57 protein-coding genes and 1 tRNA gene (1 of these 58 running past the window's edge) are annotated in these 56093 nt (G+C 62.0%); 28 read left to right on the forward strand and 30 right to left on the reverse strand.

All coding sequences use genetic code 11. The features are described 5' to 3' along the window. The 3 genes from LCF59_RS13240 to LCF59_RS13250 form a co-directional block, all read right to left on the reverse strand. A partial coding sequence (locus LCF59_RS13240) for an ATP-binding cassette domain-containing protein (RefSeq protein ID WP_292288088.1) occupies nt 1-404 on the reverse strand: 404 nt, incomplete at its 3' end. A gap of 9 nt (nt 405-413) precedes the next feature. Beyond that, nucleotides 414-1205 carry a GNAT family N-acyltransferase gene (locus LCF59_RS13245; protein ID WP_292288089.1) on the reverse strand — a complete coding sequence of 264 codons (792 nt, stop codon included), beginning with the start codon at nt 1203-1205 and terminating at the stop codon, nt 414-416. 5 nt (nt 1206-1210) lie between these two features. Further along, a complete protein-coding gene (locus tag LCF59_RS13250) occupies nt 1211-1669 on the reverse strand; it encodes an outer membrane protein assembly factor BamE (protein ID WP_292288090.1) in 459 nt (152 codons plus the stop codon). 87 nt (nt 1670-1756) lie between these two features. Here LCF59_RS13250 and LCF59_RS13255 point away from each other — a divergent pair, with 87 nt between their 5' ends. From LCF59_RS13255 to LCF59_RS13290, 8 genes are all read left to right on the forward strand, one after another. Continuing rightward, a complete protein-coding gene (locus LCF59_RS13255) occupies nt 1757-2314 on the forward strand; it encodes a DUF177 domain-containing protein (protein WP_292288091.1) in 558 nt (185 codons plus the stop codon). Nucleotides 2315-2480: 166 nt separating this feature from the next. Then, nucleotides 2481-2687, forward strand: a complete 207-nt coding sequence (gene rpmF, locus LCF59_RS13260) for a 50S ribosomal protein L32 (protein ID WP_247080054.1) — start codon at nt 2481-2483, stop codon at nt 2685-2687. A gap of 25 nt (nt 2688-2712) precedes the next feature. Further along, on the forward strand, nt 2713-3822 hold the full coding sequence (gene plsX, locus LCF59_RS13265; protein WP_292288092.1) for a phosphate acyltransferase PlsX: 1110 nt from the start codon (nt 2713-2715) through the stop codon (nt 3820-3822). Next, nucleotides 3819-4790 carry a beta-ketoacyl-ACP synthase III gene (locus LCF59_RS13270; RefSeq protein ID WP_292288093.1) on the forward strand — a complete coding sequence of 324 codons (972 nt, stop codon included), beginning with the start codon at nt 3819-3821 and terminating at the stop codon, nt 4788-4790. The genes plsX and LCF59_RS13270 overlap by 4 nt, the downstream gene beginning before the upstream one ends. Nucleotides 4791-4883: 93 nt before the next feature. Then, nucleotides 4884-5186: an integration host factor subunit alpha gene (gene ihfA / locus LCF59_RS13275; RefSeq protein WP_292288094.1), complete on the forward strand. Its 303-nt coding sequence runs from the start codon at nt 4884-4886 to the stop codon at nt 5184-5186. A gap of 5 nt (nt 5187-5191) precedes the next feature. Then, nucleotides 5192-6280 carry a MerR family transcriptional regulator gene (locus LCF59_RS13280; protein ID WP_292288095.1) on the forward strand — a complete coding sequence of 363 codons (1089 nt, stop codon included), beginning with the start codon at nt 5192-5194 and terminating at the stop codon, nt 6278-6280. Nucleotides 6281-6349: 69 nt separating this feature from the next. Beyond that, nucleotides 6350-6426 (forward strand) — tRNA-Pro (locus LCF59_RS13285). A 107-nt stretch (nt 6427-6533) separates the two neighbouring features. Beyond that, nucleotides 6534-7613: a 2'-deoxycytidine 5'-triphosphate deaminase gene (locus LCF59_RS13290; protein ID WP_292288096.1), complete on the forward strand. Its 1080-nt coding sequence runs from the start codon at nt 6534-6536 to the stop codon at nt 7611-7613. A 3-nt stretch (nt 7614-7616) separates the two neighbouring features. On the opposite strand, the gene LCF59_RS13295 is transcribed toward LCF59_RS13290, so the two are convergent. From LCF59_RS13295 to LCF59_RS13330, 8 genes are all read right to left on the reverse strand, one after another. After that, nucleotides 7617-7775 (reverse strand): hypothetical protein, encoded by a 159-nt coding sequence (locus LCF59_RS13295; protein ID WP_292288097.1) that lies wholly within the window; start codon nt 7773-7775, stop codon nt 7617-7619. 192 nt (nt 7776-7967) lie between these two features. Continuing rightward, nucleotides 7968-8579: an SMC-Scp complex subunit ScpB gene (gene scpB, locus LCF59_RS13300; RefSeq protein ID WP_292288143.1), complete on the reverse strand. Its 612-nt coding sequence runs from the start codon at nt 8577-8579 to the stop codon at nt 7968-7970. A gap of 77 nt (nt 8580-8656) precedes the next feature. Then, nucleotides 8657-9445 (reverse strand): ScpA family protein, encoded by a 789-nt coding sequence (locus LCF59_RS13305; protein ID WP_292288098.1) that lies wholly within the window; start codon nt 9443-9445, stop codon nt 8657-8659. Continuing rightward, a complete protein-coding gene (locus tag LCF59_RS13310) occupies nt 9442-10455 on the reverse strand; it encodes a glycoside hydrolase family 3 N-terminal domain-containing protein (RefSeq protein ID WP_292288099.1) in 1014 nt (337 codons plus the stop codon). Before LCF59_RS13310 ends, LCF59_RS13305 begins: the two co-directional genes overlap by 4 nt. Continuing rightward, complete coding sequence (locus tag LCF59_RS13315; protein WP_292288100.1) at nt 10452-11462, reverse strand: SPOR domain-containing protein; 1011 nt, start codon at nt 11460-11462, stop codon at nt 10452-10454. Before LCF59_RS13315 ends, LCF59_RS13310 begins: the two co-directional genes overlap by 4 nt. Before the next feature lie 74 nt (nt 11463-11536). Next, on the reverse strand, nt 11537-13282 hold the full coding sequence (argS, locus tag LCF59_RS13320) for an arginine--tRNA ligase (protein ID WP_292288101.1): 1746 nt from the start codon (nt 13280-13282) through the stop codon (nt 11537-11539). Between the two features lie 65 nt (nt 13283-13347). Further along, nucleotides 13348-15177 carry a sodium:proton antiporter gene (locus LCF59_RS13325; RefSeq protein WP_292288102.1) on the reverse strand — a complete coding sequence of 610 codons (1830 nt, stop codon included), beginning with the start codon at nt 15175-15177 and terminating at the stop codon, nt 13348-13350. A 24-nt stretch (nt 15178-15201) separates the two neighbouring features. Then, nucleotides 15202-16365, reverse strand: a complete 1164-nt coding sequence (locus LCF59_RS13330; RefSeq protein ID WP_292288103.1) for a deoxyguanosinetriphosphate triphosphohydrolase — start codon at nt 16363-16365, stop codon at nt 15202-15204. A gap of 84 nt (nt 16366-16449) precedes the next feature. Here LCF59_RS13330 and LCF59_RS13335 point away from each other — a divergent pair, with 84 nt between their 5' ends. Then, a complete protein-coding gene (locus LCF59_RS13335; RefSeq protein WP_292288104.1) occupies nt 16450-16773 on the forward strand; it encodes an iron-sulfur cluster assembly accessory protein in 324 nt (107 codons plus the stop codon). Between the two features lie 12 nt (nt 16774-16785). Here the strand turns inward: LCF59_RS13335 and LCF59_RS13340 are convergent, their stop codons facing one another. Next, entirely contained in the window at nt 16786-17862 is a 1077-nt protein-coding gene (locus LCF59_RS13340; protein WP_292288105.1) for a hypothetical protein, read from the reverse strand. A 105-nt stretch (nt 17863-17967) separates the two neighbouring features. Beyond that, on the reverse strand, nt 17968-18462 hold the full coding sequence (locus tag LCF59_RS13345; protein WP_292288106.1) for a DUF6749 domain-containing protein: 495 nt from the start codon (nt 18460-18462) through the stop codon (nt 17968-17970). A 334-nt stretch (nt 18463-18796) separates the two neighbouring features. Here LCF59_RS13345 and xth point away from each other — a divergent pair, with 334 nt between their 5' ends. From xth to grxD, 4 genes are all read left to right on the forward strand, one after another. Next, nucleotides 18797-19579: an exodeoxyribonuclease III gene (gene xth / locus LCF59_RS13350; protein ID WP_292288107.1), complete on the forward strand. Its 783-nt coding sequence runs from the start codon at nt 18797-18799 to the stop codon at nt 19577-19579. A gap of 73 nt (nt 19580-19652) precedes the next feature. Then, nucleotides 19653-19895, forward strand: coding sequence for a BolA family transcriptional regulator (locus tag LCF59_RS13355; protein ID WP_292288108.1), 243 nt, complete (start codon nt 19653-19655; stop codon nt 19893-19895). A gap of 106 nt (nt 19896-20001) precedes the next feature. Next, the gene (locus LCF59_RS13360) at nt 20002-20139 is read left to right on the forward strand and encodes a hypothetical protein (RefSeq protein WP_292288109.1); all 138 of its coding nucleotides are present in this window, start codon (nt 20002-20004) and stop codon (nt 20137-20139) included. Beyond that, nucleotides 20132-20494, forward strand: a complete 363-nt coding sequence (gene grxD, locus LCF59_RS13365; protein WP_292288110.1) for a Grx4 family monothiol glutaredoxin — start codon at nt 20132-20134, stop codon at nt 20492-20494. Before LCF59_RS13360 ends, grxD begins: the two co-directional genes overlap by 8 nt. 175 nt (nt 20495-20669) lie before the next feature. On the opposite strand, the gene LCF59_RS13370 is transcribed toward grxD, so the two are convergent. Both LCF59_RS13370 and LCF59_RS13375 read right to left on the reverse strand, forming a co-directional pair. Beyond that, nucleotides 20670-21071 (reverse strand): cell division protein ZapA, encoded by a 402-nt coding sequence (locus LCF59_RS13370; protein ID WP_292288111.1) that lies wholly within the window; start codon nt 21069-21071, stop codon nt 20670-20672. Further along, on the reverse strand, nt 21071-21619 hold the full coding sequence (locus tag LCF59_RS13375; RefSeq protein ID WP_292288112.1) for a hypothetical protein: 549 nt from the start codon (nt 21617-21619) through the stop codon (nt 21071-21073). The genes LCF59_RS13370 and LCF59_RS13375 overlap by 1 nt, the downstream gene beginning before the upstream one ends. A gap of 235 nt (nt 21620-21854) precedes the next feature. Between LCF59_RS13375 and tkt the strand changes: the two genes are divergently transcribed. Then, complete coding sequence (gene tkt / locus LCF59_RS13380) at nt 21855-23879, forward strand: transketolase (RefSeq protein ID WP_292288113.1); 2025 nt, start codon at nt 21855-21857, stop codon at nt 23877-23879. Nucleotides 23880-24088: 209 nt separating this feature from the next. Here tkt and LCF59_RS13385 read toward each other — a convergent pair whose 3' ends face one another. Together LCF59_RS13385 and LCF59_RS13390 are read right to left on the reverse strand one after the other, a co-directional pair. Then, nucleotides 24089-24415, reverse strand: a complete 327-nt coding sequence (locus LCF59_RS13385; RefSeq protein WP_367273402.1) for an aspartate aminotransferase — start codon at nt 24413-24415, stop codon at nt 24089-24091. Nucleotides 24416-24458: 43 nt separating this feature from the next. Beyond that, a complete protein-coding gene (locus tag LCF59_RS13390; RefSeq protein ID WP_292288114.1) occupies nt 24459-25415 on the reverse strand; it encodes a DUF808 domain-containing protein in 957 nt (318 codons plus the stop codon). A 410-nt stretch (nt 25416-25825) separates the two neighbouring features. On the opposite strand from LCF59_RS13390, the gene gap (LCF59_RS13395) reads away from it, so the two are divergent. Then, nucleotides 25826-26830 carry a type I glyceraldehyde-3-phosphate dehydrogenase gene (gene gap / locus LCF59_RS13395; RefSeq protein WP_292288115.1) on the forward strand — a complete coding sequence of 335 codons (1005 nt, stop codon included), beginning with the start codon at nt 25826-25828 and terminating at the stop codon, nt 26828-26830. A gap of 271 nt (nt 26831-27101) precedes the next feature. Here gap (LCF59_RS13395) and LCF59_RS13400 read toward each other — a convergent pair whose 3' ends face one another. Continuing rightward, nucleotides 27102-28274 (reverse strand): MFS transporter, encoded by a 1173-nt coding sequence (locus tag LCF59_RS13400; RefSeq protein ID WP_292288116.1) that lies wholly within the window; start codon nt 28272-28274, stop codon nt 27102-27104. A gap of 441 nt (nt 28275-28715) precedes the next feature. Here LCF59_RS13400 and LCF59_RS13405 point away from each other — a divergent pair, with 441 nt between their 5' ends. The 5 genes from LCF59_RS13405 (at nt 28716) to LCF59_RS13425 (ending at nt 32319) form a co-directional block, all read left to right on the forward strand. Continuing rightward, on the forward strand, nt 28716-29987 hold the full coding sequence (locus LCF59_RS13405) for an MFS transporter (protein ID WP_292288117.1): 1272 nt from the start codon (nt 28716-28718) through the stop codon (nt 29985-29987). Between the two features lie 54 nt (nt 29988-30041). Beyond that, nucleotides 30042-30185: a hypothetical protein gene (locus LCF59_RS13410; protein ID WP_292288118.1), complete on the forward strand. Its 144-nt coding sequence runs from the start codon at nt 30042-30044 to the stop codon at nt 30183-30185. 97 nt (nt 30186-30282) lie between these two features. After that, nucleotides 30283-31284 carry a type I glyceraldehyde-3-phosphate dehydrogenase gene (gap, locus tag LCF59_RS13415; protein ID WP_292288119.1) on the forward strand — a complete coding sequence of 334 codons (1002 nt, stop codon included), beginning with the start codon at nt 30283-30285 and terminating at the stop codon, nt 31282-31284. Between the two features lie 222 nt (nt 31285-31506). Beyond that, nucleotides 31507-31977 (forward strand): DUF2383 domain-containing protein, encoded by a 471-nt coding sequence (locus LCF59_RS13420; RefSeq protein WP_292288120.1) that lies wholly within the window; start codon nt 31507-31509, stop codon nt 31975-31977. A 177-nt stretch (nt 31978-32154) separates the two neighbouring features. Then, entirely contained in the window at nt 32155-32319 is a 165-nt protein-coding gene (locus LCF59_RS13425) for a hypothetical protein (protein WP_292288121.1), read from the forward strand. Nucleotides 32320-32406: 87 nt separating this feature from the next. Here the strand turns inward: LCF59_RS13425 and coaD are convergent, their stop codons facing one another. The 3 genes from coaD to LCF59_RS13440 all read right to left on the reverse strand — a co-directional run bounded on the left by coaD (nt 32407) and on the right by LCF59_RS13440 (nt 34438). Further along, nucleotides 32407-32910: a pantetheine-phosphate adenylyltransferase gene (gene coaD, locus LCF59_RS13430; RefSeq protein ID WP_292288122.1), complete on the reverse strand. Its 504-nt coding sequence runs from the start codon at nt 32908-32910 to the stop codon at nt 32407-32409. Nucleotides 32911-32990: 80 nt separating this feature from the next. Continuing rightward, the gene (locus tag LCF59_RS13435) at nt 32991-33425 is read right to left on the reverse strand and encodes a CBS domain-containing protein (protein WP_292288144.1); all 435 of its coding nucleotides are present in this window, start codon (nt 33423-33425) and stop codon (nt 32991-32993) included. Between the two features lie 62 nt (nt 33426-33487). Beyond that, nucleotides 33488-34438 (reverse strand): LysR family transcriptional regulator, encoded by a 951-nt coding sequence (locus LCF59_RS13440; protein WP_292288123.1) that lies wholly within the window; start codon nt 34436-34438, stop codon nt 33488-33490. Nucleotides 34439-34539: 101 nt separating this feature from the next. On the opposite strand from LCF59_RS13440, the gene LCF59_RS13445 reads away from it, so the two are divergent. From LCF59_RS13445 to LCF59_RS13465, 5 genes are all read left to right on the forward strand, one after another. Beyond that, nucleotides 34540-36039 carry a CoA-acylating methylmalonate-semialdehyde dehydrogenase gene (locus tag LCF59_RS13445; protein ID WP_292288124.1) on the forward strand — a complete coding sequence of 500 codons (1500 nt, stop codon included), beginning with the start codon at nt 34540-34542 and terminating at the stop codon, nt 36037-36039. 269 nt (nt 36040-36308) lie between these two features. Then, on the forward strand, nt 36309-37448 hold the full coding sequence (locus LCF59_RS13450; protein ID WP_292288125.1) for an acyl-CoA dehydrogenase family protein: 1140 nt from the start codon (nt 36309-36311) through the stop codon (nt 37446-37448). 93 nt (nt 37449-37541) lie between these two features. Next, nucleotides 37542-38591, forward strand: a complete 1050-nt coding sequence (locus LCF59_RS13455) for an enoyl-CoA hydratase/isomerase family protein (RefSeq protein ID WP_292288126.1) — start codon at nt 37542-37544, stop codon at nt 38589-38591. Continuing rightward, nucleotides 38588-39460, forward strand: a complete 873-nt coding sequence (gene mmsB, locus LCF59_RS13460) for a 3-hydroxyisobutyrate dehydrogenase (RefSeq protein WP_292288127.1) — start codon at nt 38588-38590, stop codon at nt 39458-39460. The genes LCF59_RS13455 and mmsB overlap by 4 nt, the downstream gene beginning before the upstream one ends. Before the next feature lie 198 nt (nt 39461-39658). Then, a complete protein-coding gene (locus tag LCF59_RS13465; RefSeq protein ID WP_292288128.1) occupies nt 39659-41182 on the forward strand; it encodes a Hint domain-containing protein in 1524 nt (507 codons plus the stop codon). A gap of 3 nt (nt 41183-41185) precedes the next feature. Here the strand turns inward: LCF59_RS13465 and uvrA are convergent, their stop codons facing one another. From uvrA to LCF59_RS13495, 6 genes are all read right to left on the reverse strand, one after another. Then, entirely contained in the window at nt 41186-44062 is a 2877-nt protein-coding gene (gene uvrA, locus LCF59_RS13470) for an excinuclease ABC subunit UvrA (protein ID WP_292288129.1), read from the reverse strand. Nucleotides 44063-44220: 158 nt separating this feature from the next. Continuing rightward, nucleotides 44221-45309, reverse strand: coding sequence for an ABC transporter ATP-binding protein (locus LCF59_RS13475; RefSeq protein ID WP_292288130.1), 1089 nt, complete (start codon nt 45307-45309; stop codon nt 44221-44223). A gap of 25 nt (nt 45310-45334) precedes the next feature. Beyond that, a complete protein-coding gene (locus tag LCF59_RS13480) occupies nt 45335-46993 on the reverse strand; it encodes an alpha-amylase family glycosyl hydrolase (RefSeq protein ID WP_292288131.1) in 1659 nt (552 codons plus the stop codon). A gap of 75 nt (nt 46994-47068) precedes the next feature. Further along, nucleotides 47069-48226 (reverse strand): carbohydrate ABC transporter permease, encoded by a 1158-nt coding sequence (locus LCF59_RS13485; protein WP_292288132.1) that lies wholly within the window; start codon nt 48224-48226, stop codon nt 47069-47071. A 12-nt stretch (nt 48227-48238) separates the two neighbouring features. After that, nucleotides 48239-49258 (reverse strand): carbohydrate ABC transporter permease, encoded by a 1020-nt coding sequence (locus tag LCF59_RS13490; protein ID WP_292288133.1) that lies wholly within the window; start codon nt 49256-49258, stop codon nt 48239-48241. Between the two features lie 130 nt (nt 49259-49388). Beyond that, nucleotides 49389-50657 carry an ABC transporter substrate-binding protein gene (locus tag LCF59_RS13495; protein ID WP_292288134.1) on the reverse strand — a complete coding sequence of 423 codons (1269 nt, stop codon included), beginning with the start codon at nt 50655-50657 and terminating at the stop codon, nt 49389-49391. A gap of 240 nt (nt 50658-50897) precedes the next feature. Here LCF59_RS13495 and LCF59_RS13500 point away from each other — a divergent pair, with 240 nt between their 5' ends. Genes LCF59_RS13500 through LCF59_RS13510 form a run of 3 tightly spaced genes read left to right on the forward strand, consistent with a single transcriptional unit; the run spans nt 50898 to nt 54233 of the window. After that, nucleotides 50898-51923, forward strand: coding sequence for a substrate-binding domain-containing protein (locus LCF59_RS13500; RefSeq protein ID WP_292288135.1), 1026 nt, complete (start codon nt 50898-50900; stop codon nt 51921-51923). Between the two features lie 11 nt (nt 51924-51934). Then, on the forward strand, nt 51935-53263 hold the full coding sequence (locus LCF59_RS13505; protein WP_292288136.1) for a GH1 family beta-glucosidase: 1329 nt from the start codon (nt 51935-51937) through the stop codon (nt 53261-53263). Nucleotide 53264: 1 nt separating this feature from the next. After that, nucleotides 53265-54233 carry a glucokinase gene (locus LCF59_RS13510; RefSeq protein WP_292288137.1) on the forward strand — a complete coding sequence of 323 codons (969 nt, stop codon included), beginning with the start codon at nt 53265-53267 and terminating at the stop codon, nt 54231-54233. A gap of 137 nt (nt 54234-54370) precedes the next feature. Here LCF59_RS13510 and LCF59_RS13515 read toward each other — a convergent pair whose 3' ends face one another. The 3 genes in view from LCF59_RS13515 to LCF59_RS13525 are tightly spaced (each overlapping or abutting the next) and all read right to left on the reverse strand, a layout consistent with a single transcriptional unit that may run on beyond the window. Then, a complete protein-coding gene (locus LCF59_RS13515; RefSeq protein WP_292288138.1) occupies nt 54371-55216 on the reverse strand; it encodes an SMP-30/gluconolactonase/LRE family protein in 846 nt (281 codons plus the stop codon). Next, nucleotides 55216-55824 (reverse strand): 2-dehydro-3-deoxy-6-phosphogalactonate aldolase, encoded by a 609-nt coding sequence (locus tag LCF59_RS13520; RefSeq protein ID WP_292288139.1) that lies wholly within the window; start codon nt 55822-55824, stop codon nt 55216-55218. Before LCF59_RS13520 ends, LCF59_RS13515 begins: the two co-directional genes overlap by 1 nt. Beyond that, on the reverse strand, nt 55821-56093 hold the final stretch of the coding sequence (locus LCF59_RS13525) for a 2-dehydro-3-deoxygalactonokinase (RefSeq protein ID WP_292288140.1). It continues 630 nt past the right edge of the window; the window shows 273 of its 903 coding nt (coding positions 631-903); the start codon falls outside the window, past its right edge; its stop codon occupies nt 55821-55823. The genes LCF59_RS13520 and LCF59_RS13525 overlap by 4 nt, the downstream gene beginning before the upstream one ends.

Genomic DNA, 56093 nt, shown 5'->3' on the forward strand with positions numbered 1-56093 from the left:
GCCATCAGACGCGCCAGCGCGGCACGGCGCCGCTCGCCCCCGGATGCGGTCTCGACGGGGCGATCCGGGTCGAATTTCAGGCCCTCGCTGGCGCGCTCGACCTTGTAGAACTCCGCAGGATCCAGCCCGTCCATGGCATAGTCGCCAAGCGCCGCATACCGGCTCAGGTCCGGGTCCTGCTCCATGTACCCGACGCTCACCCCCGGCGACGCCGTGCGCGCGCCAGAATCTGGCTCGACCAGCCCGGCCATCACCTTCAGCAAGGTTGATTTGCCCGAACCGTTGCGCCCGACAAGAGCGACACGATCACCGGGTTGCACCACGAGACTGAGATCGCGGAAGACCGGATCCCCGCCAAAGGTGAGCGAAATATCATTCAGTTGAAGAAGGGGTACAGTTGCCATGCGCAGGCGCTACGGCGCAGCCGAGGCAACGTCAAGGGTGTCTCGGCCGGTGCCGCGCCCCGCTTGCGCCAGGGCGCGCAACCGCCGTTTGCGCGACTTTGGGATGTCTTCCACGCGCAGCGCCGTGAAGACATGCAGCCTGTCCAACTGCTCGTCCACCACGACATGATCGCCAACCCAGCCGCCAAGGTTGAGATAGCCCTGCAACAGATGCGGCAGCGGCTGGGGCGCGACAGACGCCATCGGAAGCGACACAGCCTGCGCAGAACGCTTTCCGGGCCGCAGCGCCTCCGGGCCAAGATGGTGCGCGCGCAGGGTCGCGAGCACGGCATGGTGCCGGTCGAGGCTGGCCCCTGGCAGGGAGGTGCATCCGATCAACATGCGCGCGTGATGCGCATCCACGAAGGCGGCCAGCGCGGCCCAGGCAAGCCGCGCCGCCATCACATCGACGGGGCCTTCAGCCTGGCAAAATCGTCCGATTTCGACGAACGGAGCCAGATCTTCCTTCAGACCGTCCAGTTCATAGTGCTGGCCCGTATAGGTCTCGTGCAGGTCAGCAGCGCTTCGGACAAGCCGCACGCGGAACGCGTGGATCGCCGGCTGCCCCTGAATCCGGACCACGCCATGCGCGCTGAACTGATCAAACATGTCCAAATCCGGGGCACCCTGCCGGAACGCCCGAGCGCGCAAATCCAGCGCCGCTTCGCGTACAGTGGACGATCCGCAGATCACCGCCCTGTAGGCGCCAACCGACAAAGCGATTTCGGGGCTACCGGCGAGATGGGTCTCCGCCGCGTCCATTGTCGTTAACCGTCGAGGAAATCTGCGGCGTTGAACCCACCGATATTTCCGAAGAGCTTGCGGATAAAGCCGATGTCCCCGTCCCCGGAGCGCGTGATTCGCCGGGCGAGAGGTACAACCTGCCCATCTTTCAGGCCATAGCGTTCAATATTCTCTACCACACCTTCGCCGTCAAAGGTGATGGCCAGGATTTCCCGGTCGACCACTTCCGGGCGTTGCCAGGCGAAATGGCGCATCTCGCTTTCGATATAGAAAAAACCGTCATTGTTCAGTGTGCCGGACGTGGACGGCACCCCGACAAGATCTTCCACCGTGCCGCGCGTGTCGACGCCGGGGACAATCTGTTGCAATTGGTCTTCGGAGGGGACATAGCCATGCGACCGATACTGCGCGGCGCATCCCGCAAGCGACACGCATAGAAGCGTCACAAGCCCGATCCTGAGTGTCGATCTGATGCCCTGCATGGCGCCTCTCTTGCGTTGGCGTTCTCAGCCTTTTATCCCGATTACACGGCCTTTGGCCTGCGTTCAAGCAAAGGGTGCACACAAGATATGCCACAACCGGTTCTGAAGCCCGGAGAATTTCGTGTCAGCGACCTGCCGACCCGGAGAGCCACAGCCTTCGATCTTCGGCCGGACGCCGACGCCCGGGCGGCCATTGCTGCCCGGCTTGACCTGTTGGCGGTAAAAAAACTCTGTTTCGAAGGTGAGATTTCAGCCGAAGGCGCACAGGGATGGACCCTGACGGCCCGGCTGGGGGCAACCGTGGTGCAGGCGTGTGTCGTGACGTTGGCTCCCGTGACCACGCGGATCGACGAAACGGTCGAGCGCCTTTACCTCCCCGATGAGCATTTCGACGACATCGAGGCCGGGTCCGAAACCGAGATGCCAGAGGATACAGACACCGAACGGCTGGGCCAGGTGATCTCGGCCTTCGAGGCGATGGTCGAATCGCTGTCGCTGTCCCTGCCCCAATACCCGCGCGCCGAAGACGCCGAGCTTGGAGAGGCGGTATTCGCCAAGGACGGCGTGACCCCGCTGCGCGACACTGACACCAAACCCTTTGCCGGACTGGCCGATTTGCGTGACAAACTGGATAAAAAGTCCTGACCGGGGCACCAGAAAACGCTTGCGGAATTCACGATTGCCCCTATGTTCGCGCCTTCATCCGAGGTGGGGGTTGCCCCCCGGCCCGGTTTCCCCGTAAAGGGGCCGGACACATCCGAAACGCGGCATGGCGTTCATGCCAACGCATATAGACAATTGAGGTTGAGACATGGCTGTCCAACAGAACAAAGTATCCAAGTCGCGTCGCAACAACCGTCGCGCGCATGACGCCCTCGTCGCAGCAAACCCGAATGAGTGCACGAACTGCGGTGAACTCAAGCGTCCGCACCATGTGTGCCCGTCCTGCGGCCATTACGCGGATCGCGAAGTGATCGCACAGGCCGACGAAATCGACCTGGACGAAGACGCGGCATAAGCAACGATTGTGCGCACCCCTCCCGATGACCTCGTCGCAGGATCATAAAAAGGTGGGTGGGGCGCCGATTGTGCTGTCCATCGACGCGATGGGTGGCGATTTGGGGCCAGAGGCCGTTGTCTCTGGCATGGCGCGGTCTGCCAAGGCGAACCGTGACATCCGCTTCCTCGTTCATGGCCCCGAGTCCCGGCTGCAAAAGCTGATCGAACGCAAGAAGCCATTGGCCGGGCGATGCGAAATTCGCAACGCCCCCGATGTTGTGTCGATGCAGGACAAGCCCAGCCAGGTCATGCGGCAGGGTCAAGGCACGTCCATGTGGTCGGCCATAGAATCCGTGCGCGACAAACAGGCGACCGTGGCAGTGTCCTGTGGCAATACCGGCGCGCTCATGGCTTTGTCGATGATCCGCCTGCGCAAACTGCCCGGTGTGAACCGCCCTGCCATTGCGGTCCTGTGGCCGTCGCGCAATCCGCAGGGCTTCAACGTCATGCTGGATGTCGGTGCAGATGTGCGCGCTGATGCCGAGGACCTGCTGCAATACGCGCTGATGGGCGTGTCCTACGCGCGCAACGGCCTGGACCTGCAGCGCCCGCGCGTTGGACTGCTCAATGTCGGAACCGAAGAGCACAAGGGCCGGTCGGAGCTGAAGGCGGCGCATGAGTTGATCGGCAAGGCGGCGACCCGGGCACAGTTCGATTTCGTTGGCTTCGTCGAAGGCGGAGATCTTCCCGGTGAGGCGTGCGACGTCATTGTGACCGACGGATTTACCGGCAATGTCGCGTTGAAAACCGGCGAAGGCACGGCGTCGCTGATCGGTGATCGGCTGAAAGAGGCTTTTGCCTATTCGCCACTGTCCCGCCTTGCATCACTTCTGGCCCTCACCTCGCTGCGCCGTTTGAAAAAGAAGATCGACCCCCGCCGCGTCAACGGCGGTGTGTTCCTGGGGCTCAATGGCACCATTGTGAAATCGCATGGTTCGGCCGATGCGACCGGCGTTTCTGCCGCGATCAAGCTGGCCTTTCAACTGGCGCAGTCGGATTTTTCCGATCGGCTCGAGGCACGGCTTGCATCCATCACCGATATTCAGCAAGACATTGCTCCAGAACTGGACATGTCCGAGGAGAGCCCGAAATGACCACACGCGCGGTTGTCACCGGCATCGGGCATTACCTGCCGGAGCGCGTTGTCGCGAACGCGGAGTTCGAGCAATCCCTCGATACGACCGATGAATGGATTCGCTCACGCTCTGGAATCGAACGGCGGCATTTCGCGGCCGAGGGTGAAAGCACCTCCGACCTGGCCACAGAGGCCGCCAAACGCGCATTGCAGGATGCCGGGATCGTGCCGGATGATCTGGATGCGATCATCCTGGCCACCTCGACACCCGATTTCACCTTCCCGTCTGCCGCGACGATGGTGCAAGCTGCACTGGGCATGAACCACGGGTTCGCTTTCGACGTGCAGGCCGTCTGCGCGGGGTTCATCTATGCGTTGTCTACCGCCAATTCGATGCTCCTGTCCGGCCAGGCACGCCGCATCATGGTGATCGGGGCGGAAACCTTCAGCCGGATCATGGACTGGGACGACCGCGCGACATGCGTGCTTTTCGGGGATGGTGCGGGCGCGTTGATCCTGGAGGCGCAGAATGGCGCGGGCGACGTGTCCGATCAGGGCATACTTTCGGTTGATCTGAATTCCGATGGCCGGCATCGCGACATCCTCTATGTCGATGGCGGGGTCAGCACGGGCGCCACGGGTTACTTGCGCATGCAGGGCAAGGAGGTGTTCCGCCACGCGGTTGAAAAGCTGGCCAAAACGGCCAATGCGGCAATGGACGCAGCCGGCATCAGCCCGGATCAAGTAGACTGGATCGTTCCGCATCAGGCGAATATCCGGATCATCCAGGGCACGGCCAAGAAGCTCGGTCTGTCGATGGACAATGTGGTGGTGACGGTTCAGGACCATGGCAACACGTCTGCCGCGTCAATCCCGCTGGCGCTTTCGGTTGGTGTTGAACGCGGCCAGATCAAGCGCGGCGATGTCATCGTCACAGAGGCAATCGGCGGCGGCCTCGCCTGGGGCGCGGTGGTGTTGCGCTGGTAGGCTTTGCCTACCTAAATGCCCCCGTCCAAGTCATTGATATTGACTCGGAAAATCCCCCGGCCCATTCTAACGGCAATTTGGGAGTTTTGAGCGATGGGACAAAAGACACTGACACGTATGGACCTGAGCGAAGCCGTGTTTCGCGAAGTCGGCTTGTCTCGCAATGAAAGTGCGGACCTTGTTGAGGCAGTTCTGGATCACATGTCCGACGCCTTGGTCGAAGGTGAACAGGTCAAGATATCGTCGTTCGGCACGTTCTCGATCCGCGACAAGGCCGCCCGCGTTGGGCGCAATCCAAAGACCGGCGAAGAGGTTCCGATCAATCCACGCCGCGTGCTGACGTTTCGCCCCTCGCATCTGATGAAAGACCGGGTGGCCGCGGGCAACAAGGGCTGACAGCCATGAGCAAATCCGCAGACGCCTTTCGCACGATCAGCGAAGTCGCCGAATGGCTGGAGACACCAGCCCATGTTCTGCGGTTCTGGGAAAGCAAGTTCACCCAGGTCAAACCAGTCAAACGCGCGGGCGGACGTCGATATTATCGCCCCGCCGACATGCGGCTGTTGGGCGGGATCAAGAAATTGCTGCACGAAGACGGCATGACCATCAAGGGCGTGCAGAAAATCCTTCGCGAACAGGGAATAAAGCACGTTTCTTCACTCTGCACATTAGATCTCGCCGAGGAAGAAGATGCCGGTTTGATCAACGCTGAGGGCCCCGTGCCCGCGTCAGACCCCGTCGACACTGTGGTTCCCTTCGCGAAACCAAAGCTTGAACCGGACCCCGAAACGGAGGACACGCCGGAGGCTCCGGACGACATGCCTGCGGCCGCGGCGGACCACCTTCCCGACGCCCCGGCGCAGCCATTGGATGAGGCCCCAAAGGCAGCTTCCGAGGACATGCCCGATGTCACCGCAGAAGCAGAGCCGTCCGGCTCCGGGTCCGAAGATGAGGCAGACAAATCCACTGTCGAAGACGCAACGGAGCCTGCCGAACAAGGGCCTGCCGACGCAAGCGCGCCAGAGGCTGACCCCGACCATGAGGATGCAGCAACGACCGAGGATACCGCCCCCCAATACGCGGAGCCAGTGGCGGAACAGATGTTGCACGCAGCCGAACCCGAGGTCCAAACCGCAATTCCCGAAACGGAGGTGGTAGCCGAAACACCGGACGCCCCGAACGATCCGTCACTGGGCGCCCATCCTCCCGAAAAGGCCGAATCCGAATCCTTGCCAGAGCAGGAACAAGCCGGTGCAGGGCCCGCACCGGCCGACACCCCCAAGCTTCCCGGTTTCGTGCAACACTCGATACCGGATCGACACGCAAAGCAGGAAACTGGATCAGACGCGCCCGAATCCGTGGCGCCCGCCTCGCATGTGGACCCTGCTCCCGGCGTGCTTTCGCGCCTGTCCCGGATCAGCCATTTGTCTCCGGAGGCCGCGCGCCAGATCGCACCGGTATTGGACCAATTGCGCGCGCTGTCGCGCTGACCGGCCCGCGGCCCAAAGCGGAATTTCGCACTTGCGGCCTGAAGCAAAACCGTTATGACGGAGTTCAGTCGGGCTATGGCGCAGCCTGGTAGCGCGTCCGTCTGGGGGACGGAAGGTCGCAGGTTCGAGTCCTGCTAGCCCGACCAATAAATTCATCGCTACCCGTCGATCATAAGCAAAGCGCATGGGGGAAACCCCTCGCGCCTGAGGCAACGCGTTGCTATGTACGGCGAAATGCGGATGGGGGCTTGATATGACAGGTGTGTTGGCCAATCAGCAAATCAGGGAATTGGCGGAACGCGGCATCATCGCGTCTGATACGCCGTTCATTGACGGACAGATCCAACCCGCCAGCCTTGACCTGCGCCTGGGGCACGTCGCCTACCGCGTGCGGGCGTCCTTTCTTGCAGGCAAGCGGAACCGCGTCGAAGACCGGCTTGCCGATTTCGAGATGCATCGCATCTCTCTTGAGGGCGGCGCGGTGCTGGAAAAGGGCTGCGTCTATCTTGTTCCGCTGATGGAGCGGCTGCACTTGCCAGTTGGGCTGAGCGCCGTCGCCAATGCCAAGAGTTCGACCGGGCGGCTGGATCTTCTCACACGTATCATCACCGATGAGGGCACCGAGTTCGACCGCGTCGGCGCTGGTTATACCGGCCCGCTCTACGCCGAGATTTGTCCCCGATCCTTTTCGGTGCTCGTGCGTCCGGGGATGCGGCTTAATCAGATCCGGTTCCGCAACGGCCAGTCCGTTTTGGACGACGAGACGCTGACCGCGCTGCATGAGACCGACAAACTGGTGACGGGTGGACCGGCGGTCATCGGCGATGGCCTGGGCTTTTCCGTCGATCTGAAACCTGGTGACGGTGACCTGGTGGGCTATCGCGCCAAACCCCATACCGGGGTGATCGACCTGGACAAGCTGAACCACTACGCGCCTTCAGAGTTCTGGGAAGAGCTGCGGACAACCAAGGGCCGCGTGATCCTGGACCCGGATGCGTTCTATATCCTTGTCAGCCGCGAGGCGGTGCATATTCCACCCGGATATGCGGCGGAAATGGCACCGTTCCTAGCAATGGTCGGAGAGTTTCGCGTGCATTATGCCGGGTTCTTCGATCCCGGCTTTGGCCATGATGCAGCGGGCGGCGTTGGATCACGCGGCGTGCTTGAAGTCCGCTGTCACGAAGCGCCCTTCGTGCTGGAACACGGGCAAATCGTGGGACGGTTGGTGTACGAGAAAATGGATGAACCCCCAAGCCAGCTTTATGGCGCGGGGATCGCGTCGAACTACCAGGGACAGGGCCTGAAACTGTCCAAACATTTCAAGTCCGGCTGACGGCTATTGCGGCGCGTCGTTGTGCTGATCCGCCTTGGGCGGAGCCTTCTTGCGACCGCTGAGCGCACTTTTTCCCGCGTTCATCCCGGCATTGATGCCAGAGCTGACAACACGGCGCATGACGGTGCGCATCACCATGGTGATGATCGTATTGAGGTTCATATCGTCCTCCTGTGACTGCGTTCGAGACTGCTTCCGTGACGCATATAGAGAACAATTGCGACGTTTTTCAGGCATTGTGCGCGGAAATTTCAGAGCGGTCGCAAGCCCACGTCGCGCAAAAATGGGTTGCCCGGACCCGCGGGATCACAAGGCTGGATCGGGGCATCTGACTGCACATCAACGCGTCAGGCTTCAATCCTCGAACAGTTCCGACTGACCCTCCTGCGCCTCTTCGTCGGCGTCCAGATCGCCCTCTCCCACCTGTGGAGTCGTGCCGGGGGGAGGACGGTTTTCCAGCAACCCTGCCGCGCGCAGCTCCTTTAGGCCGGGAAGATCGCGTGCCGATTCCAGGCCGAAATGGTCCAGGAAATCCTGCGTCACGACAAATGTCACCGGGCGTCCGGGCGTCATGCGGCGGCGGCCAAAGCGGACCCATTCCATTTCCAGAAGCTGATCCACGGTTCCCCGGCTCACCGACACGCCGCGAATCTCTTCGATCTCGGCGCGCGTGACAGGCTGATGATACGCGATAATTGCCAATGTCTCGATCGCGGCGCGGCTGAGTTTGCGGCTCTCGACGGTTTCCTTTTGCATCAGAAAGCCAAGGTCCGGCGCCGTGCGAACGGCCCAGGCATCGCCCACCTTGACCACATTGACCCCCCTGCCTTCGTAGCGTTTGCGCAGATGAACCAGCGCTTCGGCCGCATCCGCGCCGTGGGGCATCCGGTCGTTCAGATCTTTCACCGTCACCGGCTCTGCCGTGGCGAACAGGATCGCTTCGACCATGCGTTCCTGTTCAACCATCGGGGGGGCTTCGAACAGGCTCTGCCGATCCTCACCCTGTTCGACTGGCCGGTCGCTTTGAAACTCCGTGTCGTCGGTCACTGGGCCTCCGTCCGGCGAAGCTCGATCGGGGCAAAGGCATCTGACTGGCGAATTTCAACCTTGCCTTCCTTCACCAATTCGAGCGATGCGGCAAAGGTCGAGGCCGTGGCCGACCGCCAGCGCGCCGGGTCTGCATCCCAGCCGTCCGGCATGTAGGTCGCGATATCCGTCCATGCACCGGCAAAGCCGATCAGGCCGCGCAGCCGTTCCAGCGCCTGTTCCATCGTGAACACCGCATCGCGATCCATCACGTAGGGTCGGAATTCGTCCTTTGTCCGGATCCGCGCGTAGCCCTGCATCAGGTCGAGAAGCGTCGCGGTGTAATTGACCTTGCGCACGCGCTCGACCTCCTGGGTCACGCCACGGGCAAAGAAATCGCGACCAAGCTGGTCGCGGGCCATCAGCTTGGCCGCGACGTCCCGCATGGCTTGCAGGCGTTCCAATTGAAACGCGAGATGCGCAGCGAGGTCTTCGCCTGAGGGGTCATCCTCTGCGGGATCGGGCGGCAGCAAGAGGCGGGATTTCAAAAAGGCCAGCCACGCGGCCATGACAAGGTAATCCGCCGCAAGTTCGATCCGCAGCGCCTTCGCCTTGTCGACAAAGGCAAGATATTGCCGCGCCAGTTGGAGGACAGAAACCTGACGCAGATCGACCTTTTGTGTCCGGCCAAGGCTCAACAACAGGTCGAGCGGGCCTTCAAACCCATCCACATCCACGATCAGTGCCTCAGCGGCGAGTCGATCCGCCACCGAGGAGTCGAATCCATCTGTTGCCGCGTCGTTCATGCACCGCGCCCTTGCTCAAGTTGCGCAAGCATGGCCCTGAGCGTGGCAATGTCAACATCCTCGACCTCTGGACGACTTGCGATGGCGGCGTCGGCGCGGCTCTGGCTGGCGGTGGACATGGTGCTGATCCGGTCCATCACGGCGATGCGCTCGTGCAAATCACCGTTGCAATGCAGGACCACGTCACATCCTGCCAGTATCGATGCCTCGGCGCGGTCCGGCACGGTGCCCGTCAGGGCCTGCATGGAAATATCGTCGGTCATGAGCAAACCGTGAAAGCCGATATCCTCTCGGATGCGCCGGATCATGGCGGGTGATGTCGTGGCAGGGCCGGTTTCGCCAAAGGCGGCATACACCAAATGCGCAGTCATCCCCATCGCGCAGTCGGCAAAGGGCCGAAAGGCCGCGAAATCCGTGGAGTCGAGCACATCGCCATCTGCATCTATGCGTGGAAGCTCAAGATGGCTATCCATCTGCGCAAGACCATGGCCGGGGATGTGTTTGATGACCGGGAAAACACCGCCGGACACATGGCCCTCGACCACGGCGCGGCCGATCTTCACCACCGCATCGACGTCCGATCCGTAGCACCTGTTGCGCAGGAAGCTGTGGGTTTGGGGCCGCGCGATATCGAGCATCGGGGCACAATTGGCGTCGATGCCCAGAGATCGCAGTTCCCTTGCAATGATGTGATAGCGCAGGCGCATGCCTTGGATCGCGTCTTGGCCGAGCTTTTCGACATGATCGAAAGGCGGCAGCCAGTCGGTCGCCAGCGGCGCGCGCAGACGTTGCACGCGCCCCCCTTCCTGATCAATGAGGACCGGCGCGTTGCGGCCCACGGTCTGCCGCAGATCGGCTGTCAGGGCGCGGATCTGATCGGAGTCAACCAGATTGCGATCGAACAGGATGAAACCGAACGGGTTGGCCTCGGCGAAAAACGCCCGTTCGTCTGCTGACAGGCACGGGCCGTCACAGCCAAAGATGGCCGCACCGAACGGCGGGTGTGTCACCGGCTGACCACAGGGATGCAATCCGCGCCTTCGGCCACGATGGCGGCACAGAAACGGCGCGAGTCGCTGAGATCGCTGAAGCCATGCGCCCGCAGGCGGTAAAACACCCGCCCGCCCGAACTGGCCTGTTCAATGACACGGTCCTTGCCGGACAGGTAGTCGACAAACCGCGATTCAAGTTTGGCCCATTGCTCGCGCGCCACGTCGGGGCTGTCATAGGCGCCGAATTGCACGAGCCGTGTGCCGGTCGGGATTTCGTCGGGGTCCATATCAGAGACCTGCGCCGTGCCTGATGACGAGACGGTTTGAACCGGTGTGGAAAGCGATGCGAGTTGGAGGTTCGAAGGCCGCTTTGCCGGACGCAGGGAGCGCGCGACACCGGGAACCGAGGCAGGGATGATGTTTGCCGCACGATTGGACGGTTGATCCTCTTGGGCGCCATTGAACACCCCGGTGTCGGGGGCCGCGTCAAGCGCCGCCAAGGGCGCTGCGTCCGCGGCGATCTGGTTGGCAAGCGCCGCGATCGGATCATCGTCGTCCCCGGAGCCGTCCGACGCGGTTGGCTGCGCGGCAGCAGCCGTGTCATGGGTCTCGTTCAGGGAAACGCGTGCGAAATCTTCAGCCCCGTTCGGATCACGGGTGTCTTGCGCCGGTTCGCGCTGAGCCACCACCTGGTCCTCTTCTGTCACGTCAAGCGGTTGTGGCGCGAGAACGATCTTATCCGGCGGCGGGGCGGAGGTGCCGGTGCCGGCGATGTTGTTGACCGCCAGCCCCTCGTGGCGCGCGATCTTGCCTCCGGGGTTGTCAGGGGCGACCCGCATCGGGCCTTCCAGCGCCTGCACGACCGGGACGCCGGAAACATCCCGCACGATGAGCCGATATCCCCAAACCGCGACACCTATAATCAACGCCAGCGACATGGCCGCGCCCAGCCAGTTGGCTGCCGTGGCCAAATTGCCTGACGTACTTTCCCCGCGTACGGAGTCCGTCATATGCATGTCTGCCATGTCTGCCTCTTTGTCCGGCGGTCATTGCCACCGGTGGTTTCTTGCCGTTGCCTCAGCCAGTCACGACGCTTTTGTCAGCGCATTTCTTCGACCGGTGTGACGCCCAAGATACCAAGGCCTGCGGAAATAACAACAGAGACGGCCCGCGCGAGGGCGATTTTCGCCTGTGAGACCGTGGTGTTGCCTTCCTGCAAAAAGCGAAGGTCAGGCACATCATTGCCCTTGTTGTAAAGTGCGTGCAGGTCGGAGGCCAATTCGTAGAGGTAGAACGCGACACGGTGCGGTTCGTTGGTGCGCGCCGCGATCTCTACCAGGCGCGGCCAGGCCGCCAGTTTCCGTGCCACGGCCAGTTCGCTGTCATGGGTCATGCCGGACAGGTCGATGTCGGCCAGCGTGGCATCGGACACGTCGATCCCGGCTTCTGCGGCCTTGCGCAAAACGGAATGCACCCGAGCATTGGCATATTGCACGTAGAACACCGGGTTGTCCTTGGATTGTTCCAGCACCTTGTCAAAATCGAAATCCAGCGGCGCGTCGTTCTTGCGCGTGAGCATGACGAAACGCGTCACGTCCGGGCCCACCTGGTCCACAACGTCGCGCAGCGTGACAAAGGTTCCAGCCCGCTTGGACATCTTGAACGGCTCGCCGTTCTTGTAGAGCCTCACAAGTTGCGTCAGCTTGATGTCGAGCGGGGTCCGGCCCTCGGACAGCGCGCTTACGGCGGCTTTCATGCGTTTGACATATCCGCCATGATCGGCACCGAACACATCGATCAACAGGTCGTACCCGCGCTGCACCTTGTCGAAGTGATAGGCGATATCGGGCGCGAAATAGGTCCAGCTTTGATCCGATTTCATGATCGGCCGGTCCACGTCGTCGCCGTGTTCGGTGGACTTGAACAGGGTCTGTATGCGCGGCTCCCAATCCTCCGGCGTCTTGCCTTTGGGCGGCTCCAGGGTGCCGCGATAGATCAGGCCCTTGGCATCCAGATCCTGGATGGCCGTTTCGATCAGGCCTGTCCCGTAAAGAGACTTTTCGCTGAAGAACTTGTCCATCTCCACGCCAAGAGCACCAAGATCGGCCTTGATCAGCATCATCATGGCGTCGGTGGAAAAGTCCCGCACGTCTTCCAGCCAGACCGCCTCGGGTTGGCCGATATAGGCATCGCCGACCTTGTCCTTGAGCGCCTCGCCCACTTCGATCAGGTATTCGCCGGGATAGGTTCCGTCCTCGAAGGCGACGTCCTGCCCGTGCGCTTCCAGGTACCGAAGATAGACCGACCGTGCCAACACATCGACCTGTGCGCCGCCGTCGTTGATGTAGTATTCGCGCGTGACATCATACCCCGCGTAATCCAGCAGGGACGCCAGAGCATCTCCAAAGACCGCGCCGCGCGTGTGGCCAACGTGCAGCGGACCGGTGGGATTGGCCGAGACATATTCGACGTTGACCTTTTGCCCCTGCCCGACGCCGGATTTGCCGTAGGTACCGCCCGAGGACAGGATAACCTGTGGCAAACGCTGCCAGACAGAATTGGTCAGGCGCAAATTCAGGAATCCCGGTCCGGCCACTTCCGCCGAGGCGACACGCGGATCGCCCGTCAGCCGGGTGGCAAGCGCCTGAGCGATATCGCGCGGTTTTTGGCCTGCGGGTTTGGCCAGCACCATCGCGGCATTGGTCGCCATATCGCCATGCAGCGGGTCGCGCGGCGGTTCCACCGTGACGTTGGCGAAATCAAGACCACCCGGCAGCACGCCATCGGCCACCATCGCGGTCAGGCTGTCGATCACGAGCGCCCGGATATCGGAAAAGAGGTTCATGTCACACGTCCTTTGTTCGGCATGTCCTCTACCACCTTGGCGGGTGGCGTCAAATGTTCGGACGCTCAGGCTTGCCCGTCGGCCGGGGCGCGATGCTCTTTCATCGGCAGCATGGCAATCAGCCGCGTGTCCTTGGCCTCCTTGGGTGCGTCCTCGGGGCCAAGAATGCGCAGGGTGCCGCGCGGGCCGATATCGGCAACGGGAATGCCCTCGGGATTGGTGTCATACCAGTCTTGCAGCGTGAACTCCTCGGACAAGGAGGTCGATCGGAATTCCCACCCGTCCCACATGCGGCGCTGCACCTCCCAATATGTTTCGCCGGCCCCGACAGGTCGGCCGCCCAGCTTGGGGGGCAGCGCGTAGCGCGACGACTCGGACGTGTCGCGATTGAGCTGGTAGACGTTTTCGCGACCAAATTCCGGCGCCAGGTCCGTCGCGACAAGCGTGTTGTAAGAATCGTTGTCCGTCGCCGCGATCACGGTCTCATATGCCATGAGATCCAGGCGGTGCTCGGCACCCTCGGACAGGATATCGCCGGTGTAAATCCGCAATCCCGCATCGCGGGCGTCCCGCAGATGGCTGCGGTTGGGATCCGAGATCATCACCGGAAGCTCCAGTTCGTCCAGCACGCGGCCAAGCTCGACCGACCAGCGGCTGCCGCCAACGATCAAGACACCGGGCGTCGTTGCCGCCGTCAGGCCAAGCATCCGCGCGACCGGTTTGAGCGTGAACCCGTGCAGGACCACCGTGCCCGCGACCAGCGCGAACGCCAGCGATGAGATCTGCGCCGCATCCTCGATCCCCGCCTGCACGAGACGATCCCCGAAAAGCCCCGCAACAGCGACAAGAACCACGCCGCGTGGACCGGTAAAGGCCACCAGGAGACGTTCGGCCCATGGCACGTTCGAAAAGGCCAGCGAGGTCAGAACCGTCAACGGGCGGGCGATCAGGATCACCGCGACCACCGTTGCCAGGGTCTGCCAGTTCATGCTCAGCAGCGTCTCTCGGGTCATGTTGGCGGCCAGCAGGATGAACACGCCGGACACCAGCAGGATCGTCGCGTGTTCCTTGAAGCGGTGCATTTCCGAATAGCTTGGCAGATGCGCGTTGGCGATCCAGACACCCATGATCGTCACCGCCAGCAGCCCGCTTTCGTGCAGCAACGCGTCCGACGCCGCGAAGACGATCAGAACACTCACGAAGAGCGCCGGCACTTTCATGTATTCGGGCACCCAGCCCCGCGCAAAGGACGTTGCGATGCCCCACCCTGCGACAACACCGACGATCGTCGCTACGACGATGCCGACAGAGACGGTCCAGATCACTTCCTCCACGGTGGTGGCGGTCTGCCAGACCAGAACCACTTCGAAGGCAAGAACGGCAGCCAATGCCCCGGCCGGATCGTTCACAATGGCTTCCCACTGCAAAAGCGCGGCCGGGCGCCGTTTCAGCCGCGCCTGCCGCAGCAATGGCGCAATCACGGTCGGGCCGGTGACGATCATGATACCGCCAAACACCGAAGACGTGGCCCAACTCAGCCCGCCGACATAGTGCAACACCGACGCTGACAGCAGCCAGCCCACCGGCGCCCCGACAAGGACCAGCCGTTTCACACCCACCGCGGCATCGGTCAGCGATTTGAAATTGAGCGTCAGCCCCCCTTCGAACAGGATGATCGCCACCGCGATGGCGACGATCGGCTGTAGCAAATCCCCCATCGCCGCAGAGGGATCAAGAATCCCGAAAACCGGCCCCACCAGCAGGCCTGCCACCAGCATCAGCACGATGGCAGGCAGGTTCAGCCGCCATGCGATCCATTGGGCCCCCACACCCAACACGCCCACCAGCGCGAAGGCCGTAACCGGATCAAGTCCCGTTCCTGTCGACGTCGCCATTGCCGCCTCCTTTACTCGTTACTGTCACGCCCGCGATGCGATCACGTCCGACCCTGTCAGCCGTGCATGTTCCTGCAAGGCAAACCGGTCAGTCATCCCGGCGATATAATCTGCAACGATGCGTGCAAGCTGCGTGTCGGACGACCGCACCTCGGCCACATCCTTGCGCCACTGCTTGGGCAGAAGCGACGGGTCCGACATGAAAAGCGGGAATAGATCGTTGATGACCTGTGTCACCTTCGCCCGCATCTCGACCACATCCGGCGCACGGTACATGCGGTAAAACAGGAACGTGCGGATTTGCTTCAGCTCGGACCACAGGCCGGGCGAAAACTGCACCATCATGCGGCCGGCGTTGCGAATCTCCGCCGGGCTGTCCGGCGCGAGGTCGCTGATGTTCGCCCGCGTGACGGCCATGACGTCCTGCACGAGTATGCCGAAAAACCGGCGCAACGCCTCGTGACGGCGGCGGTAGTAATTCAGCCCTGGATGTTTGCGATCCACTTCGGAAAAACAATCGCTTACAATGGGAAGCTCGGCCAGTTCATCGGTTGAAAACAACTCGGCCCGCAGCCCGTCATGCAGATCGTGGTGGTTATAGGCGATGTCGTCCGACAAGGCTGCAACCTGTGCCTCTGCACTGGCATGGGTGTGCAACTCCAGATCATGTGCCGCGTTGTAATCCGCCAGCGCATAGGGGATTGGCGCGCCGACCGGACCATTGTGTTTCGCAATACCTTCCAAGGTCTCCCAGGTCAGGTTCAACCCGTCGAAATCGGCATAATGCCGCTCAAGCGATGTCACGATGCGGATCGCCTGGGCATTGTGGTCGAACCCGCCATAGGGCTGCATCAGCGCGTTCAGCGCTTCCTCGCCCGTATGACCGAACGGCGTGTGACCAAGATCATGGGCAAGCGCCACCGCCTCGGTCAACTCCAGGTCAAGACCCAGCACCTTGGCGATGGTCCGTGCCACCTGCCCGACCTCGATCGAATGGGTCAGGCGGGTGCGAAAATAATCGCCCTCATGTTCGATGAAGACCTGTGTTTTGTGTTTCAGTCTGCGGAATGCAGACGCATGGATGATGCGGTCGCGGTCGCGCTGAAAGCACGAGCGAAATTCGCTTTCCTCTTCGGAGTATCGTCTGCCGCGCGATTTGCCCGGCTCACACGCATACTGGGCCGTCATTGCAGCACCGCCTGTTCTTGTTCCCTGTCCCGTCTCCCCCTATATTGGGAACAGGACACAAGTTAAAGCAAACCCGAGGGCAAGATGCAGCTTCCACCAAAAGTGACTGACCGGGCGTTCGAGCGTTTGTCGGAAATCGGCGCCAGCACCGAAGGCAAGGCCCTGCGGGTGGCTGTCGAAGGCGGCGGATGTTCCGGGTTCCAGTACGAGATCAAGCTCGATGAGCCGGATGACGACGATCTGGTTCTTGAAAACAACGGCGAACGCGTTGTCGTGGATTCGGTGTCGTTGCCGTTTCTGGCCGATGCGGTGATCGACTTTTCAGAGGAATTGATCGGCGCGCGGTTCGTGATCCAGAATCCCAATGCCACATCCTCTTGCGGCTGCGGCACCAGTTTCTCGATGTAGGGTCGCCGCCCGTCAGTGGACGTGGGCCGCAGGCGCGGCGCGGGCGAAACCGTGGAAAAACGCTTCGAAATGGCGCGAGGATGTCTCGGCTTGGTCCAGCACCGTCATCGCTTCAGGTGACAGCGCATCCTCCATGTGAAGGCGCATCGTCATCCAGTCGCCGCTGCGTGCCGTATCGAGATCGAACATTGCCTGTGACATCTCGCGCATGGGCATGGCCCGCGCCGGGCTGCGATCAAACCGCATCCGGTCATTGACGAAACCCTTGGCAAACGCGGTGTCGCCGGTCACCGCCTGGTGCCAGTTGCAGACGAGGAATTCATGGTAATCGTCCTGCACGCCGACATCGGCCCCATCGGTGACTGAAAACACCGCCGTTTCGCGTTTGAGCCATTCGGTCCAGAGCACCGGTGGCGTTTCGCCGGCATATCTCATCGAGATACAGATCTCAGAGAGCAGATCGGCATTCTGTTCGATAAACGCCAGGAGCCCGGCAAAATGCAGACTGCGCTTGGCGTCCGCGTCCAGTTCCGGGTCGCGACGTCCATAGTCGCTCAGGTAAAAAACCAGGTGTGTCAGCTCATACGCGGCCTTCTTGTTGGGCAGCGTAAAGGTCTCTGACCGCGCCATGAAGCGCCGGGCGCGAACGTCGAGCGCCGCATCGGTCGCCTTGGACGCACTCCCGCGCCGCGCCATCATCCGGCGGGCTTCCATCCGTTGAAGATCGGACAATTCGGCGCCAGCAAGATCCTGGTCGCGCGCCCATTGAACGAGCTTCTCTCCTTCGCTCCCCGGCATGCCGAGGTCCTCAAGATCGAGCGCCATTGACAGGAAGAAACGGTAATATTGGGGAAAGAAGCGCAGCCGCTTCTCGACGCTTTCGTAAAACGGCGCGTAGGTTTCCAGCGCCGCCTCGCCAGGAGCGATGCCTGTGCATTCAAGGATGTTCAGGATTTCGGCGTTTTCCTTGAGCCAGAACACATCATCGCCGTAGCGGCGGTGTTCGGCAAAGCAGCTCAGAAGCGCGCCGAGGCGCGCCTCTTGGGGATTGATCCGGGACGGGCGGGTGAGTTGAATGACATTTGTCACGATCCAGGCCTCCTTGGCGATCAAAGGACAGGGTTTTTCTGTCCCGGTTCAACGTGATGCGGGCGCGCCCAAGTCGTCGGGCGCGCCGCCCTCTTCCGGTGCAGTTTATGCTCTGCGGGGTGTGGAGGCCGACATGATCGCCTCCACGGCGTCACCGGTATTGGCGGCAGACGTTGTCGGCGTGCTGGCAGACATGATCGCCTCGACAGCGTCGCCGTTGCGGGCGTCCGAGGTTGTCGGCGTTGAGGCGGACATGATGGCTTCCACCGCGTCACCGTTGCGTGTGTCGGAGGTCATGCGGGTGGAGGCAGACATGATCGCCTCGACAGCGTCACCGTTGCGGGCGTCCGAGGTTGTCGGCGTTGAGGCGGACATGATGGCTTCCACCGCGTCGCCGTTGCGTGTGTCGGAGGTCATGCGGGTGGAAGCAGACATGATCGCCTCGACAGCGTCACCTGTCATTGTGTCCGACCGGGTGGGCGTTGAGGCCGACATGATGGCCTCTACGTCGTCACCACAGAAAATATTGCCTGAACCTGCGGTATTGTTCTGATCTTCAACGAAGTTTTCGGTAATCTGGAATTTACGAACTGCGGTCATGGTGGCCTCCTGTTGGCGGGTTGAACACGTCGAACGCTGGCACGCAAAGGTTGTTTTGAAAATACAAATTATCGCTTAAGATGTGTAAAGCAGAGTTATCCACATGAAGAGTCGCCCATAGATTGTTTCTACTGGCGACTTCCTGGAGTTATCAACAGATCCGAAATTTCTGGGGATAACTTTTCGCACAACCTATCCGAGACCGGTGCGCCGGGGATTCACGGGCAATGGGGTCCATCCCTTGTCGCGAATCCCCACCCTGCGATTCGACGCGATCGCCACTTGTCAGTAGGCCCTCTTCTTGGGATAGAGGCCGCGACCCGGGAGGCCGCACATGAAAATCGCCACATTCAACATCAACGGGATCAAGGCACGCCTGCCTGCCTTGCTCGATTGGCTGCGCGATAGCGCGCCGGACGTGGCGCTGTTGCAGGAAATCAAGTCAATGGACGACGCCTTTCCGTGCGAGGCGATCGAGGATTTGGGCTATGCCGTGGAAACGCACGGGCAAAAGGGTTTCAACGGTGTTGCGATCCTGTCCAAAGTCCCTCTGGAGGACGTGACCCGCGGTCTTCCCGGCGATGAGGGTGACGAACAGGCCCGCTGGATCGAGGCGACAGTGATCGGCGACAGCCAGGCCGTTCGTCTCTGCGGGCTGTACCTTCCCAACGGCAACCCGGCCCCTGGCGCGAAATATGAGTACAAACTGGCCTGGATGGACCGCATGGAGGCGCGTGCGCGCGATCTTCTCGATGCCGAACTGCCCGCGCTGATGGCGGGGGATTACAACGTGATTCCGCAGGCCGAGGATGCGGCGAAGCCGGAGGCGTGGAAAGACGATGCGCTTTTCCTGCCCCCAACCCGCGCCGCGTTCCGGCGCATCGTCAATCTCGGCTTTACCGAGGCCTTCCGCGCCCGGACACATGGCGGCGGACATTATTCATTCTGGGACTATCAGGCCGGGGCCTGGCAGCGGAACAACGGGATCCGTATCGACCATTTCCTGCTCAGCCCCCAATGTGCCGATATGCTGACGGATTGCTGGATCGAAAGCGCCGTGCGCGGCGGCGAAAAACCCTCCGATCACGTTCCGGTTTGGGTCACGCTCGATACCTGAGCGTTCAACGGCTTGCGCACGGCTGACCTGAGTCATACATCTTGGATAGCGTCCACAACCGGAGAATAGCGCAATGGCCATACAAGCGCAGGAAATCGAAGACCTGATCCGCAGCGAATTCCCCGATGCACAGATCACGATCACCGATCTGGCCGGAGACGGGAACCATTACGCCGCCGAAGTGATCGATCAGAGCTTCAAGGGCAAGAACCGCGTCCAACAGCAGCGCGCGGTGTATGCCGCGCTCAAGGGCAAGATGGACGGATCGCAGGGTGAATTGCACGCATTGGCGCTGACCACGAAAGCGCCCGACTGATGCCGACACGCGCCTGGAACATCCTGATGATCCTGCTGATCGGGCCGTTTGCGATTTTCGCCTGGAAAGCGCCCCGTCCCCACCAAGCCGACGCAGCCGGACACGCATGATGGACTTTATCGCGAACACATGGCCATTCTTTGCCGCGATCGGCCTTGTGGCAGTGATCACGGTCGGCGCAACCATGCCCTATATCCGCAAAGACAGGAAACGCCGCGAACAGATGGAGCAAGACAATGACTGACGCGAAACAGAAGATCGAAGAAACCGTCAAAGCCAACGATGTTGTGCTGTATATGAAGGGCGACAAGGCAATGCCTCAATGCGGCTTTTCCAGCCGGGTTGCGGGGGTGCTGAATTACATGGCCATCGACTTCAAGGATGTGAACGTCCTAGAAGACGAGAACATCCGCCAGGGCATCAAGGACTATTCCGACTGGCCGACAATCCCGCAACTTTACGTCAAAGGCGAATTCGTCGGCGGCTGCGACATCATTACGGAAATGACCCTCTCGGGCGAGCTTGACCAACTTTTTGCGGAAAATGGCGTAGCCTACGACAAGGAAGCAGCCGAGAAAATCCGACAGGCCAACGCCTGAGCCGGAATGTTCCAACGGTCAACCAGAAACGGCGCCATATTTCAGGGCGCCGTTTTTTTGTCACCTCGCGAAAAAACGGCAACAGGTTTCGCGCCTCGGACGTGGATGATAAGAAGGTGACAGTGGGTCGCGTGGATGCCGATGCACGCCGCGCAGCCCCAAGGCGGGGCCGCGATCAGCTGTCGTCGCCGACCTTGTCCTCCACATCGCGCGCCAGGGATTCCGCACGCGCAGCGATTTCCTGAAGCGACTCGGTCACGTCGGTCGGCACCACCGGGACCTCGACCCGTTCCGGTTGCGGCGGCGGCGCATCCTTCAGCATCCGCAACTCCGACAGGTACCCCGAGGCGCGATCCTCGGCTTCGCGCAACTTGTCTTCCAGGCCCGCAGTCTTGTCCGCCAGCATCAGCCCGGCCATCAACAGCATCCGCGCTTCGGGTATGCGGCCCACCTGCTCTGCCAGGACCTGCGCTTCGGTATCCAGCATCTTGGCGGCGGAATGCAGGTATTTTTCCTCGCCTTCCTGGCAGGCAACCTCGAAGGTGCGACCGCCGATGGTGATTTCTACTTCCGGCATCAGGTCGCCTCCTCGGTCTGCTCGGCCTGGTCCAGCAACGGGGCCAGGGCCGCAATGATGGTGTGGGTTTCGGCTTGCTCTGCGGCGCGGTCGGCGCGCAGGGCCTCCAGCTCGGCCAGCATCGCCTTGTTGATCAGATGCGGCTCACCGACGTTGTCAGCCAGGGCGCCGCGCATTTCCTCGTTGGTGTCGCGCAGCATCTGGTTTGCCTGGCGCAGACGTTGCACTTCCTCGTCGAGCGCGGAGACGTCGATATCCGGCGCTGTACCGGGATCGACCGCGGCTGCAGCGGCTTTCGCAGCTTCGAGTTCGGCTGCATGCGCCTCGTGAAGTTCACGCACACGCTCTTCCAGCTCCGCATTGGCCCGGCGTTCCTCGTCCAAGGCGGTTTTCAGGCGGGCCACCTCTTCGGGGTCTGCTGACGGCGCCACATCCAAAGCAGGCACGGAAACAGGCGCAGTGGTCTTTTCCTCCATCCGGGCCATACCCTGCGCCACGCGGTCCAGCGCGGCGGTGATCCGATGTTGCAACTCTTCAATCTGGGTCATTTGCCTGATCCCCGTCTGTTGCCCGTGCGCCCTGAAAACATGAACGCCGGGTGGTTTTTTCCTTGCTCTCGAAACGAATCGCTCCGTCCTCTTAATGTGAAAGTTTAACAATCCACGGGAAAAAATGCGCCCCCTTATCCACACCCGGCCCGTGTGTGCGGCTTGAACTCTGCTGCAACACTGCTAAGAGCGCTCCCAAAGACCGCATGACGGCCATGACAAGGAATAGACGTCCGTGGATATCGACACACTCAAAGCCCAGAACCCTGACCATTGGAACAAGGCCACCGCAATCCGCGCGCTGGCGCTGGACGCCGTCGCGGCGGCGAATTCCGGCCACTCGGGCATGCCGATCGGTATGGCGGACGTGGCCACTGTGCTGTTCGAGACCCATCTGAAATTCGACGCAAGCCGCCCTGACTGGCATGATCGGGATCGATTCATCCTGTCGGCCGGGCACGGGTCGATGCTGCTCTACGCGCTGCTTTACCTTGTCGGCGACGCGGAGATCACGCTCGATCAGATCAAGAATTTCCGCCAGTGGGGGTCCAAGACCGCCGGGCACCCCGAGAACTTTCTTGCCCAGGCGATCGAGACGACAACCGGACCGTTGGGCCAGGGTCTTGCAAATTCGGTGGGCTTTGCCATCGCCGAGGAATCGCTCCGCGCGCGCTTTGGAAAGAAGCTGGTTGACCATCATACCTATGTCATCGCGGGCGACGGCTGCCTGATGGAAGGCGTCAGCCACGAAGCTATGGGCATCGCCGGTCGGCAAGAGCTGTCACGGCTGATCGTGTTCTGGGACAACAACAACATAACCATCGATGGAACCGTCGATTTGTCGGATCGTACCGACCAGATCGGACGCTTTACTGCAGCCGGCTGGCATGTGCAGGAAATCGACGGGCATGATCCCTCCGAGATAGACGCGGCCATCGTCAACGCCAAGAAAGACAAGCGCCCGTCGATGATCGCCTGCAAGACGCATATCGCGCTGGGCCATGCCGCCCAGGACACGTCCAAGGGACATGGCGCGCTGACCAATGCCGACCAGAACGCCGAGGCCCGCGAGGCCTGGGGCTGGACGCATGACCCGTTCGAAATCCCGTCTGACATCAAATCAACCTGGGAGGCGATTGGCCGCCGCGGTGCCGCCGAACGCGACGCCTGGGAGCAGCGGCTGTCCGCCGTGTCCGCGTCGCGACAGGCCGAGTTTGCCCGCACGATGGCGGGGGATGCGCCGAAAAAGCTGTCCGTGACCATCAAGGCGCTGAAAAAGCAGATCAGCGAAACCGCGCCCAAACTGGCCACGCGGAAAAGCTCGGAAATGGTGCTTGAAGTTGTCAACCCGATCCTGCCTGAAACCATCGGGGGTTCGGCCGATTTGACGGGGTCGAACAACACCAAAACCGGCGATCTCGAGGTGTTCGATATCGACCAGCGCGGCGGGCGGTACATCTATTGGGGCATCCGCGAACACGGCATGGCCTCGGCGATGAACGGCATGGCGTTGCATGGTGGCATCCGGCCCTATGGCGGCACGTTCATGTGTTTCACCGATTATGCCCGCCCCGCGATGCGGCTGTCGGCGTTGATGCGGGTGCCGACCGTCTACGTGATGACACATGATTCCATCGGTCTGGGTGAGGATGGTCCGACGCACCAGCCCATCGAACATCTGGCGATCAGCCGCGCAACGCCAAACACGCTCGTGTTCCGCCCCGCCGATACCGTGGAAACGGCCGAGGCCTGGGAAATTGCACTGACGCAGACGAACACGCCCTCGGTCCTGTCGCTGACCCGTCAAGGATTGTCGACAGTGCGGACCGAACACAAGACCAAGAACCTTGTCGCGCAAGGCGCCTATGTCCTGGCCGATGCCGAGGGCAAACGCCAGGCCATCCTGATGGCGACCGGCTCCGAGGTCGAAATCGCGATGGCCGCGCGGGATATCCTGCACGGCGAGGGTATTGGAACGCGCGTCGTATCCATGCCCTGCTGGGAGCTTTTCGAGGATCAGGAGGAACGTTACCGCAAGCGCGTTCTGCCCGGCGGGCCGGTGCGCGTTGCGGTCGAGGCAGGAATCCGGTTCGGCTGGGATCGCTGGCTCTACGGCGAACGTGGCAAACGCGAGAAAGCCGGGTTTGTCGGAATGCATGGCTTTGGCGCGTCGGCGCCGGCAGAGACGCTTTACAATAAATTCGGCATCACGGCTGACGCCGTGGCGCAAAAGGTGCGCGACCTGATTTCGGGCGGGTGACTGCCTTGCGTCGTCCGCCCCCGTCGCCGGCCCCCAAGGCCTGCGGCACCGGGCGGGCGGTGCAGAGTGGATCGGATGACTGCGGAAACGGGTTTGTACCCGCGTCGGAACAACAGACGACACGACACAGATGATCGTGAACACCCCCGCGCGACCGCGATGCCGTGGTGAGCGCAAGAGCCAAACACCACCCTGACGGCCCTGCCCGGTCAACCCCGATCGCGGTGAACGGGACTATCCATTGCAGGCTGCGGACGTGTCACCGGCCATGCGCGGCGCGACAGCTTGGGCGGATCGCGATTGACAAGAAGACGCACGGGATCGCGGTTGCAAAATACCACCAATTGTTCGCCGTTTTCCACCAGCGTAAACCCGCGACGCCGCACTTCATGCAAGAACGCCTCGCGGCCTGCGTAGCGGTCAACGTCGCGCGCCGGGCGGTGAACCACCCCGCCGCGCCCCACAGTTTTGGCGGAAAACAGGTCGCGGAGCCATTTTTCGGGGTCGAGATTTGTCGGTTTTTCCGGTTTTTTCATACCGCACCCCTAGCGGATGCGGGGGTAAGGCAAGCTTAAAGCGTCAAAGCCCTTTGGGCATCACGGCTGTCCAGACCGGCGCCACCACCTTGATCCCGAAGGGGATCAGGATCAGGCCCCAGATCAGGCCAAGCACGAAGTCGATGGCCGCCGTGATCGCCCAGTTCAGGAACGGGACCCCGCCGCTCGTGGCGGAGGCGATCCGGTAGATCGTATCCTCTGGCACATGCCATCCCATCTGTGCCACGGAATGCACGATGATCGATCCGCCGACCCAGAGCATCGCCGCCGTGCCCACCACGGTCAGCCCTTTGAGAAGCCACGGCATGAACATCACGATCCCGCGCCCCACCGACCGGGTTGCCGCGAAATTGCCCGCCTTGCTGAGCCACAGGCCCACATCGTCCATCTTCACGATCACCGCGACCGCGCCGTAGACCGCCAGCGTGACCATCACGCCGACCAGTGCCAGCGTAATGCCCTGCATCCACACATTTCCAGCGTCTATCACTGAGAGCGCGATCGTCATGACCTCTGCCGACAATATGAAGTCTGTCTTGATCGCGCCCTTTATCTTCTCTTTTTCAAGGTGCAGCGGATCCTTGATGCTGTGGCTGCCATCGGGTCCACCGGACTGCGCATCATGCGGCAGCATCACATGCGCGATCTTTTCTGCCCCCTCAAAGCAAAGGTAACTGCCCCCGAGGATCAGGAGCGGCGGGATCATCCACGGGAAAAAGCTCGACATCAGCAAGGCGGCAGGCAACAGGATAACCAGCTTGTTGATCAGCGATCCACGCGCGATGCGCCAGATGATCGGCAATTCCCGCGCCGGTTCGAAACCTTGCAGGTATTTTGGCGTGACCGCGGCATCGTCAATCAGCACACCCGCGGTCTTGGAGCCGGCCTTGGCCGCGGCAGCCCCGATGTCGTCGACAGATGCGGCCGCCACTTTGGCAATGCCCGCAACGTCATCGAGAAGGGCCAACAATCCACTCATCACGTCGCTCCTGTATCCGGTCACGCCAGACATAGCGTCCCGCTGCATGTAGCGCCAATACCAAACGCCCCCGGCAATGGCCCGGGTCCCGACCAAGATGCCCATCTGCCACGGATCGTCGGCATTGCAGTGGAAGACGCCGCACGCGCCAGCGCTGGCGGCACGGCTCAGCCCGGCTAAAGGCGCGGACCCGTGGCGGCAGTGAATGCCAGGGCCGCTCCCGCGCATTGAATTTTTCAGATTCGAAACAAGCCAAGCCTGTTACCGCAAACTGTCCCTCAGGTTAGCGCCAACATGCGAATCTCACTTACATTTTGCGCTAACATGCTGGAAAAACTCATATTTTTTCTTTTCGTAGGCGGCATACGCTCGTATACGGATAACAATCGCATTGCGCAGGAGACATGCTCATGACCGTCACGCTTGGAATCAACGGATTCGGTCGTATCGGCCGCTGCACGCTGGCGCATATCGCGGAAAGTTCGCGGAATGACGTTCAGGTGGTCAAGATCAACGCGACCGGCCCGATCGAGACAAACGCCCATCTGCTGCGCTATGACAGCGTGCATGGCCGGTTTGCCGGCGACGTCCGGATCGAGGGCAACACGATGGACCTCGGGCGCGGGCCGATGGAGGTGTATTCGACCTATGATCCGCAAAACCTGGACTGGTCGGGCTGTGACGTCGTTCTGGAATGCACGGGCAATTTCAATGACGGCGACAAGGCGGCCGTCCACATGGAGCGCGGGGCGAAATCGGTGCTGATCTCGGCGCCTGCGAAGAACGTGCAGAAAACCGTTGTCTATGGGGTGAACCATCGCGGGCTGGCGCATGGTGACACGATGATCTCGAACGGGTCCTGCACCACGAATTGTCTGGCGCCGCTGGCCCAGGTTCTGGACGCGGCGATCGGGATCGAGAGTGGCATCATGACGACGATACATTCCTATACCGGCGATCAGCCGACACTGGATCGCCGGCATGCCGACCTCTATCGCGCGCGGGCGGCGGCGATGGCGATGATCCCGACCTCGACCGGCGCGGCCAAGGCGCTTGGAGAGGTGCTTCCCAATCTCAAGGGCAAGCTGGACGGATCGGCGGTGCGGGTGCCGACCCCGAACGTGTCGGCGGTGGATCTGACCTTCTGTGCGGGCAAGGATGTGACCGTGGAGGACGTGAACGAGGTGGTCCGGGAGGCGGCGGCGACCCATATGGGGACGGTGCTGTCCTATGATCCCGAACCCAAGGTTTCGGTTGATTTCAACCACACCACGCAATCGTCGATCTTTGCGCCGGACCAGACCAAGGTGGTGGGCCGCCGGATGGTGCGGGTGCTGGCCTGGTACGACAATGAATGGGGCTTTTCGGCCCGGATGGCTGACGTGGCCGGCGCGATGGGGCGACTGCTTCACTGAGGCGTCCCACGGCTGGGACGGGTCCGGTCCGACGTGAAATCAATGGCTTACAGAGGCGTGTTCATCCTTTCTTAAGGTTTTAACGCCACCTCGGACCCGGCGCGCGAGAGGCGCTCTGCATCACCGCCGGACCAAGCGGGTCCGTTTTGTCCGGTGCCGCAGGGTGGCCTTGCGACGGGTGCCTGGGGGTGTGCGACACGTCGGCGCTGCGATGAATCCCGGACGCGGGAGGGGAACCTTCGCCGTTGAGTCGCGCCGGGTTCTGACGCTGTCACCATGCCAACGGCCTGTCCACCAAGACCCTGGTTTGCAGGATTGCGGCAGCGCAGAGCGGTACGGCTGCGGTTCCGACAAACATCGCCACCGCGCCCAGGCCGTCGAAAACCAGCCCTGCCAGCACGGGACCGATCACGCTGCCCGCAGCCGTGGCCAAGAGAGTGACCGTGAAGCCCAGCGATGGCAATGACGGGAACAGACGCTCTGACCAGAAGGCCAATATTGCGCTTGTCATCATCACGGTGATCCCCTGCAACCCGGCGGAGGAGACCAGCCCCACCCAGCTGCCGGGCAGGATCGCCGCAAAAGCCAACGAGGCGGCCGAGGCCAGGAGGATCGCCCGAAGGATCCCGTTCAGGCCAAACGCATCCCGCAGCCTGTTCGACAAGAGGCCGAACAGGCCAAAGATGCCGTAAAAGATGAAAACGAGCGACGGGATCGCGCCGTCCACCTCTCCGGAAAGGCCCGCATGGGCAAAGCGGTCAGCGGCAAAGGAAATGTAGATTGCCGAGGTGATGCCATGCACGAGGGCGATCCCGAAAATCGGCAAGGCCGCAAAATGGAGCAAATCCTGCACATGTTCCCGCGTGCCAGCTTCGGGCGATTTTTCAACCCGGCGGAGTGCCGCCCAGTTGCCAACGAGCGCCAGAGCGCTGGCCCCGGAGAACACAGCCCAGCAGACCCGCCAGTCATACCCCAAAAGGACCATGGCAAGGGCGACGGCACCCGCGAGGGCGATACCGGCGCTGGTGCCTGTACTGATTTGCGACAAGGCAGTGGGCCGGTTCACGTCCCTGATCTTGCGGTGCACCGCGTCGTTGAACGGTGTCCAGGCAAACCCAGCGCTTGAGCCCGCAAGGAAAATGCCCACCGCCAGGACCGTGACGTCAGGCGCGAGCGCAACAATACCGGTGCCCAGCGTGGCGGCGGTCAATCCGGTAAGCACCGGGACTTCAGGCCCCCTGCGGTTCAGCAAGTATTGCGCGATCAGCAGGCCGATAAAGAAGCCGGCAAAGCCGAGGCCGGACACAAACCCGACCGACGAGGAGGACATCGAGAACGTGGTCTTGAATTCGGGCACGAACAGGCCGAACCCCATCCGTCCGGGTCCGAAACTGATGGCGGTGGCCGCGAAACCGGCCAGAGACAAACTGTGGAAGAATGTCATTCGGTCATCCTCCATTTGCACGGTAACACACCGGACAGGCCATGAGTTCCCCGGCTGCGCCTATCCCGGCGTCCCGCATGGAGTGCGCAAGCGGGCCTTTGACCGCGACGAGGCCGTTTTTTGCACATTGGTTTGCTCACTGGAAAGACCCCTTGCCTGCGCAGTGGCCGACATTGACGTCACGCGGATGGGGACATCACGCAGACAGCTTCATCACGCAGTTGGAGCGGCTTCCCGGACGGCTGGCGCATGGGCCGGTGGCGCATGGCCGCGATGATGGCCGCAATACATCGCCGCGCTTCGTGGGCGCGTTCCGTTTCTGCACCTGCAAAAGGTCGCCCCCGGCACGTGTTGCGGCGCTGCAGCAATTTCGGCCCCGCAGTATGGTTGTATCATGGGATTGCAGACCTATTGTCTGTCCAGCCAGTGGAGAGCGCCGGGATGAGTGTATTTTCGGGGATATGGGCCCTGTTGATCGGGATCGTGTTCATCATGCTGGGAAACGGCATGCATTTCACGCTGATCGGTGTGCGCGGCGGGATCGAGGGGTTTTCGGCGGCGGCGCTGGCGATCGTCGCGTCGGGCTATTTCCTGGGCTTCCTGTCGGGCGCGAAGGCCACGCCGGAAATGATCCGGCGGGTTGGCCACGTGCGGGTCTTTGCAGCGCTCGGCAGCTTCATGTCGGCGGCGCTGATCGCGTTTCCACTGTTCACCGATCCGATTTCCTGGACGCTGCTGCGGGTGCTGATCGGCTTTTGCATCTCGGGCATTTACGTGACGGCCGAAAGCTGGCTGAACGCGGCAGCAACAAACGAGACACGCGGCAAGATATTGTCGGCCTATATGATCGCCCAGACGCTGGGGATCATCGGGGCGCAGGGCTTGCTGACCCTGGGGGACGCGGCGTCGGCGGTGCTGTTCATCGGGGCGTCGATCCTGGTGTCGATCTCGTTCGGGCCGATCCTGCTGACGGTGTCACCCACCCCGGCGGTCGAAGCGACCCGGCCAATGCCGCTGCGGGAGTTGTTCAAAGGTTCCCCGCTGGGCACCGTGGGGATTTTCCTGCTGGGCACGATCTATGCCACGCAGACCGGCATGGGCGCGGTTTACGGGTCCGAGCTTGGGCTGACGGCGGGGCAGATTTCGCTGTTCATCGCCATGCTGTTCGGTGGCGCGCTGGTGATGCAATATCCGATCGGCTGGATGTCGGACCGGGTGGACCGGCGTAAACTGATTTTTTTCTGCACCCTGCTGGGGGCCGTTTTCTGCGCTTCGGGCTGGGTCAGCGGCGGCGATATCGTGTTGCTCATGGGGACAGCGTTCCTGGCCGGAGGCGTGACGGCGCCGGTCTATTCGCTCTTGCTGGCCTACACGAACGATTCGCTGTCGCCCGAGGACATGCCGGCGGCGTCGGGCGGGCTTGTCATGATCTTCGGGATCGGCGCGATCCTTGGACCCTTGGTCGCCGGGGCCGGCATGGAGCGGTTCGGCCCGGCGGCGTTCTGGGTCTTCATGTCGGGGATATTCGCTGTGACGGCCGCGTATTCGGCCTATCGGATGACGCGGCGGGCGGCATCGCCGGTCGAGGAGACCGACAGCTATCTGGGTGTTTTGCCGACCGCGTCGCCGCTGGCGCTTGAAGCCGCGGGCACATGGGCGGCCGAACAGGGCGAGCTGGAGCGCGAGGCGGAGGCCGAGGCGGCGGGCGGGTGACATCCTCCCTGCCCTCTGACATGTTGGTCAAAGGTACCGGAGGAACAGGCCGCGATGACCAATTCAATCGCCATCGGTTTGGCTGTGCTGATCCTTGGCGGGATCGCCATTGACGCGGTCCTGACAGGCAGCGACGGTCTGAGGTTTCTGGCGCAAAAGCTGCTGGACCTGATCGAATGGATCGCTTTCTGGCGCTAAGCGCAGGTTGACTTGGCGTATGTCCTCTGGTTGTTAGCGGTAACAAGGCCGCATCCATTATGGCCGCGGACCAGACTGAACGAGCGAGGAGCCTCCTATGAGCACCAAAGTAGCGATCAACGGATTTGGCCGGATCGGCCGCAACATCCTGCGCGCGATCATCGAATCCGGCCGCACCGATATCGAGGTGGTGGCGATCAACGATCTGGGTCCGGTCGAAACCAACGCGCATTTGCTGCAATTCGACAGCGTGCACGGGCGCTTTCCCGTCGAGGTCAAGAGCACAGAAGACAGCATCGATGTGGGCCGCGGGCCGATCCGGGTCACGGCGATCAAATCGCCCGCCGATCTGCCGTGGTCCGACGTGGACGTGGTGCTGGAGTGCACCGGCATTTTCACCAGCAAGGAGGCCTGCCAGGCGCATCTGGACAACGGCAGCAGCCGGGTGCTGATTTCCGCCCCCGGCAAGGATGCCGACAAGACCATCGTCTATGGTGTGAACCACGACAGCCTGACGGCCGAGGACATCGTGGTGTCCAACGCCTCCTGCACGACCAATTGCCTGGCGCCGGTGGCCTATGTCCTGAACAACGCCATCGGGATCGAGCGCGGCTTCATGACGACGATCCACAGCTATACCGGCGATCAGCCGACGCTGGATACGATGCACAAGGATCTGTATCGCGCCCGCGCGGCCGGGCTGAGCATGATCCCCACCTCGACCGGCGCGGCCAAGGCCGTGGGGCTTGTCCTGCCGGAGTTGAACGGCAAGCTCGACGGCGTGGCGATCCGCGTGCCAACCCCGAACGTGTCGGTGGTGGACCTGACCTTCACCGCGTCGCGCGCCACGGATGCCGAAGAGATCAACGCCGCCGTGCGCAAGGCCGCGGATGGGCCACTCAAGGGCATCCTCGGATATACCGACCGCCAGCTGGTGAGCAGCGATTTCAACCATGATCCGCATTCCTCGGTGTTCCATACCGACCAGACCAAAGTGATGGATGGCAACATGGTCCGGATCCTGAGCTGGTATGACAACGAGTGGGGCTTCTCCAGCCGCATGGCGGACACGGCCGTGGCGATGGGCCGGTTGATCTAGGGCCCCAAAAGCCCGAGGCACGTCAAGGGCGTGCCGGTGACAGGGTGGCGCGTGACCGCCAATGCGCGCGACACGCGCCACCCCTGCGGCTTCTGGCCACCAGATGGCGAAAAGCTGCCGATCCGGTCATGGACCGTCTGCGCGCGGGGAACCGCGGCGGGCGCGCCGGACGTTTCCATGCAGATGGGGGCACAGGCGGCCCCCGATGGCAAAGGAGGCGACATGACCAACACTTCCCTCAATCCCGCCGCACCGCATCTGGACCCCGAAGATTTCGAGGCCAGGCCGACCACGCCAAACGATCATCTGCGCGATCTCCATACACGGATCGTCGATGCAAAAGCCGGGTTCGACGTGATGGTGGACAAGGCCGAACCCGCGTTTCGGGACGTGGCCGTGTCATTCCGCGACATGCACGCCGCCCATGCAGAAAAGATCGCCATCATGCTGCATGGCCATGTCGAGCCCGACGGGTCCCTGATGGCCACGGTGAACAAGGCCGTGGTGTCGCTGCGCGCGTTTTTCGACGAGATCGATGCAGATGTCATGGAACAGGTGCGGCGCGGCGAAGATCATGTCCTCGCGGCGTTCCGCGAGGCCGAGGCCAATTGCAGCGCCCCGCAGGAGGTGGAGCTGATCGCGATGCGCGCCGAGCTGGAAAACCTGCTGAAGCGCACAGCCCATCTGGATTGATTTTCCTGCCTAGTCCGGCACGGTCGGGCCGTGATCCCAGACGGACACGACCCTTGCACAAAACGCAAGGCGGGCCTTCCGTCCTGCCAGTTGTGCGGCAGTGCAGCATCCTTATGTGGTGGGCTGATAGCGCAAACAGCGCGCAGCACCACCATATGTCCAGGGAAAGGACTGACGATGGCCCATCTTATGTCTTCCGTGCGGGATCGCCTTCGCAAGCGGGTCGCCTATCACCGCACGATCCGCGAAATCCGCGATATGCCACTGGATGTCGCGCTTGACCTCGATATTTACCGCGGCGACGCAGAGAAAATTGCCCAGCGGGCGATCTATGGCCGCTGACGGACGTGCGCGACACCGAACCTGGACCAGGGCCGCGCAGAACATGCGCGGCTCTTTTCGGGTGATGCGGCGCGTCCGAAAGATGCCTTACGGGTTTGCCCGGTCGAACTTTTCGATCAGGGCGCGGCGCACCGGGGCAGAGACGAATTTGCTCACATCGCCGTCCAGCCGCGCGATTTCCTTGACCAGTTTGGACGCAATCGCCTGATGTCGCGCCTCGGCCATGAGGAACACGGTCTCGACGCTGTCATCAAGTGACCGGTTCATGCCGACCATCTGGAATTCGTATTCGAAATCCGACACCGCGCGCAGCCCACGAATGATAAGCTCGGCACCAACGTCGCTGGCGCAGTCGATCAGCAGATTTTCGAACGGATGCACGATGATCTCGATGCCGGTCTGTTCCGACAGAGACACGCATTCCGCCTCGATCATGCCGACGCGTTCGTCGAGCGAAAACAGCGGGCCCTTTTCGCGGTTGATCGCCACGCCGATCACCAGCCTGTCCACGAGGATTGCAGCCCGGCGGATAATGTCGATATGGCCCATCGTGATCGGGTCAAATGTGCCGGGGTAAAGACCGATGCGCATGGGCTGTCTCCGGGTTTCGTCAATCCCGCCCCGTCTGGCACTGAATTGCGTGTAAGATCAAGTCAAAGCGAAGAGCCGCGTCAATGACCCATGATCATGCCTTCAAGCGCCGATTTCTCCATCGCAAGCTCGTTGAGCCGCGCCTTGACCACGTCGCCAAGTGTGATGAGACCCACCAGTTTGCCGTCTTCGACCACGGGCATGTGGCGGAACCGGCCGTCGGTCATTTTTGTCAGGACGACATCGGCTTCGTCGTGGCGCGAGCAGGTGATGACGTCGCTGGTCATGTAGGTATCGACGGTATCGCCCAGGCAGTCGGCGCCCCGCGCGGCCAGTTCGCGCACGATATCGCGTTCAGACAGCACGCCGATCGTGGTTTCGCCATCCTTTGACACCACGACCGTCCCGATCCGCTTTTCGGCCAGGACCTTGGCCACATCGGAAATGGGGGTTCCGGGGGCGACGGTGACAACTGCGTCGGTCGCCTTGCTTTTCAGGATGTGGTGCACTTGCATGGTCCGTTCCTCCATCGGTCATCCTTGTAGCGTCCTCACAGACCCCTGTTCTGTCAAGTGTTTCAGATCGTTTGTTGGCTGTCGGGGTGTTTGATCGCAGCGCGTGGGGCCTGGCCGCGGGCCACCATCGCTTCGAGGCGCCCAACCTCGGCCCGCACCCCCTTGGCCAACGCGGAGGCAACCCGCGTGATCCTGTCGAGGCGTCGGTCTTCGGCGTGGCGCACCAGGTAAAAGCTGCGGGTGAAGGACAGCGCGTCGGTCAGAACACGGGTCACATCGGGGGCAAAGGGGAGCGCGAAATCATGCACAACGCCGACACCGCCGTGTTCCCGCAACAACTGCACTTGGACCGAGGCCGAGTTCGAGGCGAGCGCCACGCGGTCAAGCGCCAGATCGCTGAGGTAATCCAGTTCCTTGTCGAAGATCATGTCGGGGATGTAGCCGACCATGCGGTGCTGGTGCAGATCGGTGACGCTGGTCAGCGGCGGGCGCGCGGCAAGATAGGTCTGGCTGGCGGCGAGGTGCAGCCGGTAATCGGTGATCCGCTGGTAGGATAGCCGCGCGGCGGTCGGCGGGCTGACGGTGATCGCCATATCCGCCTCGCGGCGGGACAGGTTGACGACGCGGGGCAGCGCCACGATTTGCAGATCAAGATCGGGATGCGCCTTGGACAGATCGGCAAACACCCGCGGCAAGACAAAATTGGCACAGCCGTCCGGCGCACCGACGCGAATCTGCCCGCTGAGCGTATCGGCATCCTGCGACAGCACCGATCCCGCGCCCTGCATCGCTTGTTCGGCGCGTTCGGCGTGGTCGGTCAGGCGGGTGCCTGCTTCGGTCAGGGCATAGCCTTGCGGGCTTTTGACGAAAAGCGGCTGGCCCATCGCCTCTTCGAGGCGGGCGACACGGCGGCCCACGGTGGCCGGGTCCATGCGCAGCGCTTTTCCAGCACCGGACAGGGTTTCGTTGCGCGCGACGGACAGGAAAATCCGCAGGTCATCCCAGCTTTGCATGGCGCCTCCTTTGCATTTTTGCAAAACGTCTTTGGGAGATTGCCTCTTTGATCCGCATTTTTGCAAGACTAAGCTGCATCCAATAACCTGAGGAGGATTCCATGCAAGACTTGACCCATTATCTTGACGGCGCCCATTTCGACGGCACGTCGGGGCGGTTTTCGGATGTCTACAACCCGGCAACGGGCGAGGTGCAGGCGAAATGCCCGCTCGCGTCGACCGACGAAGTGTCCAAGGCCGTCGAAATAGCCGCACGCGCGCAACCCGCCTGGGCCGCGACCAACCCGCAGCGGCGCGCGCGGGTGATGATGAAATTCGTCACGCTTCTGAACCGCGACATGGACAAGCTGGCCGAGACGCTGAGCCGCGAGCATGGCAAGACCATCCCGGACGCCAAGGGCGATGTCCAGCGCGGGCTCGAGGTGGTCGAATATTGCATCGGCGCGCCGGAGTTGCTCAAGGGGGACTATACCGACAGCGCCGGTCCGGGGATCGACATGTATTCGATGAAGCAGCCCTTGGGCGTGTCGGCGGGCATCACACCGTTCAACTTTCCGGCGATGATCCCGATGTGGATGTTCGCGCCTGCCATCGCCTGCGGCAACGCGTTTATCCTCAAACCGTCCGAGCGTGACCCGTCGGTGCCGATAATGCTGGCCGAGCTGATGGAAGAAGCCGGGCTGCCCAAGGGTATCCTGCAGGTCGTGAACGGCGACAAGGAGGCCGTGGATGCGCTTCTCGAGCATCCGGTGGTCCAGTCCATCGGCTTTGTCGGATCCACGCCGATCGCGGAATACATCTATGGCAAGGGCTGTTCGCACGGCAAACGCGTGCAGTGTTTCGGCGGCGCCAAGAACCACATGATCGTGATGCCGGATGCGGATATGGACCAGGCTGCGGATGCGCTGATCGGCGCGGGCTATGGCGCGGCGGGCGAGCGCTGCATGGCTGTCTCCGTGGCTGTTCCGGTGGGCGACGAGACGGCGGACCGGCTGATCGAAAAGCTGGTGCCGCGGATCGAAAAGCTGAAGGTCGGCCCCTACACGGCCGGCGATGACGTGGATTACGGCCCCGTTGTCACCGCCGCCGCCAAGGAAAACATACTTGGCCTGATCCAGTCCGGCGTCGATCAGGGCGCGGAACTGGTGGTCGACGGGCGCGACTTCAGTCTGCAAGGCTATGAAGACGGGTTCTTTGTCGGCCCGCATCTGTTCGACAAGGTCACGCCGGACATGGACATCTACCAGAAGGAAATCTTTGGCCCGGTCCTGTCCACCGTGCGCGCCGGATCCTACGAAGAGGCGGTCCAGCTGGCGATGGATCACGAGATGGGCAACGGCACCGCGATCTTTACCCGCGACGGCGACGCGGCGCGCGATTTTGCCAACCGGATCAATGTCGGCATGGTCGGCGTCAACGTGCCGATCCCGGTGCCCTTGGCCTATCACACCTTCGGCGGCTGGAAGAAATCGGTCTTCGGCGACCTGAACCAGCACGGGCCGGATGCCTTCAAGTTCTATACCCGCACCAAGACGGTGACGTCGCGCTGGCCCTCGGGCATCAAGGACGGCGGCGAGTTCAACTTCAAGGCGATGGACTGACCCCGTCAGCCACCAAAAAGAAAGGGTCGCCACGCGCGGCCCTTTTGCTTTCCATGTCAAAGCGCGCTGTGCTGGCCGGAACTTGGGCCAGAACTTGGGCCAGAACTTGGGCCGGGGACGCGGGTCAAGGTCCCGACGCGCAGATTCGAGCGGCTGTCCGGCACCTGGTCTAATCGTTCCGCGTTGGGCTTTGATCTTTTGCAAACGTCCTCAATCATTCGTAAACCAGACAAGCGTTCAATCCACGCATCAACGGGAGGCATGGCGCGATGGATTTTGCCCTGACAGACGAACAATCGGCGATTTTCGACATGGCCCATGCCTTTGGGCAGGACCGTATCGCGCCGCATGCGCGGGATTGGGAGGCCCAGGGCACCATCCCGAAAGCGCTTTGGCCCGACGTTGGTGCGCTTGGGCTGGCCGGGATCAATGTCTCCGAAGACAGCGGCGGCACCGGGCTGTCGCGGCTCGACGGGACGCTGGTCTTCGAGGCGTTGTCGATGGCCTGCCCTTCGGTTGCGGCGTTCCTGTCGATCCACAACATGTGCGCGCGGATGATCGACGCCCATGGCTCGGACGAGATGAAGGCGCGCGTGCTTCCCGATGCGCTGGCGATGAAAACGGTGCTGAGCTATTGCCTGACCGAACCGGGCAGCGGATCGGATGCCGCCGCGTTGAAAACCCGTGCCGCGCGGACCAACGAAGGTTACACGCTGAACGGAACAAAGGCCTTCATCTCGGGGGGCGGCTATTCGGATGCCTATATCGCCATGGTGCGCACCGGCGAAGATGGACCCAAGGGCATCTCTGCCCTGCTGGTCGAGGATGGCACCCCGGGACTGAGCTTTGGCGGGCTTGAGGACAAGATGGGCTGGCGCAGTCAACCGACCCGGCAGGTGCAATTCGATGACTGCAAGGTGCCTGCCGGCAACCTGCTGGGCGTCGAAGGCAAGGGTTTTTCCTACGCGATGGCCGGGCTCGATGGCGCGCGTCTGAACATCGCGGCCTGCTCACTTGGTGCCGCGCAGGCCGGGCTGGACGCGACGCTGGCCTACATGGCCGAGCGACAGGCTTTTGGCAAAACCATTGACCAGTACCAGGCGCTGCAATTCAGACTGGCCGACATGGAGATCGACTTGCAGGCCGCCCGCACGTTTCTGCGACAGGCCGCCTGGAAACTCGATACCGGCGCGCCCGACGCACCCCGGTTCTGCGCCATGGCCAAGAAATTCGTCACCGAAACCGGTTCGCAGGTTGTTGATCACTGCCTGCAACTGCATGGTGGCTATGGCTATCTTGCTGATTACGGCATCGAAAAGCTTGTCCGTGACTTGCGCGTGCATCAGATTCTCGAAGGCACGAACGAGATCATGCGCCTGATCGTGGCGCGACAGATGCTTGCCAAATAAACGTCGTCCGGGCTTCTTCGGACCCGAAATACCCCCGGGTGAGGCCCGCAGGGCCCCTGCCCGACGCCCCAAAACGCACAGGCAGACACAGACATGACTGACATTCACATTCGCAAGGACGGCCATGCCGGACGAATCACGCTGAACCGGCCCGCTGCGCTCAATGCGCTGACCCATGACATGTGCCTCGCCCTGGAGGACGCGCTGTGGACCTGGCGGTCCGATCCGACAGTCAAGCTGATCCTGATCGACGCGGCCGGTGACAAGGCGTTCTGCGCAGGGGGTGACATTGCCGAGATCTATGCCACGGGCACGCAGGGGGACTACGCCTATGGCCAACGGTTCTGGCGCGACGAGTACCGGATGAACGCCTTGATCGCGGAATACCCGAAACCGGTGGTCAGCTTCCTGAAGGGCTACACGATGGGTGGCGGTGTTGGCATCGGCTGTCACGGCGCCCACCGGATTGTCGGCGAGAGCAGCCGCATCGCCATGCCGGAATGCGGGATCGGCCTGATCCCGGACGTGGGCGGGTCGTTCCTGCTGGCCCATGCGCCGGGATATATGGGGGCGTATCTCGGGCTGACAACTGACAGGATGGATCCGGCTGATGCGATTCTTGCCGGGTTTGCCGATGTGTTTGTCCCCGAAACCGCGTGGGAGGGCATCAAGGCCGCGATCTGTGCGGATGGCGACGTGAGCGCGGTGCGTGCCGCATCTAAACCGGCGCCCGAGGCGCGGCTGGCCGCGCTGCAACCCGAGATCGACAGGCTGTTTGCCGCGCGTGCGCTGAACGACGTCGTGGCGACCCTGCGGGCCGATGGCGGCAGTTTCGCCACGGAGGCCCTGGAGCGGATGTCGCGCAATGCGCCGCTGTCGCTTGCCTGTACGCTGGAGGTGCTGCACCGGCTCAAGGACGGCCCGCGCGACATGCGCGCGGCTCTTGATCTGGAGTACCGCTTCGCGTCACGATCGATGGAGCATGGTGATCTCCTCGAAGGCATTCGCGCGGCCATCATCGACAAGGACAAATCACCCAGATGGACGCATGATCTGGACGCGGTGCCGGAGGCGGATGTCGCACGCATGCTGGCCCCCGTGACCGGGGCGCCGTTGTCATTTGAACGGAGGAGCAGGACATGAAGATCGGATTTATCGGGCTGGGCAACATGGGCGCGCCCATGGCAGAGACACTCGCCAAGGCAGGACACCACGTGACCGGCTATGACATGGCGACGGTGACGGTGAACGGCGTGTCCACTGCGCGCACGGCGGCCGAGGCTTGCGACGGCGCGGAGGTGGTCATCATGATGCTGCCCAATGGCGATATCCTGCGCGCCGTGGCCGCGCAGGTGATCCCGGCGATGCAAAGCGGGGCGGTCTTGCTGGACTGCTCGACCGTGGATGTCGACAGCGCCCGCGCCGTGGCCGATGACGCGGTGGCGGCGGGTTTGCTGGCGCTGGATGCACCGGTGTCGGGGGGAATCGGCGGCGCTGCCGATGGAACGCTGACCTTCATGGTTGGGGGAACCGAGAAGGCCTACAAGATCGCCCTGCCCCTTTTTGAAATCATGGGTCGGAAGTCTGTTCTTTGCGGTCCGTCCGGAAACGGTCAGGCGGCGAAAATCTGCAACAACATGATCCTCGGCGCGACCATGATTGCCACATGCGAAGCCTTTGCCCTGGCCGACAAGCTGGGACTGGACCGGCAGTCCATGTTCGACGTGGTCAGCACGTCATCGGGAAACAGCTGGTCTATGAGCACCTATTGCCCCGCACCGGGGATCGGTCCGAACAGCCCGTCGGACAATGACTATACCCCCGGGTTTGCGGCGGACTTGATGCTCAAGGATTTGCGCCTGAGCCAGCAGGCGGCCGCAGCCTGCGACGCCGACACCCCCATGGGACTGGCCGCGATGGAGCTTTACCGCGATTTCGTCGAGACAGAGGGCGGAACAGGGCGGGATTTCTCGGCCATGCTGCCCCGGTTCGAGGCCCGGGGACGGTCCTGACGCCTGCGGGACCATGCCACAATTGCCCCGAGATCCGAAGCCATCCTGAGGACAATACCTAAAAGTTAACTAAATTCGTGCAAACAAGCGCCGCCTTGCCCGGTCAAATCCAGTGCTGAAACTGGTTAACGACAAGGCACGCATCCCATGCCCATTGCTCAGGCACTTCCGATCAACACCGCCGCAAGCGCAGTTCAAATGGCCAACACCATTTTCGGCGCGGGCGTTACCGTCAACTCTGCCAGTTATACCGGCGCGGGCGGCGCATCTGGGATCTATTCCAGCGGCGATACGATCTCACCTGAATTTACGCCCGGTGATACCGGCGTGATCCTGTCCACCGGTCAGGCCACCGGGGTCACGAACAACAGCGGGACCACGGACACCAACGTTGAAGGTGGGCGCACAACCGATAACGGCCAGCCGGGGGACGCCGATTTCAGCGCGATTTCCGGGGGGAGCACGACCTACGATGCATCCTTCCTCGAGGTGTCCTTCACACCGGACGGCGACCAGCTTACCCTGGCTTTCATCATCGGGTCCGAGGAATACCCCGAATACATAAATTCCGAGTTCCTTGACACGGTTGGTATCTGGGTCAACGGCACCCAGGCGACGGTCGGGGTCGGCAATGGCAACGTGTCTGTCGGCAATCTCAACGGCGATACGGCCAGCAACCTGTATAACGACAATACCAACGACCAGTTCAACACCGAGATGGACGGGTTTACCGTCACCCTCAGCGTGTCGGCACCGGTCGATCCGGGCGTCGAGAATACGATCAAGATCGGCGTGGCGGATGTTTGGGACGGGGCCTATGACACCAACATGATGATCGCCGGCGGATCGGCCCAGGCCGCGCTGGTGGCGACCGACGATCAGGCCAATATCGGATTGAACAGCAGTAAAACCCTGGACGTGCTCGACAATGACAGCACGACCGGCGGGACGATGACGATCACCCATATCAACGGCAACGCGGTTTCGGTGGGCAGCAATGTCACGCTCACATCGGGCCAGACGGTGACGTTGAACGCCGATGGGACGCTGACCGTGCAGTCGGACGGCGACGAGGAAACCGCCTATTTCACCTACACGACCGAGAACGGGCTCGGCCAATCCGATACGGCGATCGTGCAGGTTAACCAGATGCCCTGTTTCGTCGCCGGCACCCGGATCGAGACACCGGACGGCCCGAAAGACGTCGAGACCTTGCGCGCGGGCGATCTGGTGCTGACACTGGATGACGGGCCGCAGCCGATCCGATGGGCAGGCCAGCGCACCGTCGAGGCGCAGGGCCGCTTTGCGCCGATCCTCATTTCGGCGGGACATTACGGAGCGCGAACCGATGTGCTGCTGTCGCCGCAACACCGCGTGTTGATACGGGATGTCTGGGCGGAACTGCTGTTTGGCGAGGCAGAGGTGCTTGTGAAGGCCAAGGATTTGGTGGACGGAACCCGCGTGCGACAGGTGACGCAGCGCAAGACGGTGACCTATGTTCACCTGCTTCTTGACCGGCACCAGATTCTCGAAAGCTCCGGCCTTGCCTCCGAAAGCTATCTGCCCGGACCGATGATGTCGGCCAGTTTCGAACCGGATACGCGGGAAGAGATTATCGCGCTTTTCCCGGAGCTTGAGGATATTTCCTCATGTGGATGGACAGCCGCGCGGCCGATCCTGAGAACGTTCGAAGCGCGCGCCTTGCAAGCGCGCGCCGCCTGAGATTTATTCCGCCGCGACCTGTTTGTGCGCGCTGAGCATGGATTTCAGGTACCGCCCGGTATGCGAGGCTTCGACATCGGCCACCTGTTCCGGCGTGCCTGTCGCGACGATTTCTCCGCCGCCGTCCCCGCCCTCTGGTCCGATATCTATGATCCAGTCGGCGGTTTTGATCACATCGAGATTATGCTCGATGACAATGACCGAATTCCCGTGTTCTACAAGTTCATGCAAAACTTCAAGAAGCTTGCGGACATCGTCGAAATGCAAGCCGGTTGTCGGTTCGTCCAGGATATAGAGCGTGCGCCCCGTGGACCGTTTCGCAAGCTCTTTCGACAGTTTGACGCGCTGCGCCTCGCCGCCTGAAAGGGTGGTCGCCTGCTGTCCGACCTTGACGTAGCCAAGACCCACACGAAAAAGCGCATCCATCTTTTCGCGGATCGATGGCACGGCCTTGAAGAACTCCTGCGCATCTTCAACCGTCATATCAAGAACGTCTGCTATGCTTTTGCCTTTGAACTTTATTTCCAGGGTTTCGCGATTGTAGCGCGCGCCTTTGCAGGTCTCGCATTCCACGTAGACATCCGGCAGGAAATGCATCTCGATCTTGATGACACCGTCACCCTGACACGCTTCGCAGCGCCCGCCCTTGACGTTGAAGCTGAAGCGTCCCGGCTTGTAGCCGCGCGCCTTGGCCTCGGGCAGCCCGGCGAACCAGTCTCGGATCGGGGTAAAGGCGCCGGTATAGGTGGCCGGGTTGGACCGCGGCGTGCGGCCGATCGGGCGCTGGTCGATATCGATCACCTTGTCGAGATGCTCCAGCCCCTTGATCGTCTCGCAGGGCGCGGGTGTCTGGCGGGCCCCGTTGAGGCGCATCGAGGCGGTCTTGAACAGCGTCTCGATGGTGAGCGTGGACTTGCCGCCACCCGACACACCTGTGACGCAGACAAATTTTCCCAGTGGAAACTCTGCGTCGATGCTTTGCAGGTTGTTGCCCGTGGCCTTGACCACCTTGAGCGATTTGCCCTTCTTGCCCTTGCGCCGTTCGCCGGGCACGGGAATTTCGCGGGCCCCGCTGAGGTACTGCCCCGTCAGCGAGCCAGCATCGTCGGCCACCTCTTGCGGAGTGCCCTTGGATACGACCTGGCCGCCATGCACACCGGCCCCGGGTCCGATGTCGAAGACATAATCCGCCTCGCGGATCGCTTCCTCGTCATGTTCGACAACGATCACCGTGTTGCCCTGATCGCGCAGGTTCTTGAGCGTGCCAAGCAGCCGGTCATTGTCGCGCTGGTGCAGGCCAATGGAGGGTTCATCAAGCACGTACAGCACGCCCGTCAGCCCGGATCCGATCTGGGACGCAAGGCGGATGCGCTGGCTTTCCCCCCCTGAAAGCGTACCGGCGTTGCGCGAAAGCGTGAGGTATTCGAGGCCCACATTGTTGAGGAAGCCGAGCCGTTCGCGGATCTCCTTGAGAATTGCCTTGGCAATCTCGTTTTTCTGGTTTGTCAGGTGATCGGGCACCGTGTTGCACCAGTCGAATGCATCCTTGATCGACATTTGCACGACCTGCCCGACATGGCGCAGATTGTCGCGCGCGCCGATCTTGACCGCCAGCGCCTCTTCGCGCAGGCGGTAGCCGCCGCAGGTGCCGCAGGACCGATTGTTCTGAAAGCGCTCGAATTCCTCGCGAATCCAGTTGCTGTCGGTTTCGCGGTAACGCCGCTCCATGTTCGGGATGACGCCTTCAAAGGTGCGTGTCACGGAATAGACACGCCCGCCCTCGTCATAGCGGAACGGGATTTCCTCGTCGCCGGAGCCGTAGAGGAAAACTTGCTGGACATAGGGATCGAGGTCTTTCCAGCGGGCCGACTTGTTGAAGCCGTAATGTTTCGCGATGGCCTCGATGGTTTGCAGGAAATACGGCGATTTTCCCTTGCGCCACGGGGCCAGTGCGCCGTCCGAGATTTTCAGCGTGGTGTCCGGGACGACAAGGTTGGGATCAAAGAACAGCTCGACCCCGAGACCGTCGCACTCCGGGCAGGCCCCGAAGGGCGCGTTGAACGAAAACAGCCGCGGTTCGATTTCCGGGATGGTGAAGCCACTGACCGGACAGGCGAATTTTTCCGAGAAGGTATGCCGCTCGGGTTCGCCCTCGCTTGGCGCTGTTTCGAGGATCGCAATGCCGTCGGCCAGGTCGAGCGCGGTGCGAAAGCTGTCCGCGAGCCGGGTTTCAAGACCGTCCTTGACGACCAGGCGGTCCACCACAACGTCGATGTCATGGCGAAACTTCTTGTCCAGCGTCGGCGGTTCGTCCAATTCGTAAAACTCTCCGTCCACCTTGACGCGCTGGAAGCCCTGTTTGCGCAGTTCGAGAAATTCCTTGCGGTATTCGCCCTTGCGGTCGCGCACGATCGGGGCGAGCAGATAGGCGCGCGTCCCCTCCTCCATCGTCATGACCCGGTCAACCATGTCCTGCACCTGCTGCGCCTCGATGGGCTGGCCGGTGGCGGGGCTGTAGGGCGTGCCGACCCGCGCGAAGAGAAGGCGCATGTAGTCATAGATTTCGGTCACGGTCCCGACGGTGGAGCGCGGGTTTTTCGACGTGGTTTTCTGTTCGATGGAGATGGCGGGCGACAGGCCGGAGATGTGGTCCACATCCGGCTTTTCCATCATGTCGAGGAATTGCCGCGCGTAGGCCGACAGCGATTCCACGTAGCGGCGCTGGCCTTCGGCATAGATCGTGTCGAACGCAAGGGAAGACTTGCCTGACCCGGACAATCCGGTGATCACCACAAGCTGATCCCGCGGGATGTCCACGTCGATGCTTTTGAGATTGTGCTCGCGCGCGCCGCGGACTTCGATATGTTTGAGTTCGGCCATGATGCCCCCCGGGGTATTCAGGGTTAAGAACATAGATCATGACGCCCGCTTCGCCAACGAGAAAACGGGAACAAAGGCGGAACTTTGAAAATCGCCCACAGAAAATACAGGCAGCGCCGGATCGTGTCTGGGGCCGCGCAATGAAATGACGCGCGTGCCTACCGATAGAGCAGCGATATTCCCTCGTGGAAGATGTGCACCTTGTCGGGCGTCGCGCCAAGTTTGACCGAATTGCCCCGCAGGTCGGCATGGATGCCGGGGAGCTTGCCGATGACCTGTTCCGCGGACCCCTGGCGTTCGAAGTAAAGCAGCGTCACCTCGCCCAATGCTTCGGTGATCTCGACTTTGCCTTCGAAGATGTAATCGCCATCGGTTTCGAGGAAATCCTCGGGACGTATGCCGACATTGACCTTGATCCCCATATCCGCGTCGTTGGTCGGGTAATCCGACACCGCCGTGCCGCCGCTTGCCATCTTCACGGTGGTTTGCCGCCCGGTGCCGATCACCTCGCCGGGGAGCAGGTTCATCGACGGCGAGCCGATGAACTGCGCGACGAATTCGCTGTTGGGCCGTTCGTACAATTCGAGCGGCGTGCCCACCTGGGCGATGCCCTTGTTGGCCAGAACCACGATGCGCGACGCCAGTGTCATCGCCTCGACCTGGTCATGTGTGACGTAGACCATCGTCGAGTCCGGCATCTGTTCCTTGAGTTGCGCGATCTCGATCCGGGTGGCGACCCGCAGGGCGGCATCGAGGTTCGAGAGCGGTTCATCGAACAGGTAGACCTTGGGATCGCGGACAATGGAGCGTCCGATGGCGACCCGCTGCCGCTGCCCGCCCGACAGCGCCTTGGGCAGACGGTCGAGGTACGGGTCGAGTTGCAACATCTTTGCCGCCCGGTCGACGGCGGCGTCGATCTCGGATTGCGGTTTCTTGGCGATCTTGAGCGCGAACTGCATGTTTTCGCGCACTGTCATGTGCGGATAAAGCGCGTAGGACTGGAACACCATTGCGATGCCGCGCAGTGCGGGCGGCATGTCGTTGACGACCTGCCCGTCAATCTCGAGCGTGCCGCCGGTGATCTGTTCCAGCCCCGCGATCATGCGCAGCAAGGTCGATTTCCCGCAGCCCGACGGGCCGACGAAGACAACCAGCTCGCCCTGCCGGATATCGAGGTTGATGTTGTTGAGCACGTTGATCGCGCCGCCATAGGTCTTTTCGACATCCGTCAGCTTCAAATTGGCCATGTCTGTCCCTCCCTTTTCCTGCGTGTCAGGACTTCGTTTCAAGCGCGAGGCAGGGCTGCCACGGGCCAAGATGCAATCTGCCATCCGCCTGCGGCCCGGCGCTTCCCAGCTCCAGCCCGATCTGGCTCCAGTGGCCGTCAGGCAGAGCCATGGTCGCGGGCTGATCGCTGAGGTTGAAGGCACAAAAGATCGTGGTGTCATTGTAACTGCGGAAGAAATGCAAAATGGGGCCGGTGCTTGCGACGCGCCCGTGATCGCCCTTGGCCAATGCGGGATGCGCATGGCGAAAGGCGATGGCGCGTCGGTAGTGGTGCAGAATCGCGGCCGGATCGGACTCTTGGTGGCCTACTGTCCGGGACAGGTGATCGTGGCTGACAGGCAACCAGGGCTGGCCGGTGGTGAAGTCACCGGTCTGGTTCGACGGCTCCCAGACCATCGGCGTGCGGCAGCCGTCGCGCCCCTTGAATTCGGGCCAGAATTCGATGCCATAGGGGTCTCGAAGATCGTCAAAGCCGACCTCTGCCTCGGGCAGGCCCAGTTCTTCGCCCTGGTACAGGCAGACCGACCCGCGCAGGCACATCATCAGGGTCGCGAACACGCGCTGTGCCGCCGGTGACAGGTTCCAGCGCGTCGCGTGGCGCGTTACGTCATGGTTGGAAAACGCCCAGCAGGCCCAGCCGTCCGAGGCTACATCGTCCACCTTCGCAAGCACGTCGACGAGACGCTCTGCGCTGGGCTCGACCCCGGACAGGAATTCGAAGGCATAGCACATGTGAACCCGGTTTTCGCCACGCGTGTAGTCGCCCATGATTTCCAGGCCGCGCTGCGCGTCGCCCACTTCGCCCACCGAAGTGGTGCCCCCGTATTCATCCAGCAGGGCGCGGAACCGTTCGAGAAACGCGAGGTTTTCCGGCTGGTTTTTCGAATAGAGGTGTTCCTGGTGGTTATAGGGGTTCACCGAGGGGGCGATATTGGCGTTGCGCCGGTCCTTGGGCAACGCGGGATTGTTGCGCAGATCCTTGTCGTGGAAATAGAAATTGATCGTGTCGAGCCGGAAGCCGTCGACACCGCGATCGAGCCAGAACCGCGTTGCATCCAAAAGCGCGTCCTGCACATCCGGGTTGTGAAAGTTCAGATCCGGCTGCGAGGTCAGGAAGTTGTGCAGGTAATACTGTTCGCGCCGCGCGTCCCAGTGCCAGGCCGGGCCGCCAAAGATCGACAGCCAGTTGTTCGGCGGCGTGCCGTCCGGCCGTGGATCGGACCAGACATACCAATCCGCCTTCGGATTGCTCCGGTCGGCACGGCTTTCCATGAACCACGGGTGCTGGTCCGAGGTGTGCGACAGCACAAGGTCGATCATCACGCGGATGCCCAGGCGGTGCGCCGTCTGGACCAGAACATCGAAATCCGCCAGTGACCCGAACATCGGATCGACATCGCAGTAATCGCTGACGTCATAGCCGAAATCCTTCATCGGCGAGGTGAAGAAGGGGCTGATCCAGATCGCATCGACACCCAGGGACGCCACGTAAGGCAGCCGGTCCGCGATCCCAAGAAGGTCGCCAATGCCGTCGCCGTTACTGTCCTGAAAGCTGCGCGGGTAGATCTGGTAGATCACCGCCCCGCGCCACCAGTCAGTGTCTATGGCGGGGCTTTCAGCGGCCAAAGTGTTTGCCACGGTCATTTTGGTTCGTTCCTTGCGTCGGCATTGTGCAATGCGGTTGTTGGTTTGGCCCCGCCACGATGGACGGGCGCACTCTCATTTCACAGATCCTGCCAGAAGACCGCGCACCAGGTATTTCTGCATCGCAAAGAACACCAGGAGCGGCACCGAGATCGACACGAAAGCGGCGGTGGCGAGAATTTCCCAATTGCCGCCCCGCGTGCCCAGAAGCTCGACGATCTGGTTCGTCATCACGGTCGTCTGCCCTGTCGCGTCGATCAGGAAGACCTTGGCGACCAGCAGATCGTTCCATGTCCACAGGAACTGGAAGATGGCAAAGCTGGCCAGCGCCGGGAACGACAGAGGCAGGATGATCTTTGTGAAGATCTGGAACTCGGTCGCCCCGTCCACACGGGCGTTTTCGATGATGTCGCGCGGCAGGCCGACCATGTAATTGCGCAAGAGATAGATCGCCAGCGGCAAGCCGAACCCGGTGTGGGCCAGCCATGTGCCCAGGTAGCCCTTCCCGATACCGATGCCGAGATGCAGCTTGAGCAGCGGGATCAGCGCCAGTTGAAGAGGCACCACCAGAAGGCCGACAACGATGGCGATCAACAGCGCCCTGCCCGCGAAATTCATCCAGGCCAGCGCATAGGCCGCGAATGCCGCCACGACGATGGGAATGATGGTGGCCGGGATCGTCACGGTCAGCGTGTTGAAGAACGCCTTGGCCATGCTGTCGGTCGCGTCGCCCGAAAACAGGACCTGTTGATAATTCTCCAGCGTGAAATCGGGCGGCAATTCGGCGGTCACGAAGACACGCTGCCCGCGCCGGCCCTCCATTTCGGTGGGGCTTTCCAGACGGTAGTCGCCGCCTTGCTCAACGGTGATCCGTTCGCCATCGCGCAGCTCGGCCGTATCGCCGGGGACATAGGCCGCGACATCGCGCGATGAGGTGCCCCAGGCCGACATCTCGATCCCCGGAGGCAGGTCTTCTCCGGTGTAGAGATTGCCCTCGATCACGTAGACACCCTCGATCAATGCCTGATCCTCCGGCGCCTTGGTGCGCATCACGAGGCTTTGTTCGGTCGGGAACAGCGCGTTCCACCAGCCCGAACTGGAAATCTGGTCGGCCGTGCGGAACGACGACACGAACAACCCGACGGTCGGGAACAGCCACAGCGCCACCAGCAAAAAGACCGAGATATGCACCGCCCATGTGAGGGAGGATTTGCTGCCTGCGATATTATCCATGATCCCTCTCCCTCAGCGCATTTCCCTGCGCGCGTTGCGCACGTTCCAGAAAAGGATCGGCGTCACCAGCAACATGATGACGATCGCGCTGGCCGAGCCGACCCCCCAGTCACGGGCCACGAAAAGCTGGCCAAACATGTAATTGGCCAGAACCTGGGTGCCCCATTGTCCGTTTGTCATCGCGAAGACAATGTCGAAAATCTTGAGAACCACCAGCGTGATCGTCGTCCAGACCACCACGATGGTGCCGGCGATCTGCGGCATCTTGATCTTGAAGAAAATCTGGAACGGGTTGGCCCCGTCGACGATGGCCGCCTCGATGGTTTCTTCGGGAATGCCGCGCAGCGCGGCGGACAGGATCACCATGGCAAAGCCCGTCTGGATCCAGATCAGCACGATCATCAGCAGGAAGCTGTTCCAGAACGGCGTTGTCAGCCATTGTTGCGGGTCATTGCCGGTCAGCCAGACATAGACCGCGTTCAGCACACCGATCTGTTCGGCACCGGGCGGGCGCGCGTCATAGACCAGTTTCCAGATCACCGCAGCGCCGACAAAGGAAATCGCCATCGGCATGAAGATCAGCGATTTGGCGATATTGCCCCAACGGATCCGGTCGGTCAGCTGTGCCGCCAGCAGGCCGAAGGCGGTGGACATCGCGGGTACGACGATGAGCCAGAGCATGTTGTTGATCAGCGCTTCCCAGAATTTCGGGTCCGACGACATCTGCGCATAATTGGCAAGGCCGACAAAATTATAGACGGTGGTGCCGTCTGACAGGGTCTGCCGTTCAGTCAGCGACAAGCGGATCGTCTCGAAAACCGGGTAAGCCAGGTAAAGCCCCAGCGCGAGAACTGCTGGAAGCAGGAACAGCCACGGGCGCACAAGGTTGGCGCGGTTGATGTTGCGGCCCGCGTTCGGACCCTTGGCGGGACATAGGACCTTGTCCAGAAACTGGTTCGAGAAATAGAAATAACCGAGACATCCGCCGACGCCTATGGCGATGGTCAAAAGACCTTGAAATGCGGGATTCATCTGTCTCTCCCAAAATGTTTGCGGATCCAGCCTGTGCCACTGGCGCGCCGCTCGACCGGGCTGGCCATGCAGCTTGACCCGTGTGGACCGCACGGTCGCCCGCACGGTCCAGCCCTGTCACGACACGCGTTTACTTGATCGCGTCCCAGCTATCCTGGATGTCGCTGGCCACTTCAGTGGCGTCCTTGCCGCCGGAATAATCGACCATGCCGGTCCAGAAGCTTCCAGCGCCCACGCCGCCCGGCATCAGGTCGGAGGCGTCGAAGCGGAAGGTGGTGGCGTCCAGAAGAATCCGGTTCATGTTGGCCGCCGCCTCGGTTGCGAAGTTGGACAGGTCGACACCGGTATGCGGCGTCAGAAACCCGCCATTCGCCATCCAGATTTCATGCGCGACGGGCGTCTGGAGGTATTCGATCAAGTCATGTGCCGCGTCATTTTCGTTGGTGATGGCCCAGAGTGTCCCGGCCCCCAGCACCGGCTGGCCAAGGTCTTTTTCCGCGTAAGCCGGGAAGTAAAAGAAATCGGCGTCCAGACCGACCTCGGTGCCATCCGGGAAAAACGCCGGGATGAACGACGCCTGGCGGTGCAAGTAGCACTGCGGCGGGGCATCGAAGAGCCCCTTCGGGCTGTCGCGGAAATCCGTCGAGGCCACGGCCCCGGCCCCGCCGGCAACATGTTCGTCGGTGCGCGCGAAATACCCGAACTCCTCGATCGCGCCAACGACGCGGGGATCGTCGAACGGGATCTCGTTGGACACCCATTGGTCATACACTTCTGGCGGCTGCGTGCGCAGCATCATGTCCTCGACCCAGTCGGTGGCGGGCCAGCCGGTTGCGCCACCCGAACCCAGGCCAATGCACCACGGCGTTTCGCCATCGGCCACCATCTGGTCCGTGAGCGCCTTGAGATCTTCCATCGTTTCGGGCACGTCATAGCCCGCGTCCTCGAAATTCTCGGGCGAATACCAGACCAGCGATTTCACATCGACCTTGTAAAAGAAGCCGTAGAGGTCCGCTTGCCCGTCGGGGCCGGCATAGGTGCCCAGATCGACCCAGGACTGGCCGGCGGCATAGTTTTCCTTGATCCAGTCGCCCGTCCCGTCCTTGAGCGGCGTCAGAAACCCGCGCGATGCAAGATCGGCTGCCAGACCCGGCTGCGGAAAGACCGCGATATTGGGGGCAGAGCCTGCCTCGGCATCGACCACGATCTGCTGCTCGAAACTGTCGGACCCGACATAGCTGACAGCGTGCCCCGATTTATCAGCGAAATCGGACAGGACCGCCTCGACCAGTTCCTGGTCCGGACCGAGCCAAGGACCGAACACTGTCAGGTCTTCGGCGCTGGCGGCACCGGCAAACACGGCTGCAATGGCGACGCCCGACGTGAGTGTCTGTTTCATGAATAACCTCCCGAGTTGCGCGTGTTGGCGCGAAATTCTCCAGTGCTTCAGAATCACTCCAAAGCGCTTTGGATACGTCACGCTCCCCGATTTGCCCTGACCTGTCAATCTGAACATACGCGGATAATTCCGTTTTTATTGCTGCTTTGCAGCAAGTTCACCCGCGCAAAAGGGCTTTTACAGGCCACCGATTTATGTCTAACTGAGGGCGAAAATTCAAAGCGCTTTGGGCAAATAACCGTGAATCTCAAACAACTCTCGAAGCATCTGAAACTATCCCAGACCACGGTGAGCCGTGCGTTGAACGGGTATCCAGAGGTCAGCGAACACACCCGAAACAGGATCTTGAAGGCTGCGCAGGACCTGAATTATCGCCCGAACACCCGGGCCAAGGGGCTGGCCACGGGACGTGCGCTTGCCATCGGCCATGTCATACCGGTGTCCAACCAGCACGAGATGGTCAATCCGGTCTTCGGCGATTTCATCGCCGGTGCCGGCGACAGCTATGCGCGCGCCGGCTATGACATGATCCTGACCCGCGTGCCCGACAACGAGGTTTCTCGGGTTTATCACGACATCAAGGCGCGCGGGAACGTGGACGGTATCATCGTTCACGGACCGGTGATCAACGACCCGCGCATTTCGCTGCTGTCGCGGATTGGCCTGCCCTTCGTGGTGCATGGGCGCTCGACGGATGTGAACCAGCCCTATTCCTGGATCGACGTGAACAATCGCGGCGCGTTCGAACGCGGGACGCAATTGCTGATCGAACTGGGCCACCGCCGGATCGCGCTTCTGAACGGCCTGGAGCATATGGATTTCGCATTCCGGCGCCGCACCGGTTACGAAAACGCCCTGCGCAACAATGCCCTGTCGGTAGAGCCGGACCTGATGCGCAGCGAAGAAATGACCGAGATTTTCGGCTACCGCAGCGCCCGGGACATGCTGGACCGCGAAGACAGACCCACGGCGTTCGTGTGTTCCTCGATCATCACCGCGATGGGGGTACGGCGCGCGGTACATGAAGCCGGGCTGGTGCTGGCCCGGGACGTGTCGATCGTCACCCATGACGACGCATTGAGCTATCTGGAAAACGGCGATGACGTGCCGATCTTCACCGCGCTGCGGTCATCGGTGCGTTCGGCCGGGTCGCTCGCGGCGGACATGCTGCTGTCGCTGATCGCCGCCCCGCAATCAGGACCAAGGACGCGGCTGCTGGAGGCGGAGCTGATCATCGGGCGCTCGACCGGCCCTGCTGCAACCTAAAGGACATTGCAATGTTGACCTTCTCACGGCAGGACTTTCCTGACGACTTCATCTTTGGCACCGCCACGTCCAGCTACCAGATCGAAGGCCACGCGTTCGGTGGCGCTGGCCGGACCCACTGGGACAGTTTCGCCGCCACACCGGGCAACGTGGTGCGTGCAGAGACCGGCGATCGGGCCTGCGATCACTACCAAAGGTTCGAGGCGGATCTCGATCTGGTCCAGGCAGCCGGGCTGGACGCCTACCGCTTTTCCACAAGCTGGGCGCGGGTGCTGCCCGAAGGGCGCGGCACCCCCAATCCCGAGGGACTGGATTTCTACGACCGGCTGACCGACGCGATGCTGCAGCGCGGCCTGAAGCCTTGCGCGACGCTTTATCACTGGGAACTGCCCGTGGCGCTGGCCGATCTGGGCGGCTGGCGCAACCCGGACATGCCCGAATGGTTTGCCGAATTCACCGAGGTGATCATGGGCCGCATCGGCGACCGGATGTTTTCCGTGGCCCCAATCAACGAGCCGTGGTGCGTCGGCTGGCTGTCGCATTTTCTGGGCCACCACGCGCCGGGCCTGCGTGACATCCGCGCAACGGCGCATGCGATGCATCATGTTCTCAAGGCGCATGGCACCGCCATCCAGGTGATGCGCGGGTTGGGCATGACCAACCTGGGCGGCGTGTTCAACATGGAGTGGGCCACCCCGGTGGATGACAGTGACGCGGCGCAGAAGGCGGCGGCGCTCTATGATGGATACTACAACCATTTCTTCCTGTCCGGCGTGTTCAAGGGCCGATACCCCGAAAACGTGATGGAGGGGTTGGAGCCACATATGCCCAAGGGCTGGCAGGATGATTTCGGCGTGATCCAGAGCCCGCTCGACTGGTGCGGGATCAACTATTACACCCGCAAGATCATCGCGCCGAATGACGGCCCCTGGCCCAGCCATGAAGAGGTCGAAGGCCCATTGCCCAAAACCTACATGGGCTGGGAGATTTACCCGGACGGCCTGTGCGATTTCCTGACCCGCACGGCGCGGGACTACACCGGCGACCTGCCGCTTTACGTGACCGAAAACGGCATGGCGGCCCCGGACGTGATCGAACGGGGCAGCGTGCAGGATCCGCACCGGATCGACTATCTCGACAGCCACGTTGCCGCGGTACAGCGCGCGATGGCCAAGGGGGCACCGGTCAAGGGCTATTTCATCTGGTCGCTGATGGACAATTACGAATGGGCGCTTGGGTATGACAAACGCTTCGGGCTGGTGCATGTGGATTTCGACACGCTGGACCGCACTCCCAAATCCTCGTATCACGCGCTGAAATCCGCGCTGACCGGGACCTGACATGACCACATCCTCGACCCTGACTGCCCTGGTCGCCGATCTTGGCGGCACCAATACCCGTGTCGCCCTGACCGACGGCGCCGCCGTGCGCAGCGACACGATCCGGCGCTTTCGGAATGCGGAACATCCCGATCTCCTGTCCGTGCTGCGCAGCTACCTTGAGCAGTTCGACGTGGTGCCGGATGCCGCCTGTGTCGCAATGGCAGGGCCGGTGCGCGACGGGGTGGGCGAATTGACCAATCTCAGCTGGACCATCGACCGCGCCTCGGTTTCGGCGGCGACCGGGGCCGGGACAGTTGCGGTTCTCAACGATCTGCAAGCGCAGGGACATGCGCTCGACGTGCTGCGACCCGAAGTGATCCGGACGGTTCTCCCCGGCCAACCCGCCGGCGACCGGGCCGCGCGACTGGTGATCGGCATCGGCACCGGGATGAACGCGGCGGCCGTTTACCGGCTGGGTGAACGCACGCTGGTGCCCCCCTCGGAAGCCGGGCACGTGTCACTGCCTGCGCAAACCGAGGATGAACTGCGCCTGTTGGAATGGATCGCGCGCAAACATGGCACCCCCGGGTTCGAGGATGTGTTGTCTGGGCGCGGCTTCGAACGCGTCTACGAATGGCTGTGCGACGCGGCGGGTATGGATGCCTCACTGGATGCCGGCGGGATCATGCAGGCGGTCAATGATGGCTCCAGCGAAATCGCGGAAGAGGCCGCGCGCGTGTTCATCCGCATGCTCGGCCGTGCCGCGGGGAACCTGACGCTGGTGCATTTGCCTTTCGGTGGCATCTACCTGTGTGGCGGCGTCGCCCGACATTTCGCACCGCATCTGCACCGGCTGGGCTTCCGCGCGGCGTTTCAGGACAAGGGTCGGTTCTCGGAGTTCATGGACCAGTTCCCGGTCCACCTGGTCGAAGATGATTACGCCGCCCTGTCGGGGTCTGCCGCGCATTTGCAAGAGCTGATCGGCTAGGGTCTGACCGGCGAACCGCAGGCGATGTCGCCGATGCGGATCCATGTCAGCCCAAGCGCGGCCATGCGATCCGCGTCTTCATCCCGGGTCTCGCGGCGCCAGTGTTTCGGGACACTGGCATGTGCCGCGCCTGCGTTTCACAGAATGACCCGATGCTCTTTCTGTCCCTTGGTGCCAGAGGGTGCCGCAAAGGTCATTCCATCGCTTTTTCCAGCGGGATCAAGCCCTTCTGCCGCGGTTGTGATGTAAAGCATTGACAGGTCAGCCCCGCCGAAGGCCGGACAACTGGCCTGCTCTCCCGGCACATCTATGGCGCGCAGGAACCCTCCGTCAGGGCCGTAGCAAGCCACCCGCGCGGCGCCCCATTGCGCCACCCAGAGGTTGCCATCCGCATCCACGACCGCGCCATCGGGGTTCAACCCTTCGGCGCTCAGATCGGTGAAAAGATCCGGCTTGCCGGCCGGGAACCCGTCGTCGTCCAGCGCCACGCGCAGGATCTTGCGCTTGACCGTGTCCGTATAGAACGCGTGTCGGTGGTCCGGGGCAAAACAAATCGCGTTGGAAATCGTGATCTTGTCGAAAAGCCTGGTCAGCGCACCGTCGTAATAGCGATAGATCGCCCCCGCCCCCGGCTCGGCGTTCTTGCCCATCGTCCCGATCCAGAACCCGCCCCACGGGTCGGCGCGGCCATCATTCGACCGGGTCACGGGATTGTCGAATTCGAGCGGATGCACAAAGCTGCTTTCGCCCGAGGCGGTGTCAAACACCGAAAGCGCGGTTTCGCTGGCGATCAGAAGCTGGCCGCTGTCGATCCAGCCTGCGGCGGACACGTATTCGTCGAAATCCCAGCTTTGTTCGTTGGTCCCGTCGCTGCGGTAAAGCCGTTTGCCGATGATATCGAACCAGTAGAGCACCTGTTCCACGGGGTGCCAGAGCGGCCCCTCGCCCAATGTGCATTTTGTCGAACTGAAAATCCTGGACATCAGGTGGATCCTTCGTCGTAGGCCGCGACGATGTCTTGCGCGCGGGCCGTGATATCGTCAACAGTAGCGCCCGGTTTGTAAAGCGCCGACCCGATGCCGAACCCGTCCACACCCGCCGCGAACCAGTCGGCAAAATTTACGGGGCCTGCGCCGCCCACCGCATAGGTCTCTGTGCCCTCGGGCAAAACCGCCTTGATCGCCTTGAGACCGTCCGGGCCGATCAGCGAACCGGGAAACAGCTTCAGACCATCGGCGCCGTTGCGCAAGGCGGTAAAGCACTCCGTTGGCGTCATAACGCCGGGATAGCTCTGCAGGCCCAGTTGCTTGGTCGCCACGATCACACGCGGGTTGCAATCGGGCGACACCACCATCCCCGCGCCGATCCTGTGCAGGCGCTGCACGTCGTCAGGGCTCAGGACCGTGCCGGCGCCGATCACGGCTGTCTGGCCAAAGGCATCGACCATCCGCTTGATCGACGTGAAGGGATCGGGCGAATTGAGCGGAACCTCTATCCGGTCGATACCGGCCTCCAGCAAGGCTTCGGTGATCGGCTCGGCCTCATCCGGTGTGATCCCGCGCAGGATTGCTATGATCTTGCGATTTTTCATGGTGTTTCCTGCCTGTTTGTCTTGAAGGCCGCCTTCAGCCCTTCCAGCGTCATGCGTTCTGTATTGGTGCGCTCCACCGGCAGTCCCTGCGCGGACAGCGCATCTGCGTAAGGTTTGCAAACCGCGTCCTCTCCGATCAGGGCGACATGCTGACCCAGCCAATAGGGCCTCGCAGCCGCAAGCTCCGCCCCGATCACAAGACCGGACAGGCGCGCGCGGGCAACATGCTGATCAAGGTCATTCAACAACCCTTCGGCCCGCAGGGAAAA

The organism is Marivita sp. (assembly GCF_020055675.1).
Taxonomy (GTDB): domain Bacteria; phylum Pseudomonadota; class Alphaproteobacteria; order Rhodobacterales; family Rhodobacteraceae; genus Marivita.

Excerpts from the sequence above, each read along its gene's own strand:
- LCF59_RS13245 (WP_292288089.1), bottom strand. The coding sequence starts at position 1,205 with ATGGACGCGGCGGAGACCCATCTCGCCGGTAGCCCCGAAATCGCTTTG.
- LCF59_RS13250 (WP_292288090.1), bottom strand. The coding sequence starts at position 1,669 with ATGCAGGGCATCAGATCGACACTCAGGATCGGGCTTGTGACGCTTCTA.
- LCF59_RS13255 (WP_292288091.1), top strand. The coding sequence starts at position 1,757 with ATGCCACAACCGGTTCTGAAGCCCGGAGAATTTCGTGTCAGCGACCTG.
- rpmF (WP_247080054.1), top strand. The coding sequence starts at position 2,481 with ATGGCTGTCCAACAGAACAAAGTATCCAAGTCGCGTCGCAACAACCGT.
- plsX (WP_292288092.1), top strand. The coding sequence starts at position 2,713 with ATGACCTCGTCGCAGGATCATAAAAAGGTGGGTGGGGCGCCGATTGTG.
- LCF59_RS13270 (WP_292288093.1), top strand. The coding sequence starts at position 3,819 with ATGACCACACGCGCGGTTGTCACCGGCATCGGGCATTACCTGCCGGAG.
- ihfA (WP_292288094.1), top strand. The coding sequence starts at position 4,884 with ATGGGACAAAAGACACTGACACGTATGGACCTGAGCGAAGCCGTGTTT.
- LCF59_RS13280 (WP_292288095.1), top strand. The coding sequence starts at position 5,192 with ATGAGCAAATCCGCAGACGCCTTTCGCACGATCAGCGAAGTCGCCGAA.
- LCF59_RS13290 (WP_292288096.1), top strand. The coding sequence starts at position 6,534 with ATGACAGGTGTGTTGGCCAATCAGCAAATCAGGGAATTGGCGGAACGC.
- LCF59_RS13295 (WP_292288097.1), bottom strand. The coding sequence starts at position 7,775 with ATGAACCTCAATACGATCATCACCATGGTGATGCGCACCGTCATGCGC.
- scpB (WP_292288143.1), bottom strand. The coding sequence starts at position 8,579 with ATGGTTGAACAGGAACGCATGGTCGAAGCGATCCTGTTCGCCACGGCA.
- LCF59_RS13305 (WP_292288098.1), bottom strand. The coding sequence starts at position 9,445 with ATGAACGACGCGGCAACAGATGGATTCGACTCCTCGGTGGCGGATCGA.
- LCF59_RS13315 (WP_292288100.1), bottom strand. The coding sequence starts at position 11,462 with ATGGCAGACATGCATATGACGGACTCCGTACGCGGGGAAAGTACGTCA.
- argS (WP_292288101.1), bottom strand. The coding sequence starts at position 13,282 with ATGAACCTCTTTTCCGATATCCGGGCGCTCGTGATCGACAGCCTGACC.
- LCF59_RS13325 (WP_292288102.1), bottom strand. The coding sequence starts at position 15,177 with ATGGCGACGTCGACAGGAACGGGACTTGATCCGGTTACGGCCTTCGCG.
- LCF59_RS13330 (WP_292288103.1), bottom strand. The coding sequence starts at position 16,365 with ATGACGGCCCAGTATGCGTGTGAGCCGGGCAAATCGCGCGGCAGACGA.
- LCF59_RS13335 (WP_292288104.1), top strand. The coding sequence starts at position 16,450 with ATGCAGCTTCCACCAAAAGTGACTGACCGGGCGTTCGAGCGTTTGTCG.
- LCF59_RS13345 (WP_292288106.1), bottom strand. The coding sequence starts at position 18,462 with ATGACCGCAGTTCGTAAATTCCAGATTACCGAAAACTTCGTTGAAGAT.
- xth (WP_292288107.1), top strand. The coding sequence starts at position 18,797 with ATGAAAATCGCCACATTCAACATCAACGGGATCAAGGCACGCCTGCCT.
- LCF59_RS13355 (WP_292288108.1), top strand. The coding sequence starts at position 19,653 with ATGGCCATACAAGCGCAGGAAATCGAAGACCTGATCCGCAGCGAATTC.
- LCF59_RS13360 (WP_292288109.1), top strand. The coding sequence starts at position 20,002 with ATGATGGACTTTATCGCGAACACATGGCCATTCTTTGCCGCGATCGGC.
- grxD (WP_292288110.1), top strand. The coding sequence starts at position 20,132 with ATGACTGACGCGAAACAGAAGATCGAAGAAACCGTCAAAGCCAACGAT.
- LCF59_RS13370 (WP_292288111.1), bottom strand. The coding sequence starts at position 21,071 with ATGCCGGAAGTAGAAATCACCATCGGCGGTCGCACCTTCGAGGTTGCC.
- LCF59_RS13375 (WP_292288112.1), bottom strand. The coding sequence starts at position 21,619 with ATGACCCAGATTGAAGAGTTGCAACATCGGATCACCGCCGCGCTGGAC.
- LCF59_RS13385 (WP_367273402.1), bottom strand. The coding sequence starts at position 24,415 with ATGAAAAAACCGGAAAAACCGACAAATCTCGACCCCGAAAAATGGCTC.
- LCF59_RS13390 (WP_292288114.1), bottom strand. The coding sequence starts at position 25,415 with ATGAGTGGATTGTTGGCCCTTCTCGATGACGTTGCGGGCATTGCCAAA.
- gap (WP_292288115.1), top strand. The coding sequence starts at position 25,826 with ATGACCGTCACGCTTGGAATCAACGGATTCGGTCGTATCGGCCGCTGC.
- LCF59_RS13400 (WP_292288116.1), bottom strand. The coding sequence starts at position 28,274 with ATGACATTCTTCCACAGTTTGTCTCTGGCCGGTTTCGCGGCCACCGCC.
- LCF59_RS13405 (WP_292288117.1), top strand. The coding sequence starts at position 28,716 with ATGAGTGTATTTTCGGGGATATGGGCCCTGTTGATCGGGATCGTGTTC.
- LCF59_RS13410 (WP_292288118.1), top strand. The coding sequence starts at position 30,042 with ATGACCAATTCAATCGCCATCGGTTTGGCTGTGCTGATCCTTGGCGGG.
- gap (WP_292288119.1), top strand. The coding sequence starts at position 30,283 with ATGAGCACCAAAGTAGCGATCAACGGATTTGGCCGGATCGGCCGCAAC.
- LCF59_RS13420 (WP_292288120.1), top strand. The coding sequence starts at position 31,507 with ATGACCAACACTTCCCTCAATCCCGCCGCACCGCATCTGGACCCCGAA.
- LCF59_RS13425 (WP_292288121.1), top strand. The coding sequence starts at position 32,155 with ATGGCCCATCTTATGTCTTCCGTGCGGGATCGCCTTCGCAAGCGGGTC.
- coaD (WP_292288122.1), bottom strand. The coding sequence starts at position 32,910 with ATGCGCATCGGTCTTTACCCCGGCACATTTGACCCGATCACGATGGGC.
- LCF59_RS13435 (WP_292288144.1), bottom strand. The coding sequence starts at position 33,425 with ATGCAAGTGCACCACATCCTGAAAAGCAAGGCGACCGACGCAGTTGTC.
- LCF59_RS13440 (WP_292288123.1), bottom strand. The coding sequence starts at position 34,438 with ATGCAAAGCTGGGATGACCTGCGGATTTTCCTGTCCGTCGCGCGCAAC.
- LCF59_RS13445 (WP_292288124.1), top strand. The coding sequence starts at position 34,540 with ATGCAAGACTTGACCCATTATCTTGACGGCGCCCATTTCGACGGCACG.
- LCF59_RS13450 (WP_292288125.1), top strand. The coding sequence starts at position 36,309 with ATGGATTTTGCCCTGACAGACGAACAATCGGCGATTTTCGACATGGCC.
- LCF59_RS13455 (WP_292288126.1), top strand. The coding sequence starts at position 37,542 with ATGACTGACATTCACATTCGCAAGGACGGCCATGCCGGACGAATCACG.
- mmsB (WP_292288127.1), top strand. The coding sequence starts at position 38,588 with ATGAAGATCGGATTTATCGGGCTGGGCAACATGGGCGCGCCCATGGCA.
- LCF59_RS13465 (WP_292288128.1), top strand. The coding sequence starts at position 39,659 with ATGGCCAACACCATTTTCGGCGCGGGCGTTACCGTCAACTCTGCCAGT.
- uvrA (WP_292288129.1), bottom strand. The coding sequence starts at position 44,062 with ATGGCCGAACTCAAACATATCGAAGTCCGCGGCGCGCGCGAGCACAAT.
- LCF59_RS13475 (WP_292288130.1), bottom strand. The coding sequence starts at position 45,309 with ATGGCCAATTTGAAGCTGACGGATGTCGAAAAGACCTATGGCGGCGCG.
- LCF59_RS13480 (WP_292288131.1), bottom strand. The coding sequence starts at position 46,993 with ATGACCGTGGCAAACACTTTGGCCGCTGAAAGCCCCGCCATAGACACT.
- LCF59_RS13485 (WP_292288132.1), bottom strand. The coding sequence starts at position 48,226 with ATGGATAATATCGCAGGCAGCAAATCCTCCCTCACATGGGCGGTGCAT.
- LCF59_RS13490 (WP_292288133.1), bottom strand. The coding sequence starts at position 49,258 with ATGAATCCCGCATTTCAAGGTCTTTTGACCATCGCCATAGGCGTCGGC.
- LCF59_RS13495 (WP_292288134.1), bottom strand. The coding sequence starts at position 50,657 with ATGAAACAGACACTCACGTCGGGCGTCGCCATTGCAGCCGTGTTTGCC.
- LCF59_RS13505 (WP_292288136.1), top strand. The coding sequence starts at position 51,935 with ATGTTGACCTTCTCACGGCAGGACTTTCCTGACGACTTCATCTTTGGC.
- LCF59_RS13510 (WP_292288137.1), top strand. The coding sequence starts at position 53,265 with ATGACCACATCCTCGACCCTGACTGCCCTGGTCGCCGATCTTGGCGGC.
- LCF59_RS13515 (WP_292288138.1), bottom strand. The coding sequence starts at position 55,216 with ATGTCCAGGATTTTCAGTTCGACAAAATGCACATTGGGCGAGGGGCCG.
- LCF59_RS13520 (WP_292288139.1), bottom strand. The coding sequence starts at position 55,824 with ATGAAAAATCGCAAGATCATAGCAATCCTGCGCGGGATCACACCGGAT.